Source organism: Sinosporangium album, assembly GCF_900100605.1.
In the GTDB taxonomy this organism is placed as follows: domain Bacteria; phylum Actinomycetota; class Actinomycetes; order Streptosporangiales; family Streptosporangiaceae; genus Sinosporangium; species Sinosporangium album.
The window spans coordinates 57137-114176 of the sequence record NZ_FNCN01000013.1 but is presented as its reverse complement, the minus strand read 5'-3'; the positions used below and the strand labels follow the sequence as shown (position 1 = coordinate 114176).

Below are 57040 nucleotides of genomic sequence, written 5' to 3'. Positions count from 1 at the left end.
GGAAGGTTATTGCACGCTGCCGGAGAGCTTTTCCTGATCACCACGGTGTGCGGCGTCCGCAGGCTCCGAGACATCCGCACGGTCCGCGCGATCCGCTGAGCCGTCGTGGGCGTCGGACGCGTCGGGGCCGTCCGGCCGGACCGCCTGCTCGCCCCGCTCGGCGCTGTCCGCCCCCTGGGCGATGTCGGCCGCCGGGGAGCTCGCCGCGGCGTCCGGTTGCGCTTGCCGTACGCTCACGAGAGCCCACCGGTGGCCCTCGATGTCGCGGACGATGCCGTATCTCTCGCCTCCCGGCTCGCCTTCGAGCGGCAGCTCGACCTCTCCGCCGGCTTCGATCGCGGCCTCGAACACCGGGGCGGGGTCGTCGTAGCGGAGGGTGAGCAGGACGGGGCTGCCTCCCAAGGAGGCCGGGGACGGCGAATAGTCGTAGTGCACCGATTCTTCGCCGACCAGCACCGAGACGTCGCCGAACACGAGCTCGGCGATCGCCGGCCGCTCTCCGGAGAGGGCATCGCCCCGCAGTTCACGTGCGCCGAACACGCGCTCGTAGTAAGCGACCGCGGTGTCGAGATCACGGACGGTCAGGTGCGCGATGAGGTCGCGCGGCGGGGGTGGCACCCTTCCACTGAACATCTTTCATCCTTGTAGGGGCAGAGGCGATCCCAACCAGCTCAGGGCTGATCGGCACGGCCAACCGGGGAGTCATGGGGTGGGGCAAGAACACACTTCTCACCACATCCCCTGCCAGATATCCATATTTATCGGCAAACAAGGGGTTAGCCGACGGGCTGATTAAAGCACGCTCACATGGACATGGTCATAATGATTGGCCGTAGCGCCGCCCCGATCGGACATGAGCTCCCAACCGCCTCCGGTGCGGATGTCGTAGTAGCGCTGCTTCCAGATGATGTACATGATGCCGAGGCGGGCGCCGTTGGCGATGGTCCACTGGGCGAGGGCGTCGCCGCGCTCCTCGTCGGCGCCCGTGGAGACCCCCCCGCCGGGGCTGGTCATGAAGTCGCAGGCACGCCCCTTGCCGTGCTCACCGGGGTCACCCGGACGCAGGCATCCGACGCCGTAGGGCATCGGGAAGTTGCGGAGGATCTCGTTGCGCACGCTGATCATCCGGGGGGTCAGGCCGCTGCCCGCGTCGGGCTGCTGGAAGCCGAACTTCTTGAGCAGCTGCTCGACCTGCCTCCTCTTGCTCTTGAGTTTGGCGATGTCGCGCTCCAGCTTGTCGACCTTCTGGTCGGCGGCCTTCTTGGCCGCGTTGGCCTCCTGCAAGAGGGTCTTGAGGTGGGCGGTCCGCTGGGCACGCTCGGTGGCGAGGTGGCTGACCAGGGCGAGATTGGTCAGGGCCGCGTTGGCCTCGCCCTGCAGACTGAAGATCTGCGCGGCGTCGAACTGGCCGCCCATGTAGGTGGTGCGGGCGATGTGGACGACTTCGCGCTCGGCGTTCTTGACCTGGCGTTCCAGGCGGGTGGCCCTCCGGGCGGCCTTGACCGCGTCTTCGCGGGTGTTGTCGAGGGTGCGGATCTGGCCGCGGTATGCCTTGCTGAGGTCGGAGGCCTCCTTGGTGAGGCGGCTCAGCTTGCTCGTGCGGTCGGGATTCTGCCGCTCGAAGGTGAGGCCCGGCGCGACGGCGGAGGCGCCGGGGACGCCTGTGGCCACCATGAGCGCCGCGACGCCCGCGGCGAAGGTGCGTCTCGCGGCCCTGCCCCGCGCGCCCGGGCGGCGTGGTTCCACGTGGTTCTCCCCTCCCAGACGGGCGAAACTATAGAAGACGATCTTGAAACCTGCCACCTGAACAGGCGAAGTCAAGCCATGTTTGCGTGGCATGGGTCAGTGTGAGGGCTTATGACTACCCGTGGCCCTCGAATGCGGGCCTTGTCGGGATCATCACATCAGGCGAAATTTCCTGAGTCGCACCCAGGCGACCGAATACCAAGCTTCGAAGGTGACTCCTCCTCCATGCGGGCGGCTTGGACCCGGGCGGCGCGCCCGCTGAAGGGACGCTCTGTGTCCTCCCGCGCATTCGCCCTCGTCGCGGCAACCCTACTGGGCGCGGGCACTTCCGTCGCCCCGGCCGAGGCCAGGGCCATCACCGGCAAGAGACTCCCTGTCCCCGCAGAAAGGTCCCCGCAGAAAGGCCCCTGCAGAAAGCCGTCCGCGCACACGCCACCGGCGACAGGCGACATGGGACATGCGCCCACGAACCCGCGCCCCGTGCCCGTCGTCAACGCGCGAAACGGAGGGAGACCCAGCGCGCCCCCGCGTCGCTGGGTCTCCCGTAGATGGGATGGCCACCCCCATGGCCATCGCCCCCGCGGTCCACCGCTGCCTTACATAGACGCGGGGAAAGTGCGGAAAGTTCGAGAGGATTCGGAAATCAGCTCACGCTCTGTGCCTGGATCGCGGAGATGGCGATGGTGGTGATGATGTCCTCGACGCCGGCGCCGCGGGCGACGTCGTTGACGGGGTGGCGCAGTCCTTGGAGGATCGGGCCGACGGCGACGGCCCCGGCGGAGCGGCGTACGGCGAGGCAGGTGGTGGCGCCGGCGTGCTGGTCGGGGAAGATGAGCACGGTGGCGCGCCCCGCGACGCCGCTTTCCGGAAGCCGCACCGCGGCGACGCGCGGGTCCACCGCGACGTCGTATTGCATGGGCCCTTCGACCAGGAGTTCGGGGGCGCGGGTGCGCACGAGTTCAGTGGCCTCCTGGACCTTGTCCAGGTCGGCGCCCGCACCCGCCGCGCCGGTCGAGTAGGTGAGCATGGCGACGCGGGGCTCGATGCCGAACCGCTCCGCGGTGCGCGCCGACGTGATCGCGATGTCGGCGAGGCGCGTGACGTCGGGGTCGGCGTTGACGGCGCAGTCGCCGAAGAGCAGCACCCGGTCGGACAGGCACATGAAGTAGACCGAGGAGACGGTGGAGATGTCGGGCACGGTCTGCACGATCTGGAAGGCGGGCAGCAGCGTCGCGGCGGAGCTGTGGACCGTGCCGGAGACCATGCCGTGGACGGCGCCGGTGCGCACCATCATGGTGGCGAAGTGGTTGACGTCGGTCACCATGTCGCGGGCGCGGTCCAACGTCATTCCCCGGTGTTCGCGCAGCGCGTGGTAGCGCTCGGCGAACGAGTGGCGCATGGGCGAGGTGAGAGGGTCGACGATCTTCGCGCCGTGCAGGTCGAGGCCGTGGTCTCCGGCCCGGCGGCGGATGACGTCCTCGCGCCCGAGCAGGGTGAGGTCGGCGATCCCGCGCCGGAGCACCGTCTCGGCGGCCCGCAGCACCCGGTCCTCCTCACCCTCGGGAAGCACGATGTGGCGGCGTTCCGCCCTGGCCCGCTCCACCAGCGACTGCTCGAACATCAGCGGTGTGACGCGCGAAGAGCGTCCGAGTCCGAGGCGCTGGGCCAGCCCCTCGGAGTCGACATGGGCTTCGAAGTGGCCGAGGGCGTGTTCGGTGCGGCGCGGGTTGTCCGGGGACAACTGTCCGGACAGGCCGGCGACGGCGGCGGCGATGGTGAGGCTGTCGGCGGCGGCCGACAGCACCGGCATGCCGGGCGCGAGCCGTCCGGTGACGCCGCGTACGGCGGGCGAGGGTTTCACGCCGTGGCTGAGCACGACGGCCGCCGGCCGTGCCGTACCGGCCGCGTCGGAGGCCACGGCCCCGAGGAGCAGGTCGGCGCGGTCGCCGGGGGTGACGACGAGGGCCGCGGACCGCAGGTGCTCCAGGAAGCCGGGCAGCGTCTCGCCTCCCAGCACCACACTGGACACGTCGCGCTGGAGGCCGACGGCGTCTCCCTGCACCTGTACGGCGCGCAGCACCTCGGCCACCTGCCCGACGGTCGGCGCGGACAGCGCGGGGTTCTCCGGGATCACGTAGCACGGGACGGGCAGGTCGGCGCCGACGACCGCGCCCGCGGGCACGCGGTTGGCGATCACGGCGAGCACCGGGCAGCCCTGCTCGGCGAACACCTGGTATCCCGTGCGCAGGGATTTGGAGGTGACATCGGCGTCCTGCCCCACCCCTCCGGCCACGATCACCACGGGGGCCGACAGGCGGGACGCGAGTTTGGCGTCGAAGGCGGGTTCGCCGGCCAGGTCGCCGGGGGCGGTCGAGCCGCCGAGCACCAAGACCGCGTCGCAGCTCGCCTCGAACCCGGCGAACCGCTCGACCAGGCGGTCGAGCAGCACGTCGACGGTCTGGGAGGCGAACCCCTCCTCGACCTCCTCGATGGTGATCCCGCTGCCCACCTGAGCCGGGCGGTAGCGCGCCCGCATCACCTCGATCGCCGGATCCGCCCGCACGTCGGCTCCGCGGGGCGCGACCGGCCGGAAGACGCCGAGGCGTTCGGCTCTGCGGGCCAGCAGCTCCATCAGGCCGAGCTCGACGACCTGTAGGCCGTCGCCGTGTCCAAGCCCAGCCACGTAGACGCTGCGCATGTGCCCTGTCCCCCTTGGGTGCCGGTGGTCTTTCACGTTGCACAGGGGGAGGCGAGCAGTGAGCCTTCACGCCCGCTCCGGTGTGCCGGTCGGCGCGAAAAAGCTCAGTTACCCAACGTAACCGCGACAGAGGAGATGATCAAGCAGGCGCGAGCGTGTATGCGGGCGGGTCGGGGTCACGGGGCCACGACCGACGCCGACACCCATCTGCCGATGCGCCGGATGAGGTCGGGAGTCGCCGCGCTCTCGGCGTGGCCGTACCCCTCCTCGATCCAGAGCTCTTTGGGCTCGGTGGCCGCGTCGTAGATCTGGTGGGCGTGGTCGATCGGGAAGAAGGCGTCGGAGTCTCCATGCACGACGAGCAGCGGTGTGGGGCTGACCAGCGGGGCCGCCTCGTAGGGCGCGAGGGGCACGGGGTCCCATCCGGTCGACCGGATGCGCGTGCCCTTCACCAGCCGTGCCGCCGCCCGCCCGAGCCGCTGCTCCATCGCCCAGTGCACGCGCCGCATGGGCACCGTGCCCCGGTAGTACCACCGGCCGGGCCCGCTGACCGACACGACCGCGTCGACGCCGCCGTGCAGGGCCGCGTGCCGTACGGCTACCGCCGCGCCCATCGAGAACCCCACGACGGCGACCCTGGCGTAGCCGAGTGTGCGGGCGTGCCGTACGGCGGCGTCCACGTCGAGCACCTCCTCGTCGCCCACGGTGCTGTGGCCCCCCGAACGGCCGTGGCCGCGGAAGTCGAACGCCACGACCCCGCCGAATCCGCTGAACACGTGGGCGATGCGCCGACTGGTGCGCTCGCGCCACGCCCCGGTGAATCCGTGGGCCAGGACGACGCACAGATCACCGGGGCCGCGCGAGGGGGTGTGCGCTGCGTCGATCCGCACACCGTCCTTGGTGCGCAGCATCACGGGAAAACTCACGGCGAAGGACATGTCTCCGAGCCTACGAGGAGATCGCGGTCGTTCTTCATCGGCCACCGGAGACTCGGGCACCGGAGACTCGCGGGCAACGCGCCCGGACGCGCTGTGGAACCGCCTGGAAACGGGCGGGATGGGCGTCGCACCGCGGCGGATCAAGCGGTGTGAAGAACGCATGAAGAACGTGTGAAGAACGCGACGGCCGTCAGAACAAGTGCGGGACATATAAAATGTGGGGGTCGCACGTCCGCGGCCGCCCCCACGACCATAGAGCGAGACTCCATTATGCCTTTGAACAGCCGCGACGACCTGCGCAACATCGCGATCATCGCGCACGTCGACCACGGCAAGACCACGCTGGTGGATGCCATGCTGTGGCAGTCCGGAGCTTTCCGCGCCAATCAGGACGTGGATGAGCGGGTCATGGACTCCAATGACCTGGAGCGCGAGAAGGGCATCACCATTCTCGCGAAGAACACCGCGGTCCGCCACGGCGACATGACCATCAACATCATCGACACTCCCGGGCACGCCGACTTCGGCGGCGAGGTCGAGCGCGGCCTTTCGATGGTCGACGGCGTGGTGCTTCTCGTCGACGCCTCCGAGGGCCCGCTGCCCCAGACGCGTTTCGTGCTGCGCAAGGCGCTCACCGCCAAGCTGCCGGTGATCCTGTGCATCAACAAGGTCGACCGGCCCGACGCCCGCATCGCCGAGGTCGTCGACGAAGCGTACGAGCTGTTCCTCGACCTCGACGCCACCGAGGACCAGATCGACTTCCCGATCGTCTACGCCTCGGCCAAGGCCGGGCGGGCCAGCCTCAACCGGCCGGAGGACGGCGGCATGCCCGACGTCGAGGACCTGGAGCCCCTGTTCGAGACGATCACCAAGACGGTGCCCGCGCCGGTATACGACCCGGACGCGCCGCTCCAGGCCCACGTGACGAACCTCGACTCCTCCAGCTACCTCGGCCGCATCGCCCTGTGCCGCGTCCACCAGGGCACGATCAAGAAGGGGCAGCAGGTCGCCTGGTGCCGCACCGACGGGTCGAGCGAGCGGGTCAAGATCTCTGAGCTGCTGATGACGGAGGCGCTTGAGCGCAAGCCCGCCGAGGAGGCCGGGCCGGGCGACATCATCGCGATCGCGGGCATCCCCGAGATCATGATCGGCGAGACGCTCGCCGACCCGGAGGACCCGCGCCCGCTGCCGCTGATCACCGTGGACGAGCCGGCGATCTCCATGACCATCGGCACCAACACGAGCCCGTTCGTCGGCAAGGAGAAGGGCTCCAAGGTCACCGCGCGCATGGTCAAGGACCGCCTCGACCGCGAGCTCGTCGGCAACGTGTCGCTGCGCGTGCTGCCGACCGAGCGGCCCGACGCCTGGGAGGTGCAGGGCCGCGGCGAGCTCGCGCTGGCGATCCTGGTCGAGCAGATGCGCCGGGAGGGCTACGAGCTGACCGTCGGCAAACCGCAGGTCGTCACCCGCGAGGTCGACGGCAAGATCCACGAGCCGGTCGAGCGGCTGACGATCGACTGCCCCGAGGAATACCTGGGGGCGATCACCCAGCTCCTGGCCGTCCGCAAGGGCCGCATGGAGCACATGACCAATCACGGCACCGGCTGGATCCGCATGGAGTTCCTGGTGCCGGCGCGCGGCCTCATCGGCTTCCGCACCGAGTTCCTCACCGAGACCCGGGGCACCGGCCTCGCCCACCACGTGTTCGAGAAGTACGAGCCGTGGTTCGGCGAGCTGCGCACCCGCCCCACCGGTTCGCTCGTCGCCGACCGGACCGGCCCGGCCACCTCCTACGCGATGTTCAACCTCCAGGAGCGCGGCACCCTGTTCGTGCCGCCCACCACCGAGGTCTACGAGGGCATGATCGTCGGCGAGAACTCCCGCTCCGACGACATGGATGTCAACATCACCAAGGAGAAGAAGCTCACCAACATGCGCTCCTCCACGGGTGAGGAGCTGGAGCGGCTGATCCCGCCGCGCCAGCTCAGCCTGGAGCAGGCGCTCGAGTTCATCCGCGAGGACGAGTGCGTGGAGATCACCCCGTCCGCCATCCGGCTGCGCAAGGTCGTTCTCAACGCCGCCGAGCGCGCCCGCACCGCGGCCCGCGCCAAGCGCAACAACTGACGCGTCGCACAGGAGCGGCCGGCCTCCCCTTCAGGGGTGGCCGGCCGTTTTCGTGCTTCCCGCCGGTGAGGCATATCACGGTACGGCGCCGCGCCGCGGACGGCGATGCACGCGGCGGCGGTCAGCGTCTGCGGCGGGTGGTCCCGAACACCGTGCGGGTGATCTCCCTGCCGAGGACGGTGCCGGCGGAACGGGCGAAGGACTTGAACACCGGAGAGCCGAGCACGCTCTCCAGCACGCCCTCGTGGTGCTCATGGCGCGGCTGGGACCGCGCACCGGCGGGCTGTTCGTGGGACGTGGCGGGCGACGGGTGCGGCGTCAGGCGGGTGGCGAGCATCTCGTAGGCGGAGTGGCGGTCGACGGCCTGGCCGTACTTGGCGCCGAGCGGCGACGCGCCGATGACGCCGCGCAGGGTGACCGCGTCCGCGGGCCCCATGCGCGATTCGGGCGCCGCAAGGCGGGTCCACGCGACGGGGGTGGGCGCGCCGGTCTCGGAGAGCACGGTGACCACCGCCTCGCCGATGCCGAGCCCGGTCAGCACCTCTTCCAGGTCGTAGGCGGAGTGCGGAAACGTCGACACGGTCGCTTTGAGCGCCTTGGCGTCCTTGGGGGTGAAGGCGCGTACGGCATGCTGCACCCGGGCGCCGAGCTGGCCGAGGACGTCGGCGGGCACGTCGGTGGACGACTGGGTGACGAAGAAGACGCCGATCCCCTTGGAGCGGATCAGGCGGACCGTCTGGGTGATGGACTGGAGAAACGCGCGTGAGGCGTCGTTGAAAAGCAGGTGGGCCTCGTCGAAGAAGAACACCAGGGACGGCTTTTCCGGATCTCCCAGTTCGGGAAGCCCGGCGAAAAGATCGGCGAGGAGCCACATCAGAAACGTGGAGAACATTTCCGGGCGGTCCTGCACGGCGGGCAGTTCCAGAATGGACACCACTCCGCGCCCGTCGGCGGTGGTGCGCAGCAGGTCCATGGTGTCGAACTCGGGTTCGCCGAAGAAGGGCTCCGCCCCCTGCGCCTCAAGATTGGTGAGCGCCCGCAGCAGCACGCCCGCCGTCGCCTTGGAGAGCCCTCCGACGCCTTTGAGCGCCTCCGGGGTGTCCACGAGGTACTGGATGACGGCCCGTAGATCCTTCAAGTCCAGAAGCGGCAGCCCCTGGCCGTCGGCGAAGTGGAAGGCCAAGCCGAGCGAGGACTCCTGGGTCTCGTTCAGGCTCAGCACCTTGGACAGCAGCGTGGGGCCGAAGTCGGTCATGGTGGCCCGGAGGGGCACGCCTTCCCCGAGCCCGCCGAGCGAGTAGAACTCGACGGGGCACGCGGCGGCCTCCCAGCCCTGCCCCACCTCGGCGGCGCGGCGGGTCACCCCGTCCGACGGCGTTCCGGGTTCGGCCATGCCGGTGAGGTCGCCTTTGATGTCGGCGAGGAAGACCGGCACGCCCTGCCGGGAGAGCCGTTCCGCCATGAGCTGCAGGGTCTTGGTCTTGCCCGTGCCGGTCGCGCCGGCGACCAGGCCGTGGCGGTTGAGCATGCGCAGGGGGATGCGCACCTGCGCTTCGGGACGGGCCTGGCCGTCCCAGACGAGGGCCCCGAGGTCGAGGGCCGGGCCTTCGAACACGTATCCTCGCGCCACCTCTTCGATCATCGTCTGCCTCCCCGCGGGTAGCGAACCAAGCCGGTCATCGTCGGTCAACGTCGGTCAACGTCGGTCAACGTTTGGTGTAGCGCCCTCCGGGCGCGGGCGCCTTGCCGTACAGCTCCGAGACCGTTACGAACGTGTAGCCCTTGGCCAGCAGCGCGTCGAGCATGGGCGGCACGGCCTCGACGGTCGTCTTGTGGATGTCGTGCATCAGCACGATGGAGCCGGGGGGCGCCTTGACAGCGCGTTTGAACACGACGGCCGGGTTCCGGTCCCGCCAGTCGACGGTATCCACGTTCCAGAGGATCTGCGCGAGGCCGAGGTCGCGCATCGAGACGGCGACGCTGTCGTTGGTGGCGCCGTACGGCGGGCGCATGATCTGCATCTTCACGCCGACCGCAGCGCTGACGGCCTTCTGCGTGCGCACCATCTGGGACTTGACCCCGGCGCGTGAGAGCGAGGGCAGGGAAGGGTGGTCCCAGGTGTGGTTGCCCAGTTCGTGGCCTTCGGCCACCATGCGGCGGAGCGTGTCGGGGCCGTCCGCCTCGATCATCCTGCCGACGACGAAGAAGGTCGCCTTGGCCTGCCTGGCGGCGAGGTCGTCGAGGAGTCTGCGCGTGAGCTTCCCCGGACCGTCGTCGAAGGTGAGGGCGACGCATTTGAGCATCGTGCAATTGAGGAGCCGTGGGCGGAACGTCGCGCTTCGCCGTGTGGCGGGCCAGGCGGGTTGGATCGCCTGGAGCCTTGTGGCCAGCGCCATCGGATCCACGGCGGCCGGCGCCGCCGCGGGGGCCTGGGCCGCGGCCGGCGTCTTGCGCGGCATCCGGCCAGCCACCTGACCCTCCGGAAGCGACGACACTGTGCCGCAGCCCAGCGCCAGACAGCTCATCGACCCGGCCACGACCACGAACGGCACCCCCCGCACCCGCATGCTTCCCCCCGAAAGCCGCGCGGGGGCAACCGCCGTTGCTATGGGTTGTCGTTGGCCACGTCCCCCCGCAGTACGTTGACCAGGTCCTCCCACCAGGGTGGAACATCCGCCTGTAGTTCGGCGTAGCGACGCGCCACCCGAATGGCACAACCAACCGGATCAGTACCCAGATGGCGTTGTTTCACTGCGCCTTCCTGCCAACGGTAGAAACCATCACGGAATCTGACTACTAACCCGATCCACACAGAGAGGGTCGCATCATCCCCTATTTCATAGGCGGAGGTGACTCCCAGCCCGGCCAGTTCCGCGCGAAGTCGCGTGGTCGCGGCGCGCGAATCGCTCATGCCTCCCTCCCACCTTCAATGAACTTCAAAGAATGGATAGCGCGGACTATGAGCGATTGAGTGGGATACATAGAGCAATCATGGGACTCCCTTGAGTTATCGGAGGGCCGTTTTCTGCTATTGGCCCGGCGTTCTGCAGAGCCTCGGAGCCGGCGCGCGACGGGCCGCACCCGGACGATCGCGTCCCGGCGAGGCCGATCCGCTCCCGCCGAGATCCCGCTCGCCACGGCCAAACGATCTTCCCGGCGGTTACTCGACCCGTCACGCTGCGCGTTGTCTTGGAGGCGGCGGCTTGCTACGGTCGTCCCCGTGCAGCCCGACCGGGACGCCCGCACAGGCGGGCCGTTCGCACACATCGCGGTGCCGTACGCCTCGGAGGACGAGTCGTTGCCGGTGGTGATCACCACGATCCAAAAGGCCGTCAGCGCAGGTCACCGCATCCTGCTGAGCACCGGGCAGCGTTTTCACGACCTCGTGGCCGACGCCCTCGGCGCCGATATGGACCGGGTCGACCACCGGGCGGCGCAGGAGTGGTATCTCCACCCCTACCGCACGCTGAGCGCCACTCACGACTACTGTCGGTCACACGACGGACACATTCTGGTGGTCGGCGAGCCGCTCTGGCAGGGGCGCGGCGAGCGGGAGACGCGCGAGTGGATCCGCTACGAGTCGGTGATCAACGCGCTGTTCGGCGGCGAGTCGGTGACGACCATGTGCCTCTACGACCGGCGCACCACCCCGTTCCAGGTGCTCGCGCACATTCCGCGCACGCACCCGGGCTACCTGACCGGGCAGTCGGTCCACGGCAGCAACGCCTACGTGCCGCCCGACAGGCTCACGCTGTACGGCGACGACCTGCCCCTGTCCGAGCCCCCGGCGCCGCCGGTGGCGGCGGAGTTCTCGCCGGGCGACCTCGGCCGCCTCCGCCAGACGGTCACCGACTACGCCCTGCGCGCCGGCATGGCCCGCGACCAGATCGTCTCGCTGGTCATGAGCGTCTCCGAGATCGCCGCCAACAGCGTCGAGCACGGCGCGGGGCACGGCGGCATCGCCATGTGGACCACCGGCCAGGAGGTCGTCTGCGAGATCACCGATCCGGGCGGCACCATCGACGTCCCGCTCCCCGGCTACCTGCCGCCCGAACCTGAGGCCGAGGGCGGTTACGGTCTGTGGATCAGCAGGCAGCTCTGCGACCTGGTCGAGATCCGCGCCCACGGGGGCGTCCTGCGGGTGAGACTGCACATGAGGCTGGTGTGACCGAAGCCCGCGTGATGGCGAAGAGCCACCCGCCCGGTGCAGGCGGATGGCTCTGATATGCGCTCTCATGCGCGGAGGATGTACGGGGTGGGTCAGGCGGCTTGGCGCTGCTCGGGCAGACGCGTGAAGCCGAGGTCCCGTGCGTAGCCCTCCAGCATGGTGCGAAGCTGGCGGCGTCCCCGGTGCAGCCGCGACATCACGGTGCCGATGGGGGTGCCCATGCGCTCGGCGATCTCCTTGTAGGCGAAGCCCTCCACGTCGGCCAGGTAGACCGCGACACGGAAGTCCTCGGGCAGCGAGCGCAGCGCGTTCATGACGACGCTGTCGGGCAGCTGCTCAAGCGCCTCCGTCTCCGCCGACTTCAGACCGGTGGAGGTGTGGGATTCGGCCGCGGCGAGCTGCCAGTCCTCGATGTCCTCGGTCGCCGACAGCTTCGGCGAACGCTGCTTCTTGCGGTAATCGTTGATGAAGTTGTTCGTGAGGATTCTGTGCAGCCATGCCTTAAGGTTGGTACCCTCACGGAACTGGTGGTACGAGGTGTATGCCTTGGTCACGGTCTCCTGGACTAGGTCCTCCGCGTCAGCCGTGTTGCGGGTCAACCGCATGGCGGAGGCGTAGAGCTGGCCGGTCACTGGAACGACGTCGCGCTCGAACCAGGTCTGGCGCTGCTCTTCGGTCATCGAGATCATGCTTTCCCCCTCGTACTGATCCCCCCATTACCCGCCAGGCCCGTAGACACGACGCACCGTCGGACCTTCTGACGGCTGAGATCATCCTCGCAGTGCACCTGTAAGAGTGCTGTTAAGAGTCCTGCCAGGTCAGGGGGCTCAACGGCGTGCGGTGGACACATCACACCCGCAGCCGGACAAGTCTCATTATCGTAACACTCCCTACCAAGCCCTGAGTAAAATGTGGTTAGAGTCACATACCTCCCGGCGAAGCTACGGTGGTACCCATGGAATACGTGGACCGCCATGACCTCCGGACACGCACGTGGGTCGCCGAAGCCATCCGCAAAGTCGAGGCCGACTCCAACCGAAGCTGCGACACCCATCTGCACGTGTTCCCGCTTCCCGCCCACTGGGGCATCGGTCTTTACCTTAAAGACGAGTCGGTCCACCCCACCGGTTCACTGAAGCACCGCCTGGCACGCTCGCTCTTCCTGTACGGCCTGGCCAACGGCTGGATCGTTCCATCCACGACCATCGTCGAGGCCTCCAGCGGCTCCACCGCCGTGAGCGAGGCCTACTTCGCCCGGCTCCTCGGCCTCCCGTTCATCGCGGTCATGCCCGCGTCCACCTCCCCCGAGAAGATCGCCCTCATCGAGTTCTACGGCGGCAAATGCCACCTCGTCGAAGATCCGAACGCCATCTACGAGGAGTCCCACCGGCTGGCCGAGGAGAGCGGCGGCCACTTCATGGACCAGTTCACCTACGCCGAACGCGCCACCGACTGGCGCGGCAACAACAACATCGCCGAGAGCATCTTCAACCAGATGGCCATGGAGCCCGACCCCGAACCCGCCTGGATCGTCGTGGGCGCGGGCACCGGAGGCACCTCCTCCACCCTCGGGCGCTACATCCGCTACCGCCGCTACACCACCCGCCTGGCCGTCGTCGACCCCGAAGGCTCCGCCTTCTACCCCGCCTGGGTCAGCGGCGACTCCGGCGTCACCGCCCCTGGCTCACGCATCGAAGGCATCGGCCGCCCCCGCGTCGAACCGTCCTTCCTCCCCCACGTCATCGACCGCATGATCCAGGTCCCGGACGCCCTGTCGATCGCCGCCATGCGGTGGGTGCGCGACGTCACCGGCCGTGACGTCGGCGGCTCCACCGGGACCAACGTGGCCGCCGCCGTACAGCTCATCAAGGAGATGCGCGCCGACGGGCAGCGCGGAAGCGTGGTCACCCTCATCTGCGACGGCGGCGAACGCTACCGGGGCACCTACGACAACGACGAGTGGCTGGCCTCCCGCGGCCTCGACATCGCCCCACACCTGGCCGCCCTGGAGGGGTTCCTCGGCGAATGAGGGCGAAGGAGAAACCCCCGGCCCGGTGAGGGCCGGGGGTGTCGTGCGCCGGTCAGCGCTTGACGCTGAACCGCTCGGTGGGGAAGGGCACGTAGGTCTGACCGGCGGACTTGGCGGTCGTCCCCGTGGATCCGCAGAGGGCTTGGAGAAGGTGGTCGACGAGGGCGTAGTCGATGGGGTGCGGCTGCGGCCATCCGTCCGGGCCGAGCTTCTGGTACTTGATGAGGTTCATCCCTATGGTCATCTGGCGTCGGCCGTCGGGGGTCGACAGCGTCTGGGTGGCCATGCCGATCACCCCGCCGTCGTGGCCCCAGAAGTCGCCGCAGGGAAGACCCTGCTTGTAGATGCCGAGGCCGTAGTCCATGACCACGTTGCCGGCCCCGTCATGCACCGGCACCGTCGTCAGCATCTCGCGGAGCTCGCTCTGGCCGAGGATCTTCCCGCCGAGCAGGAGGCGGTAGAACCGGTTGACCTCTTCGGCGGTGGAGACGATGGCTCCCGCCGTACTGGCCCATGACATGTTGTAGACGCTGAAGTCGCGCGGCGGGTCGAAGAACCCGTGGAGGTTCTCATACGCCTTGGAGTGCGGGCCGGCGATCCGCGGCGTGCGGGGGAAGTAGGTGTTGTGCAGGCCGGCCGGGCGGATCACGTGACGGGTGATGTAGTCCTCGGCGTCGATCCCCGTGACCTTGGTGAGCAGCAGCCCGGCGAGGATGTAGTTCGTATTGGAGTAGCTCCACAGCCCTCCGGGCTCGTTCGTCGGCGGCTGGTTCATGCCGAACGCGACGAGCTCCTCAGGTTTGAAGGTGCGCGTGCGGACCTCCTCCAGGCTCTCCACCGAGTTGAAGATCACGTGGTCGTAGTCCTGGATGCCGCTGGTGTGGTTGAGCAGCATCCGCACCGTGACCTTCTGGCCGCGTTCGCCGGGCACGAGATCGGGGAGGTAGCGCCCGATCGGCGCGTCCAGCTCGATCTTCCCCTTCTTGACCTGCTGGAGTACGGCGACCGCCACGTAGGTCTTGGTGAGACTGCCGATCCGGTGGTGCATCCAGGAGCGTACCGGCCGCTTGGTGTCCACGTCGGCGACCCCTGCGGCACCGGTCCAGCGCGCGTACCCGTCGCGCACGGCGGAGTAGGTGCCGTACATCCCCGCCGTGTGCATGGCGTCAAGCGTGCGGCGCAGTTCTCTCCGGTCCAGCGACGGGGCGGCCGTGGCGGAGGACTCGGGAGAGGGCGCGGGAGAGGGCGCGGCGGCGGGCACGGGATCCGCCACGGCGGCCGGAGCGGCTGCGGCGATCAGCGCGGCGCTCAACCCCATGATCGTTAGCGAACGGCGGGCAGGTCGTGCGAAGGCCATCGTGAGATATCTCCTCGAAAGTCTGCAGAACCAACACCACGATCTTTGCATTCGCTTTACCTGGATCTCCTCCTCTGCGAGGAGGAGATCGCAGACAGTCCCAAGGAGTAACGCCCGACGACCAAAGTCGACACGGGCAATAGACGTCTGGACTTCAGCGACCGGTTGAGGCGGGTACAGGGCCGAAGAAAATAGTCCTCTTTATCGTGGCATCCATGGTTCTGTTCCGCGGGCATGGAACGGTTCGGTGACCTCTACGTCACGAATGGGGTCAGCCGAAGTCCCTTCCTTTAACCTGGGGAACAAGGTCATCTCTGGGGTGAAGGGCCCGAAATGCCTTCTCATTTCCGCGTGGAATTACGACGCCTCCGTCTCTTGGCAGGACTGTCACTCAAGGAGCTCGGCGAGCGGATCGACTACACCAAAGGCCACCTTTCCAAGATCGAATCAGGGGAGCGGCGCCCGACACCGCAACTGGCCAGGCGTTGCGACGCCGCGCTCAAGGCCGGAGGCGCCCTGATGGCGCTCGCCGACCAGGGGCAGCCCGGTAGACCGGACGCACCGGGCAGGGAGTCGGCGCATGCGGAGTGGGAGCTCCTGCTATCGGGCGACGGCGTGGCGCGGTTCACCGCTCTGGCGGGGAACGATCCAGTCCGCATGACGTTCGCCCCGGCGCCCGGCGACCTTGACGCGCAGGGCGCGCTGCTCAACGAGACCATCAGGTTCGGACAGTCGGCCTCCCCCGGCATGGTCCTGCCGGTCGCCATCTTCCACGTACAGGCGCTGCGCTCGGCTCTGCCGTACACCAAGGGGCGCTCGCGGATGCGGCTGCTCCGGCTGGCCGCGCGTGCCGCCGAGTTCACCGGGTGGATGGCGCAGGAGTGCGGGGACGACGCCGCGGCCAGGTGGTGGACCGACCGGGCCGTGGAGTTCGCGCAGGAGGGGGGAGACAGGGAGCTCGTCGAATACGCGGACGTACGGCGAGCGCTCACCACGCTCTACCAGGGCAAGGCCGACCCCACGGTACGGCTGGCCGAGCGGGTGCGCTCCCTGAGCTCCCTGCCGCCCCGGGTGCGCTGGCTCGCCGCGCTCCGCGAAGCCCAAGGCCACGCCATGGCGGTCAACGACCACGGTTTCCGCACGGCGGTCGACCACGCGCACACGCTGTGGGAGCGTTCCGCGCGCGAAGCTCCTCCGCCACGCCCCGCCGAAGGGTTCGCCCGCCCGCTCGGCACATCCGTGCCGGTGGACGTGATGACCACCATGGTGACCGGCTGGTGCCTGCACGACCTCGGCCGTCCCGACGAAGCCGCCGAGATCCTCGGCGGCGCCCTGGCCGGCCTCGCGCCCGGTTCACGCAGGTCACGGGTGCGCTTCGCCGTACGGCGGGCCGTCGCCCTGGCCGAGGACGGCGACCTCACGCGGGGCTGCGCGCTCATGTCCGACATGCTTGACGACATCCGAGTCGTGGACTCCGCGACCGTCCGGTTCGGCCTGCGGGCGTTCCGCCAGGCCGTACGGCGCCGCCGCGCCGACGAGCGCGTCGCCGCGCTCTGGCCCGAGCTGCAGCAGGTGACCGAGCCGTACTGCGGGTGGCGGGGGTGAATCGGCTCGCCGGAGCGGTGGCGCGTGCTCCGGCGATGACCGGCCGCGGGCTCAGCCGGCGGGATCGCGTGGGAAGACGACCTCGACGCTGAGGACAAGCCGTTCGGTCTCGCTCTTCAGCTTCTCGAACGTGGAATCGATGCCGGGGATGCGGAGCTTCTTGAGCATGGACATGAGGCCGGACGCCGCCTGGATGTCGTGTTTGGCCTCTGAGCTGATGTCGAGTTCGAGACCGTACTCCGTCAGCTTGTTCCCCGGGTCGCAGCGCTGCCGGATGAGTCCCGCCACCACGGGATCTCCGCTGATCCCAGCGCGGCGGGCATGCGCCTTGGCCTTCTCCCCGTCAGGTGGTGTGCCGCGCCATTCCCAGTGCCCGTGCACCGACTGGGCGATCTTCCGCAGCCGCTCGCTGCCCCCGCCGCCGGAAAGTGAGGCGACCCCGGCGTTGAACTTGACGGATCCGCTGATCTTTCCCCCCTCGGTCACCTCCCGGATCTCTACGACGTCCAGTCGGTTCGCTCCCAGGATCTGGCAGATCTCGGCGAACAGATTGAACTTGGAGAGCGAGATGCGCTCGTACGCCATCGCCGCATGGATGTATTCGCTGTCGTCCCAGCGGTTTCTGAGCATGAGCACGCCCGGCTCCAGCTCGTCCTGCAGTTCCACGAGCGCGGGGTCCTCGCTCTCCGGGGGCCGCAGGGGAACGGGGACGACCGTGGTGAACTGATCGGTGAGCAGATTGGGGGCCTCGCTTCTCGCCCGGTTGAAGTCATCGCGGTGAATGGCCACGAGCCTCTTCTTCAAACGGCGCTCGCCCTTCGGCACGGCTATCGCGCTACTTTCCTGTAGATCCAGAATGTGATCAGTGCCAGCAGGAACAGTGCCGCCACTCCGAGAGATCGCCGGAGGGGGCTCGGCGCTTTTCCCGTGCCGCTCTTGTCCTGACGGGTTTGGTTCTCGGCATAGGTGCGGTACTGCTTCGCCGCCTCTATGGCAACGGGCGCCGCGGTCTTCACGCCCTTCGCCACTCCCCGGGCGACCTCTTTGTAGCGTTGCTCCGTCCAGCCCGTGGCCAGCAGGCGAGCGATCCGGTATCTGTCGGCGGCGAGCCCGTTGTCGCGCATGATGCCGACGATCTCGTCGGCCACGGGCTCCACCCACGTCATGTCGCGAACGCCGCGTCGCCGGCGGGGCACCGACACCACGGCGCAGGCGGTCATCCGTCTCGGCGTCTCATCGGCCACCGTGATCGGGTATTCGATCAGCACACGGCCGCCGTTCCGTATGACGCGCTCCCCGCGGACCCGTGTGTCGTCGTAGGCGGCGCCGGACGTGATCTCGACGAACGCCTCGTGGATCGACATGCGCTCGGCGCGTTCGTCGGGAGCGAGCGCCCGTCCGTCGAGCCACGCGAACGCGTGCTGCTCCTCAGGCTGTTCCTCGGGGAACTCCGCGTAGATGATGTGGACCGTGGCCGGCTCGACCGTCACTTCAGCTCCTTCTCGAAGCCCACGATGTGCTTCATGATCTTGGAGGTGGTCTCCTCAGCCGACTTCGGGTCCTTCAGGCAGCCGATGACCGTCCGTACGAGGCGGTCGCCGCCCATCCTCAGCACGATCGGGTCGAGCTGCCTGGCGATGAGGTCGTGGTAGGCACCGGCGCTGAGTCCCGCCTGCCGGGGATCCTCGTCCGTGTGGGTGACCACCAGCAGGCAGAGATGCACAAGGCTGGCTTTGAGCCAGTTGCTGCTGATCTGTCCGGCGTCGTCCTCAACTCTGTACCACGTCCGCTCTTCCGACATGGGGAGACCCGCGAGCATGCGCGCGTCGACCAGATAGAGCAGATAACGGCTGTCCTTGACCCGGTCCTCCCACTGCGGCCAGGAGTTCACCTCGCCGCTCAGATCGCCGAGTTTGACGAAGGTCAGCCGGAGGCCGTCCACCGTCAGCTTCGTCTTGTCATATGTCTTGGGGATCAAGGTTCTGTCCGGGTCCTCCACCCACGTGCCGCGCCAGGACTCGATGAGCGTCGTCTTCCCGGTGCATCTGGCACCGAGGACCGCGAGCCGGAACTTCTTCCTACGCAGCTTCCAGGCGAGAAACGAGGAGATCGCGATCCCGGCGATGATGATCACAGGAAGGGCCATGGGAGGGAGCTCTCCTTCGGGTTTCCGCGTGGCGGTGCGACAGGGTGCTCACCAGCCGCAGCCACCGCGAGCCCAGGTCCCAATCTGTCCGCTGCCGCCCGCTCAAACCAGAGTTGTCATGCCCCCGCATTCCACGGAAACCCTGGCAACCTCGCTCAGCCCACTGCGGCGATCGACGTACGGCGGCGCGCGGACATGAGCGCCTCGATGACCACCGCGGCCGCGGTCGTGCTCTGCGTCGAATGCGGGTAGGCCAGCATCAGGATCCGGCGGGGAAGGCTCTGGCGGATCGTGATCGGCAGCAGGCCCGTCTGCTCGGCGACCGACCTCGGCACGATGGCGATGCCGGCACCCGCCTTCACCAGGTCGACGAGCAGCGGTAGCTGTCCGACGTCGGCGACGATGCTGCGCGTCAGGCGGGCGGCGCGCGCCGCCGCGTCGGTCGCGTCTCTCAGGGTCGTGCCTTTGAGGAACTCGACCCACACCTCGCCGGCGAGCTCGGTGAGGTCGACGGTGGCGCGGTCGGCGAGGCGGTGCCCGGGCGGGGTGACCACCACGAGGTCCTCGCTGTAGAGCAGGTTCAGGCGCACCCCCTCCGGCGGGGCCTTGGTCACGGGCACGACGGCGAGGTCGAGCCTGCCGCGGGCGACATCGGACAGCAGCGTGTTGGGGTAGCCCTGGCGGAGCTGGAGGGTCAGGCCGGGGTGCCGTCGCCGTACGTCGGTGAGGGCGCCGGGGACGTCGATGCCCTGCAGGGTCTGGGTGAGGCCGACCCGCACCACGCCGGTGAGCATTCCGCTGACGGTGGACACGTCGTTGCGCGCGTCGCGGGCGGCGGCCAGGAGCCGGCGGGCGGCGGGCAGGAAGACGCGGCCCGCCTCGGTCAGCCGTACGGCACGGCTGGTGCGGGCGAACAGCGCCGCGTTGAGGTCGCGCTCCAGGGCACGGACGGAGGCGGAAACGGCGGATTGCCCGAGATTGAGGCGCGTTGCGGCGCGGGAGAAGTTGAGCTCCTCAGCCACCGCGAGGAAGTGCTCGACCTGTCTCAGCTCCATCTATCGATGGTATCGATAGCTACGTCCGAAACCTTCTGTTGGACCGGGACAGAAGGGAGAGGCGACGATTAAGGACATGGTCGCCGGGTATCGGCCATGCGAGCAGGGAGTTTTGTCGCCGCACACGCCGAAGGGCGGGCAGTGCCGTACCGGCGTTTATCAACTTGATCAGTCACTGGGCCGCCTCCGATTAGGGGCGGGCCCGTTAACAGGGAGAGGTGCGGGTTTTGCCGTCTATCCCAGAGCAGATTCTCCTCAACGGCCGTATCACCACGCTTTCCGATGACGGTGGGGTGCCCGGCGAGGTCAGCGCCCTGGCCATCCGAGGAGGCGTGATCATCGCGGCCGGCTCCGACGAGGAGATCCGCGCGCTCGCCGACGACTCCACCGAGGTCGTGGACCTGGACGGCCGCCGGGTCATCCCCGGGCTCATCGACTCCCACGTGCACTTCGTCCGCGCCGGACTCACCTGGAACGACGAGCTGCGCTGGGAGGACGTCTACGAGCTGTCCACCGCGCTTTCGACCATCGCCGAGGCGGCACGCAACCAGCCCAAGGGCACCTGGATCCGGGTCATCGGCGGCTGGGACGAGAAGCAGTTCCAGGACGGCGGGCTCGGTCCGACCAAGGAGGACCTGGACCGCGTGGCCCCCGACCACCCGGTGTACGTGCAGATGCAGTACGCCTGGGTGCAGCTGAACACGCTGGCCATGGAGACCCTGGGGATCAACGACGAGCTCGTCGCCGGGCTGACCGTGGGCACGTTCGACCGCGACGAGGACGGCGAACTCACCGGGCGCGGCTCCGGCCGGATGCTCATGCCGTGGTTCTACAAGCAGCTCCCCGTCCCCACCTTCGAGGAGCAGGTCGCCTCGACCGCGGCGGTGTCGCGGGAGTTCGCCCGCCTCGGCATGACCGGCTGCATCGACGGCGGCGGCTACAACACCGGCCCCGACGTCTACGGCCCGATCTACGAGGCGTGGCGGCGCGGCGAGCTGGCGACCCGGGTGCGGCTCTACCAGCACCCCTCGGCCCCCGGCATGGAGGACGAGGAGATCGCGGGCTACTCGCGCTACCTGGAGCCGGGCTTCGGCGACGACATCCTGCGCATGTCGGGCATCGGTGAGGTCATCCTCTACAAGAGCCACGACGGCATCGCCGAGCCGGGCGACACCTCCCCCGAGGCGATGGACCACCACGAGAAGCTGCTCGCGCCTCTCGCGGCCAAGCGTTGGAGCGTTCAAATCCACGCCCACCAGCGGGAGTACATCGACCGACTGCTGGACCTGTGGGAGCGCATCGACAAGGAGCACTCCATCAAGGACCTGCGCTGGACCCTGGTCCACGCCGAGCCGGTCGCCAAGGAGCACATCGAGCGCCTGAAGGCCCTCGGCGCCGGATTGATGCTCCAGAGCCTGCTGCGTCTCAACGGCGAGAAGGCCATCTCCATCTGGGGCGCCGAGCGTGTCGCCGAGTCCCCGGTGATGCGTGCGCTCTTCGACGCGGAGGTGCCGGTCGGCCTGGGCTCGGACGCCATGCGAGTGGCCTCGTACAACCCGTTCACCAGCCTCCAGTGGTTCCTCACCGGCCTCACGGTGTCGGGCACGCCGACCCTGTCGGAGGAGAACCTGCTGAGCCGGGAGGAGGCCCTGCGCGGCTACACCGTCGGCAGCGCGTGGTGCACCTTCGAAGAGGACGTGCGCGGCAGGCTCGTGCCGGGCTACCAGGCCGACCTGGCCGTCCTCTCCAAGGACTACATGACCATTCCGGTCGAGGAGATCCACACGATCACCTCGGAGCTGACCCTTCTCGGAGGACGCACTGTGTGGAGCAGCGGCGCCGTCGCCTGATCCGCACCTGAAACACCCGCACAACTGAACCCCGCGGCGCCGTTCCCGCGAGCGGCGCCGCCAGACCCCTGTACTCCCTCGGACCCACCCCTATTGATCTCCAAGGACCCATATGAGATCTGTCCACGCCATCCACGGGGGGTCGCGGCGCGGCCTGTTCACTCTTCTCACCGTCACAGCCGTCCTCTCGGTCGGCGCATGCAGCTCCCAAACCACCGCGACCGGGGGGACGCAGGCAGGCGGGGGTAAAGACCTCACTTTCGCTGTAGCCGCCGAGCCGGGACAGCTCGACCCGACGCTGGCCAACACGTTCACCTCGGCTGCCATTTTCGACTCGATCTGCGAGCAGCTCTACGCGGTCACGCCGGAGGCCACCATGACGCCCCGGCTGGCCGCCGCGGATCCGGAGTTCAGCGAGGACTACAAGACCGCCACGATCAAGCTGCGGCAGGACGCGAAGTTCGCCGACGGCACGCCGTTCAACGCCGAAGCGGTCAAGACCTCGCTCGACCGGCACATGACCCACCCCAGCTCGCAGCGGAAGACCGAGCTCGCGGCGCTGGACAGTGTGGAAGTCCAGGACGAGCACACCGTGCGGCTCAAGATGAAGAAGCCCATCTCCCCCGGTGCGTTCAGCGTTCTGCTCACCGACCGGGCCGGCATCATCATGTCGCCCACGGCCCTGAAGTCCGCCGGGGACAACTTCGGCAACAGCCCCGTCTGCGTCGGGCCGTTCAAGTACGACAGCCGCGCGTCGCAGAACTACGTCAAGGTCGTCAAGGACCCGAACTACTACGACGCCGCCAAGGTCCAGCTCGACAGCGTGACCTACCAGATCATCCCCGACTCGACGATCCGGGTGACCAACCTCCGCTCCGGCGACATCGACGTCATCGAGCGCATCCCCACCACGGACATCGACACCTTGGACGGCAAGAGCGGCACCAAGGTCATCGAGACCAAGGGGATCGGCTTCATCAGCCTGGAGGTCAACGTCGGCAACGCCAACGGTGTGGGCAAGCCCGCCAAGGTCGACGGCCCCATGGCCAATGACGCGAAGGTGCGCCAGGCGTTCGAGCTGAGCATCGACCGCGAGGCGCTCAACAAGGTCGTCTACAACGGCCGCTACTCCGTGGCCTGCGGTTTCATCGCGCCGTCCGCGGCACTGGCCAGTGAGGCCGCCACGAAGTGCCCGCCGCACGACCCGCAGAAGGCGCGCGACCTGCTCAAGGAGGCAGGGGTGACCACGCCACTGAAGGTGTCGCTGGTGTTGAACAACACCCCCGAGTTCGGCCGTATCGCGCAGGCGCTCAAGTCGATGGTCCAGGAGAGCGGCTTCGACCTCGAGATCCAGGCGCAGGAGTCGACGGCCGCTCTCGCCGCAACGAGCGCCGGTGACTTCGTCCTCTACATGAACTCCTGGTCGGGACGTATCGACGCGGACGCCAACATCACGCGTTTCGCCGCCACCGGCAGCCCGTCGAACTACGGCAACTACTCCAGTAAGAAGGCCGACGAGCTTCTCACCGAGGCCCGCTCGGAGCCCGACCTGGACAAGCGGCGCGAGCTGTACGGCGAGCTCAGCACGCTCCTCGCCGAAGAGGTGCCGATGGTCTACCTGATCCGTCCCTCGTTCTACACCGGGGTGCGCGATTCGGTGCAGGGCATCACCGCCCAGCCCAACGGTATCGTCGACTTCCGCGTCGCCCGCACTGCGGGCTGAGCCAAGGCGAACACACCGTGCTCCGCTTCCTAGCCCGCCTGGGCAACGCCCTGTTCACCCTGCTCATCGCGACAGCCGTGGTGTTCCTCGGCGTCAGAGCACTGCCCGGTGACCCCGCGGTCGCCCTCCTCGGCGAGGAGGGCGACCCCGCCGCCCTGGAGGCCGTGCGCGAGCAGTACGGCCTCGACCAGCCGGTCATCGTGCAGTTCGTGAAATACCTCCAGCAGATCGTCACGGGCAATCTCGGCGACTCGGTGCGCACCGGGCTGCCGGTCACCGACGTCATCGCCGGGGCCGTCCCGGTGACGCTGGAACTCACCGTGGTGTCCATGCTGGTCGCCGTGGTCATCGGCGTCACCACCGGTGTGGTGGCGGCGCTCTACCGGGGCCGGGTCGCCGGCTGGGTGGTCAGCGTCGCCGCGCTGATCGGCCTGTCGGTGCCGAGCTTCTGGCTCGGGCTCATGGCGATCCTGGTGTTCGCCATCATGATCCCGATCCTGCCGGCGTCCGGATTCGTGCCCATCGACATCGATCCCGTGGGCCACGTCACCCACCTGGTGATGCCCGCGCTGGTCCTCGGCACCGCCTTCGCCGCGGTGATCATGCGCCAGACGCGTGCCGCGATGCTGGAGGCGCTCACCACGGACTATGTCCGTACGGCGACCGCCAAGGGCCTCCGCCGCCGCCACGTCGTCATGAGGCACGCCCTGCGCAACAGCCTCATCGTGGTGGTCACGATCGTCGGGCTGCAGCTCGGCACGCTGATCGCCGGGGCGGTCGTCACCGAGCAGGTGTTCGTCATCCCGGGGTTCGGCAAACTCATGATCGACGCGGTCGCCACGCGCGACTACCCGCTCATCCAAGGGGTCGTCCTGATCACCGCTACCGCCTATATCGTCATCAACCTTCTCACCGACCTGCTGTACACGGTGGTCGATCCGAGAGTGCGCGTCACCGCGGGTGAAGCGGCGTGACCAGCCCGGACATCGCCGTCGCGCGGAGCCCGCGCTTCTCGCTCATCCGCAACAGGGCCGCCGTCACCTCGATGCTGGTCCTGATCGGGATCGTCGGCGTGGCCGTGTTCGCCCCGCTGCTCGCCCCCTACGACCCCGAGGCCACCGGATTCGACTCCCCCCTGCTCGGGCCCAGCGGCCAGCACCTTCTCGGCACCGACGATCTCGGCCGCGACGTGCTGTCCCGCACGATCTACGGCCTGCGGGCCTCGGTGCAGATCGGGGTGCTCGCCGTCCTGTCCGCCACGGTCTTCGGCGTCGTGCTGGGCCTGCTCGCCGGCTACTACCGGCGGGTCGACATGGTCGTCTCCCGCGTGGTGGACGTCACGCTCGCGTTCCCCCACCTGGTGACCGCGGTCGGCCTGGCCGCGATCCTCGGAGCCTCCGGGGTCAACGCGGCGATCGCCATCGCCATCTCCCAGTTGCCCGGCATGGTGCGGGTCGCGCGCGGCGAGACGCTGCGCCTGCGGGAGATGGACTACGTCGCGGCGGCGGCCGTCAGCGGCGCCCGGGACAGCCGCATCCTATTCCGGCACATCATGCCCAACGCCGCGAGCGCCCTGCTCGTCCAGATCAGCGTGTCGATCCCGGCCGCCGTCATGAGTGAGGCGATGCTGTCCTTCCTCGGGGTGGGCGTCCAGCCCCCGGCACCCTCGCTCGGCGTGATGCTGTCAAGCGGCCAGTCCTTCCTGCAGGTCGCCTGGTGGATGCCCGTCTTCCCCGGCATCGCCATCGTCTTGATCACACTCGCGTTCAACCTCGCCGGCGACGCCCTGCGCGACGCGCTGGACCCGCGGTCGGTGAAGCGGTGAACGCCGTCAAGGGAGAACCGGCATGACGCTGCTGGACGTGCGCGACCTTTCCGTGCGCTTCCCCACCAAGAAAGGGCCCGTGCTGGCCGTCGACGGACTCACCTACCACGTGGAACCAGGAGAGATCATCTCCCTGGTGGGCGAGTCCGGCTGCGGCAAGAGCGTCGGCATTCTGTCGCTACTCGGCCTGCAGGGGCCGACCGCCCGGATCTCCGGGTCGGCGGTCTTCGACGGCAAAGAACTGCTGCACGCCTCGGAAAAGCACCTTTCCGCGATCCGCGGCCGACAGGTGGCCTGCGTCTTCCAGGACCCGATGAGCTCGCTGAACCCCGTGCTCACGGTCGGGAAGCAGGTGGCCGAGGTGCTGCGCCGACACCGGGGGCTGTCGGCGGCGAAAGCCAAGGCTCAGGTGATCGAGCTGCTGGAGAGGGTGGGCATCCCCGCCCCGGCCCAGCGCTACTCGAACTACCCGCACGAGATGTCCGGCGGCATGCGGCAGCGCGTGATGATCGCGATGGCCATCGCGTGCGAACCGCGCCTGCTCATCGCCGACGAACCGACCACCGCCCTGGACGTCACCATCCAGGCGGGCATCCTGGAACTGCTCAAAGAACTGCGCAGGGACACCGGCATGGCCGTCCTGCTGGTCACCCACGACCTCGGTGTGGTCGCCGACATCGCCGATCGCGTGATCGTCATGTACGCGGGGCGGAAGGTGGAGGAGGGGGAGGTCAGGGCCCTGTTCGCCAACCCGCGCCACCAATACACGCGGCGGCTGATGGAGGCGATCCCCCGGCGCGGCGGCGGAGGAGACCGCGACCGGCGCCTCTCCGGCATCCCCGGCACCGTCCCCACGCTGCACGAGTCGCCCGCGGCCTGCAGCTTCGCCGGGCGGTGCGCCGTCGCCTCCGAGCAGTGCCGTACGGCACTGCCCCCCTTCGCCGAGATCGCCCCCGGCCAGTCCGCAGCGTGCTGGCACCCGGGCCCCCAGGCCGCCGAGGCCGTGACGGGAGCACACCCATGAACACCGTGAACGGGCTCGCGCCCGCCTCCGCCGTACCCGCGCTGCAGGTCACCGGGCTGACCAAGCACTTCAGGACGGCCGCGGGCACCGTACGGGCCGTGGACGACGTGAGCTTCTCCATCGGCAAGGGCGAGATCGTCGGCCTGGTCGGGGAGTCGGGCAGCGGCAAGTCGACGGTCGGCCGGTGCGTGGTGATGTTGAGCCCGCCCACCGCCGGCAGCGTCGTCATGGACGGGGTGGAGATCTCCGGGCTGCAGCGCGGCGCCATCCGGCGGCGCCGTACGGGCTTCACCATGATCTTCCAGGACCCCGCCACCTCGCTCAACCCGCGGATGCAGGTGCGCGACATCGTGGCAGAGCCCCTGGTCATCCACCGGATCGGGCAGCCCGGCGAGCGCGAGCGGCGCGCTACGGAGCTCCTTGACCTGGTGGGGCTGCCGCAGATGGCCGCGACGCGCTTTCCGCACGAGCTGTCCGGAGGGCAGCGTCAGCGCGTCAGCATCGCCCGCGCGCTGATCGCGTCGCCGTCGCTCGTCGTCGCCGACGAACCGACCTCGGCGCTGGACGTGTCCATCCAGGCGTCGATCCTCAACCTCATCAAGGACCTCCAGCGCGACCTGGGTTTCGCGTGCCTGTTCATCAGCCACGACCTGGCCGCCGTGGAATACGTCGCCGACCGCGTCATGGTGATGTATCTCGGGCGGGTCGTCGAGACGATCGGCTCGGCGGAGCTGAACGAACGGGCCGCCCACCCGTACACGCAGGCGCTGGTGTCCGCGGCGCCGGTCCCCGACCCGGACGAGCAGCGGAGCAGGGAGCGCATCACGCTGTCAGGCGACATCCCGAGCCCGCTCGCTCCCCCTCCGGGCTGTCATTTCCACCTGCGCTGCCCGGTGGCCATGGACGTGTGCCGCGACCGGTCTCCGGAGCTCGTCGCGGGCTCCGGAACCGGCCATACGGTGGCGTGCCACCGCGTCTCCTGACCTCTCGGGGTGGATCACGCCTTGGCGGGGTCCACCTTGAAGAGCTTGGCCAGGTCGTCGAGCATCAGCTCCGCCCCTTGAAGGCCCACGGCTGTCATCCAGGTCGTGTCGCTCACATCGTGCTTTTCACCCTTGAGCTTGCCCCACAGGGGGTTGGCGAGGAACTTCTCCTGCGTGGCGTCCTTGCCGCTGCCGTCGGGCGAGTAGGACGTGACGAAGATGTGCTCGGCGTCGAGGTCTGAGATCCGCTCTTCGCTGATCTCCACCATGATGGTCTCAGTGGTGCTCGGCTGGCCTTCGGGCCTCGGGAAGCCCACGTCCTTCAGCACGACTCCGGAGTAGGAGTTCTCCACGTACAGGCGGGCGGTGGGCTCGCCGGCGAAGCGCACGATGGAGACGGTCGGCAGCTTGCCGTCGTTGCCCGCGGCGATGGACTTGCCGATGGTCGCGGCGCGGTCCTCGAACTTCTTGATCACCTGCGTGGCGACGTCCTCCTTGCCGAGGGCCGTCGCGGCCAGGTGGATGTTGTCCTTCCACATCGCGCCGGTGGTCTCGCTGAAGACGGTGGGGGCGATCTGGGAGAGCTGCGCGTACAGCGCCTCGTGGCGGACCTTCGCCGAGATGATCAGGTCGGGCTTCAGCGAGATGATCTTCTCGATGCTGGGGCTCTCCAGCGTGCCGACGCTCACCGCCTGCTTGGCGTACCCCTGCACGGGGGCGAGGTATTCCGGCAGCTTGTCGCCCATCGAGCGGTACTCCGTGAAGCCCACGATCTCGCTCTGCAGGCTGAGCACGGCGTCGACGAAGCTCTGGTCGAGGGCGATGACCCGCTTGGGCTGAGCCGGGACCGTGGTCTCGCCCATGGCGTGCTTCACGGTGCGCGGAAAGGACGTGCCGCCTTCGGCCGTGGTCTGCTGGGGGGTCGCGGTCGAGCTCTCGGTGGTGCTGCTCGACCCGCAGGCGGCGAGACCGAGAGCCAGTACGGCTCCCGCCACGCCCGCGGCCAAGGCGCGCAACGTTCTCATCAGGTATTTCCCTTCAAGGAAGGCAAGGCTAACCTCGCTAAGATTAGCCATACCTAAAATGACATAATCCTCCTGCCCCCCCGGCAACAAACACGACAGAAAATGACAATGCTCCCCCGGCTGTCGGCGGGCGCTGAAAGGAGCGCGGTTGAGCGCACTGGCAACCGTCGCGCGCCCACCGGCGAAGGAACGTCTCGGTGCCTTACGACGGCGCCGAATACTCGCACTCGGCGGACTGACCGCGGCGCTCGCCGTGGGGGTCGTGCTCAGCATCGCGATCGGAGCGAAACCCGTCCCCCCGGCCGACATCTGGCAGGCGCTCACCGCCCCCACCGGCAGTGAACACGACATCGTGGTCCGCTCCCTGCGCATCCCGAGGACCGCGCTCGGCATCCTCGCCGGCATCGCCCTCGGCGTCGCGGGCGCTCTCATGCAGGGCCACACCCGCAACCCCCTGGCCGACCCGGGGCTCCTCGGCGTGACCCAGGGCGCCGGCTTCGCCATGGTCCTGAGCATCATGGTGTTCGACATGACCAGCCTGCACTCCTACATCTGGTTCGGGCTCGCCGGGGCGCTGCTGGCCAGCGCCGGAGTGTTCGCCCTCGGCACCATCGGCGGCAAGGCCACGGCCACCCCCGTCACCCTCGCCCTCGCCGGCACCGCGGTCAGCGCCTTCCTCTACGCCCTCACCTCAGCCCTGGTCCTCCTCAACGAACAGGCCATGGACGTGTTCCGCTTCTGGCAGTCCGGATCGATCGCGGCCCGCGGGGAGGAGGTGGCCTGGCAGGTCCTTCCGTTCATCGCCGCCGGGCTGCTCCTCGCCCTCGCGAACGCCCCCGGCCTCAACACCCTCTCGCTCGGCGAGGACGTCGCCCGGTCCCTCGGGCAGAACGTCACCGCCACCCGCGCCGTCGGGCTCGTCGCGACCACACTGCTCACCGGGGCGGCCGTCGCCGCCTGCGGCGCCGTCGCGTTCGTCGGGCTGATGGTGCCGCACATGGTCAGGCCCCTGGCGGGGCCGGACAACCGATGGCTTCTGCCGTACTCCGGGTTGCTCGGAGCGGCGATGGTGCTGTTCGCGGACGTGATCGGACGCGTGGTGGCGATGCCGGGCGAACTGGAGGTCGGCGTGGTGCTGGCGCTGATCGGAGCGCCGTTCTTCGTGGCGCTCGTCCGCAGGCGCAAGCCGGTGCGTCTGTGAACGCGAAGACCGCGGCCCGATCGGTCGCCCGCCCCCTGCGCGTGAGCACCATGTCCTGGCTGCTCCGCCCCCGAGCCCTTCTGGTGGCACTGACGAGCGCCGCCGCCCTGTTCCTCCTGATGGCGCTGAACATGCGGATCGGCGACATCCCGATGACGCTCGCCGACGTCGTGGCCGCCACCTTCGGCGACACACAGAACACCTTCATCATCATGGAGTTGCGCCTCCCCCGCGCCCTCGCCGGCGCGCTCATCGGCGCCGCGCTCGCCCTGTCGGGCGCCATCACCCAGGCCATCGCCCGCAACCCGCTGGCCAGCCCCGACGTGCTCGGCGTCACCCAGGGCGCCAGCGTCACCGTCGTCGCCGCCATCGTCTTCAGCGGCACCGCGTACGGCGGAGCCAGCGGCCTCCTCGCCACCCTCGGCATCCCCGTCCTCGGCCTGCTCGGCGGCCTCGCCGGCGCGGTCATCGTGTACGCCTTCGCGTGGCGGCGCGGCCTGGAAGGCTACCGGCTGGTCCTCGTCGGCATCGGGATCGCGGCGGTGTTCACCAACCTCAAGTACTGGCTGCTCACCGTGGGCGACGTGCACGACAGCAGCCGGGCCATGGTGTGGATCACCGGTTCCCTGCACGCGCGCGGCTGGGAGCACGTGGTGCCGGTCGCGCTGGCTCTTGCCGTACTGCTGCCCGCCGCGCTTCTCGGCACGCGCTCCCTCGGAGCGCTGCGCTTCGGGGACGACACGGTCACCGGCCTGGGGGTGCGGATGAACCGGGCGCGCAGCGCGATGCTCCTCATCGCCGTGCTGCTCGCCGCCGTCGCCACCGCGTCCGCCGGCCCGGTCGCCTTCGTCGCCCTCGCCGCACCCCAGATCGCCCTGCGCCTGGCCGGTACGGCACAGCCGCCCCTCGTGGTGTCCGCTCTGGTGGGCGCGGTGCTGACCGCGGGCGCCGACCTTGTCGCACGCACGCTGTTCAGTCCGGCCGAGCTGCCTGTGGGCGTGGTCACCGCGGTCCTTGGCGCTCCCTACCTCATCTACCTGCTCGTCCGTATCCGCCGGGAACGGCGAACCTGAGTGAAATCCCCAGCGAAGGACACCACATGAGACTCCAGGCCATCGACGTCAAACTCGGATACGGCGATCGCACCATCGTGAACGGCCTCGACCTGGGCATCGAAGCCGGCACCGTCACCACGATCATCGGCCCCAACGGATGCGGCAAATCCACCCTGCTGCGCGCCCTCGGCCGCCTCCTCAAGCCCATGGGCGGCCAGGTCCTCCTCGACGGCAAGCGCATCGACCAGACCGCCACCAAGGAGGTCGCCAAGATCCTCGGCATCCTCCCCCAGGCCCCCACCGCCCCCGAAGGGCTCACGGTCGCCGACCTCGTCGCGCGCGGACGCCATCCGCACCAGAGCTGGTATCGCCAGTGGTCCTCCGATGACGAGAGCGCCGTCGCCGAGGCCCTCGACATGACCGGCCTGCTCGACCTCGCCGAACGCCCCCTCGACGAGCTCTCCGGCGGCCAGCGCCAGCGCGCCTGGATCTCGATGGCCCTGGCCCAGGGCACCGACCTGCTCCTCCTCGACGAGCCCACCACCTTCCTCGACCTGGCCCACCAGGTCGAGGTGCTTGAGCTCGTACGGCGACTGCACGGCCAGGCCGGGCGCACCATCGTCATGGTGCTGCACGACCTCAACCTCGCCGCCCGCTACGCCGACCGGCTCGTGGCCATGCGCGACGGCCGCGTCGTCGCCGCCGGCGCCCCGCACGAGGTGCTCACCGAGGAACTGCTCCTCCAGGTCTTCGACCTGGACGCCAAGGTCATCCCCGACCCCGTGGCCGGCACCCCGCTGGTCGTCCCCATCGGCACCCGCCACCTCCCGGACCGCGGCACCGCGGCCAAAGAGACCGTCTCCACCTGACCTCTCGGCCTCCACGGCGACGGGCCCCCGACACGGTCGGGGGCCCGTCGTGAGAAGCCGTCAGTCGCCCGCCGTCAGTCGCCCGCCGTCAGTCGCCCAGGATGGCGTCGACGAACACCTCGGCGTCGAAAGGCGCCAGATCGTCGGCGCCCTCGCCGAGGCCGACCAGCTTGACCGGGACGCCCAGCTCGCGCTGGACCGAGATGACGATGCCGCCCTTGGCCGTGCCGTCGAGCTTGGTGAGGGCGATGCCGGTGACGTCGACGACCTCGGCGAACACCTGTGCCTGGCGCAGGCCGTTCTGACCCGTCGTCGCGTCGAGCACCAGGAGGACCTCGTCCACGGTGGCGCGCTTCTCGATGACGCGCTTGACCTTGCCGAGCTCGTCCATCAGGCCCGTCTTGGTGTGCAGGCGGCCCGCCGTGTCGACGATCACCACGTCGACCTTGTCGTCGATGCCCTTGGCGACGGCGTCGAAGGCCACCGACGCCGGGTCCGCGCCTTCGTCCTTGCGCACGGTCTCCGCGCCGACCCGCTCGCCCCAGGTCTGGAGCTGGTCGGCGGCGGCGGCGCGGAACGTGTCGGCCGCGCCGAGCAGCACCTGCTTGCCGTCGCCCACGAGGACGCGGGCGAGCTTGCCGGTGGTCGTCGTCTTGCCGGTGCCGTTCACACCCACCACGAGGACCACGGCGGGCCGCTCGCCGTGGGCGGCGACGCGCAGAGTGCGGTCCAGGTCGGACCCCACGAGCGTGAGAAGCTGCTCGCGCAGCAGGCCCCGGACCTCGTCCGGCGTGCGCGACCCGAGCACCTTCACCTTGGTGCGCAGCTCCTCGACCATCGCCCGGGTCGGCCCCACGCCGACGTCGGCGGTGATCAGGGTGTCCTCGATCTCATCCCAGACCTCGTCGTCCAGCCGGTCACGGGAGAGAAGCTCCAAAAGGCTCTTGCCCAGGGTGGTCTGCGACCGCGCCAACCGCGCCCGGAGCCGCACCATGCGACCCGCGGACGGCGGCGGCACCTCCACCGGCGGCACCACGACGGCCGGCTCCACGGGCGCCGCGGGCGGCGGCACCGTGGTCGTCACACCGCCTTCGTCCTCCGCCAGCCGCGCGGGGCCGGCCTGCGTGTCGTCGGACAGCGGCGGGGCCTCACGGGGCTCGACAGGCCGTTCGCCCTTGCCTTTGGGCCGGAACAGCAGGAACAAACCGCCGACCGCCAGCAGGGCGACGACGACCGCGATCGCGATGATGCCGAGGTAGTCAGTCACAACAGGTCAGTTTTCCAGACGACCCACCATGCTCCGCACAAGGAGCCCTCGCAAACCTGTCTCTGTTACCCGCGTCACGGGTCGACCAACCCCGTCGACCCGAGGACGCCGGCCTCCTCAGCCCGCTTCGCGGAGACGCTGGCTCACGACCTGGGTGACGCCGTCGCCGCGCATGGAGACGCCGTAGAGAGCGTCGGCGATCTCCATGGTGCGCTTGTTGTGGGTGATGACGATGAGCTGCGAGCTCTGCCGAAGTTCCTCGAACAGCGTAAGCAGCCGCTGGGTGTTGGTGTCGTCGAGCGCGGCCTCGACCTCGTCCATGACGTAGAACGGCGAGGGCCGGGCCTTGAAGATGGCCACCAGGAAGGCCACCGCGGTGAGCGACCGCTCGCCGCCCGAAAGCAGCGAAAGCCGCTTCACCTTCTTGCCCGGCGGCCGGGCCTCGACCTCGACGCCGGTGGTCAGCATGTCGTCGGGCGCGGTGAGCGTGAGCCGGCCCTCCCCACCGGGGAAGACCCGGGTGAAGATCTGCTCGAACTCCCTGGCCACGTCCTCGTAGGCGGAGGCGAACATCAGCTCGACCCGCTCGTCGACCTCCTTGACGACGGTGAGCAGGTCGCGGCGGCTCTTCTTCAGATCCTCGAGCTGCGAGCTCAGGAACGCGTGCCGTTCCTCAAGGGCGGCGAACTCCTCCAGGGCGAGAGGGTTGACCTTGCCGAGCTGGTTCATCTGCCGTTCAGCCGCTTTGGCGCGCTTCTCCTGCTCGGGCCGGGAATACGGCACGGGGTCACCGTCCTCGGTGGAGGGCACCGGAAGGGTCGGCCCGTATTCCGCGATGAGCGCCTCGACCTCCACGCCGTACTCCTCAAGCGCGCGGGTTTCGAGCTGTTCGAGACGGAGCCGCTGCTCGGTGCGGGCCACCTCGCTGCCGTGGGCCCGGTTGACGAGCCGGTCGAGCTCGCCGCCGAGCTCGCGGACGACAGTGCGCACGGATTTGAGCTCGGCGTCGATCCGACCCCTGGCCTGGTCGGCCTCGTCGCGTTCGGCCGCTGCCGCGGTCAGGGAGCCCGCGAGGGCGAACAGGGTGCGTTCGACGCCCGTGGCGACGGCCTCGGCGACCCGCGCCTCGCGTTTGCGGCGCTCGCGCCGGTGAACGTCCTCCTCACGGTCCCGCCGTTCCTGGTGGGCGGCCCTGACGAGAGCGTCGGCCCGGCCGGCGATGCCCTTCACCCGCTCCTCGCAGGTGCGGACGGCCAGCCGGAACTCCATCTCGGCCTGCCGGGCGGACGAGCAGGTCGCCTCCCAGCGGTCGCGGTCGTCGGTCGTGGGCTCCTCGGCGAGCTCGTCGGCGCTCTCGGCGGCGGCGAGCCGCTCCTCAAGCTCGGCGAGGCCCAGCGCGTCGCGGTCGCGCGCCTCCTCGGCCGAGGCGACACCGCCCGCCAGCCGCTCGCACTCATCGCGCGCCGCCCGCGCCGCGGCCTCGAGCCGGGCGAGCCTGCGCGCCACGTCGGCGGCCCGCTGATCGGCCTCCCGCTGCCTGCCCCGCACCCGGTCGAGCTCGACCTGGGCCGCGTTGACCCCGCCCTGCGCCGCGTTCACCCCGGTCTGCGCCGCGGCCACCGCGGCGTCGGCCGCCTCCACCGCCGCCTGCGCGTTCTCCTGTACGGCGAGAGCCTCCTCATGAGCCGCCGCCGCCGCCTCGGCCCGCGCCTCGGCGTCGGCCAGGTCGCCGATCGCCTCGTCGAGCGCCGCCCGGACACCGAGGAGCGAGGCGCCCGCCCCCGCCTCGGCCACGTGGGCGGCGAGCAGGTCGCCCGCGAGGGTGACGGCACGCAGGTCGGGCCGGTTCTCCACGAGCTCCCGCGCCGCGGCCAGGTCGTCGACCACCACCACGTCGCCCAGCAGGCGGCCCAGCACCCCGGCGAGCTCCGGGGGCCCGCTCACCACCCGGCTCGCCCACCTGCCGCCGGGCGCGGGCGGCGGCCCGCCCGTCCCCGCGGCGGTCGCCTCCACCCCCGCGACGACCAGCGTGGCCTGCCCGCCCTCCTTCGCCCTGAGGTATTCCAGCGCGTCGACGGCCGCCCCGAGCGACTCCACGGCGACGGCCTCGGCCACCCCGCCGAGCACGGCGGCGATCGCCGTCTCCGCCCCCGGGTCGACCGCCACCATCGCCGCCACGGGCCCGAGCACGCCGGTGAGCCCGGCCGCCAGGACCGCGGCGCCGCCGTCGGCCCCCTGGGCGAGTCCGAGTTCGAGGGCCTCCTTGCGGGCCCGGAGCGCGGCGACGGCGCGCTGCGCCTCCTGGTCGGCCGAGCGTGCGGCCGTGACCGCCGCGGTCGCGGCGGTCAGCCTCCCGCGGGGGCCTCCGGCCGCCGACTTGGCCTCCTCGACCGCGGCCCTCGCCTCGTCGAGACCCGAGCGCGCCACGTCGAGCGCCTGCTGGGCGAGGTCGAACTCCTCGGCGAGCAGCGGGTCGGCGGTCTCCTCGCCCGCGTGGCCGGCCTCGAAGTCGGCCTGGGCGCGGGACGCGCGCTCCTCGGCCTCCGCCAAGGCCGCGGTGAGGCGCCCGATCTCCTCCCGCGCGGCATCCGCCCGGCTCCGCGCCGCCCCCACCTGGCCCCGCAGCCTCGCCAGCCCCTCACGCCGGTCGGCCGCGGCCCGCGCGAGCACGGCGAGCCGCCGCTCCTCGGCGGCGAGACCAGCCTCGGCCTCGGCCCGGCGGTCGACGGCCGCCTCCAGGGCCTCCTGCGCACTCTCCAGCTCGGCCTGGAGCATCAGCTCCTGCTCCCGCACCTCGGCAGCCTCGCGTTCGAGCTCCTCGGGGTCTCGGCCGCGCCGTTCGACCGCCGCGTCGTCGGCGGCGTGCCTGCGCCGCTCCGCGGCGAGCCCCAGCAGGCCCTTAAGACGGTCGCGCAGGGACGACAGGCGGAAGTAGGTCTCCTGCGCGGCGGCCAGGCGCGGCTGCGCCTCGCCCGCCGCCGCCTCCAGCTCGGCCTCGCGGGCCTGCCCGGTGGCGAGCTCCGCCTCCACCTGGGCCCGCCGCGCCTGGACGGCCGCCTCGTCGGCCGCCTCCCTGGCCAGGGTGTCGCGCAGCGTCACCACGTCGTCGGCGAGCAGCCTCAGCCGAGCGTCGCGCAGGTCGGCCTGGATCACGGCGGCCCGGCGGGCGATCTCGGCTTGCCTGCCGAGCGGCTTGAGCTGGCGGCGCAGCTCGGTGGCGAGGTCCTGGACGCGGGTGAGGTTGGCCTGCATGGCGTCGAGCTTGCGCAGCGCCTTCTCTTTGCGCTTGCGGTGCTTGAGAACCCCGGCGGCCTCCTCGATGAAGGCCCTGCGGTCCTCGGGCCCGGCGTGCAGCACCGCGTCGAGCTGCCCCTGGCCGACGATCACGTGCATCTCGCGCCCGATGCCGGAGTCCGACAGCAGCTCCTGGATATCGAGCAGGCGGCAGGTGTCGCCGTTGATGGCGTATTCGCTCTGTCCCGACCTGAACATCAGCCGGCTGATCGTCACCTCGGTGTAGTCGATCGGGAGCGCGCCGTCGGTGTTGTCGATCGTCAGCGTGACCTCGGCGCGGCCGAGCGGCGGCCGGGACGCGGTCCCCGCGAAGATCACGTCTTCCATCTTGCCGCCGCGCAGCGACTTGGCGCTGTGCTCGCCCATGACCCAGGCGAGGGCGTCGACGACGTTGGACTTGCCGGAGCCGTTGGGGCCGACCACGCAGGTGATGCCCGGCTCGAAACGCAGGGCGGTGGCCGAGGCGAAGGACTTGAAGCCGCGCAGCGTCAGATTCTTGAGATACACCGGACGCGTGCGCCTCCCCTGGCCTTGACCTTCGTCGTTGCCAGAAGACTACTGCTCACGGCCCCTTCGAAAGGCGCGAAAGCAGCGGCGAGGGCCTATGTCGCCTCTCAGGAGAACGGCCCGGCGGAACAGCCCGGCGGAACGACTCGGCGGAACGACCCGGGGAACGGCGACGCCCGCCGGGCCACGCTTCGAGACGCGCCGGACCGGCGGACAGGTAGGGCCCGTACGGCACAGCCTCACGCCCACCTGCCCGGATGGCATGTGGGCGACAGGGTGCGCCGCAATAAGCCCTTGCGCTGGATCGCCCCGAGGATGAAGGATGCTCGGTAAGCATCACCCTCGTCGCGACCCGCAAGGGCTCGACCATAAAGTGCACTAAAGCCGCAAATGCCCGGAGTGGCGATCAACCACCCGAACGCATAGATTCACGGAAACAACTCAAAAAATAGAGCATTTCGGAAAAATGCCTCAATTGCGACACTGGCATCTTTATGGAGATATGACAAGGGCGCCACACAGGCGCCCTTGGGGCATGATGTCTCCGACCGCTCAGGTGAGGGCCGGCTCGCGTTCCTGCAGGCGGGTGAACGCATCGTCGCGGTTTTCCGCCACGAGAGCGTCGTTTTGTGCCTGGAGCCGTATGAGCTCTGCCTCAAGATCCCGGATTCGCTGTTGGAGACGGCGCATTTCCGAGACCATCCGAGGGTCAGGACCGCCGACGTGGCCGAGTAGAGCCTTCGCCATGGTAAAGGGTCCTCCACGCTGAGTGACCAGACTGGTTCGCGCACTCGTATGCCGCGGGAGGGGTGCGCGTGGTACTTATCAAGAGTCGCACCGGTCGCACGGACGGTCAAGTTGACCGCACCGCATTGATGGACCGGAGGGCACTCCCGACGCACCAATATACCCCATTTAGAGCGTTATGGTGACCCCTAACGTTCTATGAAGCCGGTCAAAGTACCTCGTGCTTCGCCCCAACGTTCGACAACTCCATCCACCCGGCCAGGAGTATCGCAACCCCGGAGCAGGTCCAGCAGCTTGACACAGGACTCCCGCGATCCCTCGGCCACGATCTCCACCCGGCCGTCCCGGGTGTTCCTGGCCCACCCCCGCAGCCCCAGCTCCAACGCCCGGGCCCGCGTCCACCACCGGAACCCCACGCCCTGCACGTGTCCACGCACCCAGGCGGTGAGCCGTACATCGCCGCTCACGCCCGCATCGCCCTCGGCGGCGGCTGGCATCGCGGACAGCTGTAGGACGAGCGGTTCATGAAGGGCTCCCTGGTCACGGCCGAGCCGCATCGTGAGCACGGCAGGTCCTTGCGGCCGTACACGGCGAGAGATCGGTCAAAGTAACCGCTTTCTCCGTTGACATTGACATAAAGACTGTCGAAAGAGGTGCCGCCCTGCTCCAGAGCCTCGCGCATGACCTCACGTACGGCTTCCAGCAGCTCGGCCGTCTTCGGCCCGGTCAAACTCCCCGCGGGCCGCCTCCCGTGCAGCCTGGCGCGCCACAGGGCCTCGTCCGCGTAGATGTTGCCGACCCCGCTGATCAGCGACTGGTCCAGCAGCGCGCGCTTGATCTCGCTGCGCCTGGCGCGCAGCCGCCGGGCGAACAGCGCGTCGTCGAACACCTCCTCCAGCGGATCGGGTGCGATGTGCGTGATCGGCTCGGGAACGGGACGGGAGTGCGGCAGCCGTACGAGATCGGCGAGCATAAGATGGCCGAAGGTGCGCTGGTCGACGAAGCGCAGGTCAGGGCCGCCGTCGGCGAACGAGACGCGCACCCGCAGGTGGCGTTCGGGCGGCGAGGCGAGCGGCACGACGAGGAGCTGGCCGCTCATCCCCAGGTGGGCGATCATCGACATGTCATCGCCGATCGGCAGCCAGAGGTATTTCCCTCGGCGCTCGGCCGAGGCGATCACGCGACCGGCCAGGCGCGCCTCGAACTCGCCGCCGCCCGGCGCGTGCCTGCGCACGGCGCGGGGGTGGAGAACCTCGACCTCCGCCACCTCACGGCCGACCACCCAGCGCGACAGGCCGCGGCGGACGACCTCGACCTCGGGAAGCTCGGGCATCCCGCTCAGCCCGTGGTGGAGCTCAGCCGCTCGTCGCGGTCGGCGCGGATGCGGGTCCAGGCGGCCTCGGCGGCCTGCTGCTCGGCCTCCTTCTTGCTGCGGCCCGAGCCCGACCCGTATTCCTCGCCGCCGACCACCACCACCGCCACGAACGACTTGGCGTGGTCGGGACCGCTCTCGTTGACGTGGTATTCGGGGACACCGAGCGTCTCGGCCGCGGTCAGCTCCTGCAAGGAGGTCTTCCAGTCGAGGCCGGCGCCGAGGGAGGCCGACCGCGTGATCAGCGGGTCGAAGAGCATGTGCACGATGCGGAACGCCTCGTCGAGGCCCTTGTCCACGTAGACCGTGCCGATCAACGCCTCAAGGGTGTCGGCGAGGATCGAGGACTTGTCCCTGCCGCCGGTGCCCTCCTCGCCCCTGCCGAGGCGCAGGAAGCGCCCCAGGCCGAGTGTGCGGGCGACGTCGGCGAGCGCCCGCATGTTGACCACGGCGGCGCGCAGCTTGGCGAGCTGCCCTTCGGGCAGGTCGGGGTGGTTGCGGTAAAGCGTGTCGGTGACGACCAGGCCGAGCACCGAGTCGCCGAGGAACTCAAGGCGCTCGTTGGTCGGCAGGCCGCCGTTCTCGTAGGCGAACGAGCGGTGCGTCAGCGCCCGCTCAAGGATCTGCGGGTCAAGTCTGATATCGAGAACCCGCTCCAGCTCGTCCCTGGCGACCTCCACGGCCACCGGCTTGGGTGCTCCGCCCATGTCTCCTCCTCGGGCATCTGCCGCATTTCCATGTAGTCCCGCACAAATCTCTTCCGCGGGGCGCGATGGCGAAGGGGAAAGGATGAGATGCCCGAGAACGTGGTGGGCGCCGGGAGTTCTGCGGCAGGTTCCGGCGTCCACCACGGCCGCGGGCGGCCGCCACCGCTAAACACCTCTCAAACGGTAACGCCGACCGGTGCGCGTCCGCGCATTCCCCCGGTCGGCATCCCGTCAGCTCTCAGCGTGATCAGGCCGACGGCTCGATGACCTGCCGACGGTTGTAGGTGCCGCAGTTGAGGCACGCCTGGTGCGGCCGCTTGGGCGAGCGGCACTGGGGGCAGCTCACGAGCGAAACCGCGGCGGTCTTCCACTGCGCGCGGCGGGAGCGAGTGTTGCTCCGCGACATTTTCCGCTTGGGGACGGCCACGTCAGCCCTCCTGATCCTTGTCGTTTTCCGTTACGAGACCTTGCAGTGCGGCCCACCTGGCGTCGATCAGATCGTGCCGGTGGTCTGCACCCGCCTTGGACAGCTTGATCCCGCATTCCACGCAGAGCCCCTCGCAGTCGTCACGACACAGGGGGCGCAGCGGAAGCATGAGCACCGCCGCGTCACGGAACACCGGCTCAAGGTCGAGCAGATAACCGTCGAGCAGCAGGTCGTCCTCGGTGGTGTCCTCCGCCGAGTAGAAGAAGAGCTCCTGGAAGTCGACCTCGATCTCCGAGGACAACGGTTCCAGACAGCGCGAGCACTCTCCGCTCAGCGGAGCGCGCCCCGTGCCCGTGACGAGCACGCCTTCCATGACCGCTTCAAGCCGGATCTCCAGCTCGACCTCGGCGTCCTTGAGGACGCCGATCATGTCGACGCCGAGCTCCGCCGGTGCCGGAAGAGACAGATGTCTGCGCAACATCGACCCGGGTCGCCGACCCAGCTCGTGGGTCGAGAGCACCCAAGGGGCGCGGGGGTCAAGATTGTGCGGGCTCATCCTGCTTCTCGCTAGGCATGGCGAAATATCACCGTCGTGCAAGGCCGAAGCAGAATACTACCAGCGATTGGACACCCCGACTTCCCGGGAGCCGCCCGCCGGCGGTGCCCGTGACTCAGCCTCTCATCCGCTCGACCAGGACGTTGTGCACGAGATCGGGGACAAGGCCCGTCACGTCCCCGCCGTACCTCGTGATCTCCTTGATCCTGCTGGAGGACAGGAAGGAGTACTCGGGGTTGGTGGACATGAAAAGCGTCTCGACCCCGGACATCCGGTAGTTGAGCTGAGCCATCTGGAGCTCGTAGTCGAAGTCGCTGACCGCCCTCAGGCCCTTGACGATCGCCGGAATATCATGCTGACGGCAGAAGTCAACGAGAAGGCCGTGAAACTTCTCCACCCTGACATTGCCGTATTCCTTGGTCACGGCCGTGAGCATTTCAATCCGCTCTTCCACCGTGAACAGGCTGTTCTTCTCGATATTGATCAGCACCGCGACGACCACCTCGTCGTACAGCCGGGAGGCCCGGCCGATGATGTCGAGATGACCGTTGGTGACAGGGTCAAATGACCCAGGGCAGGCGACTCTGCGCAAGGCGCACCCCCAACTATCTATGGGTTCCCAGCGGCGCGACCGTACCAAACCGCCGCTTCACCGTAACGACGGACCCTCTCCTCAGTCAGCCCCTCAGGCCATGCGAGATCCTCCCCGCGGCTCTCCCGCTCGATGGCCACAAGCGCGGATTCGCCCAGCCAGCCCTGGGAAAGCAGGAGGTCCAGCACGCTCCGCAGCGCCCCGTCGCCCAGCGCGTAGGGCGGGTCGGCGAAGACGAAGTCGTACGGCTCCGCGCACGGCCTGGCCAGCACCCGCTCCACCCGGTCGGCCACCACCTCGGCCCCCGGCAACTCCAGCGACGCGACATTGGCCTTGATCGTGCGCACGGCCTTGGCGTCGGACTCCACCAGCGTCGCGTGCGCCGCGCCCCTCGACAGCGACTCCAGCCCGATGGCCCCCGACCCGGCGTAGAGATCGAGGACCCGCAGCCCCGCCAGCGGGCCGATGAGCGACCCCACCGTCGAGAACAGCCCCTCCCTCGTGCGGTCGCTCGTCGGCCTCGTGCTTCTCCCCGGGGGCACGGCCAGCCGACGCCCTCCAGCGGTCCCCGCGATCACTCGTGTCACAGCTCCATTGTGGCCCGCCCACCACTGCGCAAAGACGTCGGCATTCCCTCCAGGCACATGGCACCACACCCGCCAGAGCCGACGAACACCCAGGTCAGAGGCCTCCAGTGCCATCCCGCGGAACCCATGGCCGCGTAGATCGAGTCAAGAGTCAGCAAGTGTCGGCGACGAATGTGTAAGGGTCGTTCCTCTCACCGGGCGCGACCATCATGATGGGTTCTGCGGCCTTCAAGGTGACCCAGGGGAAGGCCGACCGGTGTGATCGTGAGCCCTTCCGCACACCGGTGCCCTCGGCACCTGACCCGAGGGTGGGCCCAGCCTGGGACGGCATTCGGGGGGAGGCCGTCCCGTGGCTGGGCCCTGGGTCATTCTCAGGGGCCTGAGCTTTTTCGAGCTCAGGCCCTCTGTCACGCCAGGCCCTCTGTCCCATCAGGCCCCCAGACACGCCGGGCCCTCTGTCCCATCAGGCCCTCTACGTCTTCTCCAGGAACTCCGCGCGCTCGTCGCCCAGGAGCTTGTCGATCTCGGCGTTGAGCGCCGGATGGGCGAGCAGATCCGGGTCGTCGGCGAGCAGCAGCTCCGCCTCCTCCCGGGCGGTCACGATGACCTCCTCGTCGCGCAGCAGCTGCAGCAGCTTGAGCGACGACCTGCGGCCCGACTGCGCCACGCCCAGCACGTCGCCCTCGCGGCGCTGCTCAAGGTCCACCCGCGACAGCTCGAACCCGTCGAGGGTGGCGGCCACGGCGTCCAGCCTGCCCCTGGCCGGCGTCCCGGCGGGGAACTCCGTGACCAGCAGGCACAGGCCGGGAAGCCCGCCTCGGCCGACACGGCCGCGGAGCTGGTGGAGCTGCGACACCCCGAAGCGGTCGGCGTCCATGATGACCATCACCGACGAGTTGGGGACGTCGACGCCCACCTCGATCACGGTAGTGGCCACGAGCACGTCCACCTCGCCCTTGGCGAACGACCGCATCACGGCGTCCTTCTCCTCCGGCGGGAGCTTGCCGTGCAAGATCTCCACGCGCAGCCCCGCGAGCGGCCCCTCCGTGAGCACGGCCGCCACCTCGGTGACCGAGAGCGGCGGGCGCCGCTCGTCTCCGGCAGCCCCCGAGGCGTCCGGCCCGGGAGCCTCCAGGTCGCCCTCGTCGCCCTCCAGGTCGCCGATGCGCGGGCACACGACGTAGACCTGACGGCCGAGGCCGACCTCCTCGCGCACCCGCTCCCAGGTGCGCTCCAGGTAGTGGGGCTTGTCGGCGGCCGGCACCACATGCGTCGAGATGGGCGCCCGCCCGGCGGGAAGCTGGGACAGCGTCGACACCTCAAGATCGCCGAAGACCGTCATGGCCACCGTGCGCGGGATCGGAGTCGCCGTCATCACCAGCACGTGCGGACGGCCGTCGCCCGCCTTCTCCCGCAGCGCGTCACGCTGCTCCACCCCGAATCGGTGCTGCTCGTCCACCACCACCAGGCCGAGATCGGCGAACTGGACCTTGTCCTGGAGCAGCGCGTGAGTGCCGACCACGATGCCCGCGCCCCCGGAAGCCGCCTCCAGCATCGCGGCCCGGCGCGTCGGCGCCCCCATCGACCCCGTGAGCAGCGTCACACCCGTGCCGCCGAACATGCCTCCCTGCGCGAGATCGCCGAGCATGCCCGTGATCGACCGGTGGTGCTGCTGGGCGAGGACCTCCGTCGGAGCCAGCAGCGCCGCCTGCCCTCCCGCGTCCACGACCTGCAACATCGCCCGGAGCGCCACCACCGTCTTGCCCGCGCCGACCTCGCCCTGCAGCAGGCGGTGCATCGGGTGGGACCGCGCCAGATCGCCCGCGATCTCCTCCCCCACCTCGCGCTGCCCCTCGGTCAGCTGGAACGGCAAAGCCGCGTCGAACCGCGCCAGCAGCCCGCCTTCCGACCTCGGCCTCGGCTTCGCCGGCCACTCCGCCGCCGCCATCCGCCGCCGCACGAGCACGGACTGGAGCACGAACGCCTCATCGAACTTCAGCCGGCGCTGAGCCCGCGAGACATCACTGAAGTCCTTCGGCCTGTGAATCGCCACCAGCGCGTCGGCCAGATCGGGCAGGCGGTGCCTCGCGCGAAGCGGCGCGGGCAACGGATCGTCAAGCGGACCCAAGGTGTCCAGCACCACGCCGACCGCGCGGCGGATGGCCCACGGCGTCACATCTTTCCCCGCTGGATAAATCGGGACCGGTGTCGCCGCGAAATCCTCCGCAGATCCCTCTGTTTCTTCAAAAAGCTCGAAATCCGGATGGGCGAGCTGCCACCGCGGTCTGTCCGACCTGCCGTAGGACCCCACCTTGCCGGCGAACATCCCGCGTCTGCCCTGCTTCAGCCGCGACTCCGCCACATGCGACGCCCGGCCGAAGAACGACAGATAAATCTTGTTGCGCGAGCCGTCGACCACCTCGACCTCAAGCCAGGTGCCGCCGCGATTGCGCATGGGCTTGCGCATCACCCGCGACACCTCGCCCACCACGGTGGCATGCTCATCCACCTCAAGCGCGTCGATCGACGTCAACTCACCCCGCTCGGCATAGCGCCGCGGGTAGTGGCGCAGCAGATCGCCGACCGTGGTCAAATCGAGCACGGTCTCCAGCAGCTTGGCCGTCTTGGGGTCCAACGCCTTGGCCAGGGGCTCGTCAAAGCGGCTCACACCAACCAGTTCTACCGCCTGCCTATGACACTGTCGGCTATTCGACACCTCTGAGCACCCCTCGCGCCCCCCTTGTGCCCCCTCGTGCCCTCAGCGAGCTCGTGCCGGCCCGCCGCACGCCGGGAGGCCGCCCAGCCGAGAACCCCTGCATGCGGGGCCCGCCGATGCGCTACGGTTAGGGGCGGAGATTATCCACGTCCATGCCCTGCCCTGCGGCCTCGCGTCGCGTGCACCCACGGGCATCGGATATCCTCGTGTGGCCAGCCGGTTGTCCCGGCCTGCCCGATGACGCCCCCGCGCGGCTGCGGATCGGGCTTATCGACTGATCTAAGGAGCGATACCGTGGCTTCCGTATGCGACGTCTGCGGCAAGGGGCCGATCTTCGGCAACAACATCTCGCACTCGCACCGCCGCACCCGTCGCCGCTGGAACCCCAACATCCAGACGGTCCGGGCCAAGGTCAACAACACGCCGAAGCGTCTCAACGTGTGCACCTCCTGCATCAAGGCGGGCAAGGTCACGCGCTGACCCACCACTTTCTCGCGACGGCCCGGTCCCTCCCACGAGGGCACCGGGCCGTCGCGTGTCTCACCTGAAAGCGCGCCGCGACCTCACTGATCGGCCAGGCATCTCGGCGCTGCGACCGGGTCGAGGATCAGCGCGGCACCGAGGTGAGGCATCGAAAGCCTTCCTTTTCACCGGTGATTCGCGGTGAGGCGCCAGGAGCACCGGGGCGGGCGCGGCTTCGACCTCACGGTCACGCCTGCTTCGGCAGGGTGAGGATTTCGGCTCCGTCGCCGGTGATGGCGATCGTGTGCTCGCTGTGTGCCGTCCGGCAGCCTGTCGCACTTCGGAGCGTCCACCCGTCGGCATCGGTGACGAGCTCGGCGGTGTCCGCCATGATCCACGGCTCCAGGGCCAGCAGCAGCCCGGGGCGCAGTGTGTAGCCACGGCCGGGCCGTCCGGCATTTGAAACGTGCGGGTCCTGGTGCATCGTTGATCCGATGCCATGGCCACCGTACTCGGTGTTGATCGAATAGCCCGCCTCAATGAGGACCGAACCGATGGCGTGGGAAATATCACCGGTGCGAGCCCCGGGCCTGGCAGCGGCTATCCCCGCGGCCAGCGCGCGTTCGGTCGCGCTGATCATCGCGACGCTCTCCGGGGGCGTTGACCCGCCCACGATGAAGCTGATGGCAGCGTCTGCGGCGAATCCGCCTCGGGAGACGGCGAGGTCGAGCGACAGCAGATCGCCGTCGGCAAGCGTGTAGTCGTATGGCCGTCCGTGGAGCACGGCGTCGTTGACGGCCGTGCAGATGTAGTGGCCGAACGGCCCGCGTCCGAAGGACGGCGCGTAGTCGACGTAACAGGACAGCGCGCCGGCATCGACGATCATGTCCTTGGCCCACCGGTCGATGTCCATGAGGTTCGTGCCGACCGTGCTTCGGCTCTTCAACGTCTGCAGGATGTCAGCGACCAGGGCGCCGGTGTCCCTCGCTCGGGCCAGTTCGGCGGCGTTCAGGATCTCGATCATGCGGCACCTCTCTCACGCGACCAATAACTATACCGGCCATATTATCCCGGTACTAGAATCGGCGTCATGGTCAGGTTGCCGCTCACACCCGCAGAGGTCGAGCGCGGACAGCGCCTCGGCGCCCTGTTGCGTCGCGCCAGGGGCGAACGCTCGATGCTCGAGATCGCGCTCGATGCACGCGTCTCACCGGAGACCCTCCGGAAGATCGAGTCGGGCCGCGTCGCCACCCCCGCCTTCCCGACCATCGCGGCGATCGCCGATGTCCTCGGCCTCTCCCTCGATGCGGTGTGGGCCGAGATCAATCAGCCCGAGCATGGCGCGAGACCGACCCACACCGGTCGCAACGCACGTAAGCAGTTGACCTCGTAAGTCGGAAACGACGTGCCTCACCACGGGCGCGAGGCACGCTATGACTGTTGACCACCGCCGAGGGGATTAGGGGCGCCAGCGCCAGGCGTGGTCGACGGGGCCGATGCCGGAGCCGAGGGGGAAGCCTTGGGCGATGGCGCCGGTGACGTATTCCTTGGCAAGCCGTACGGCTTCGGGCACCTCGTGGCCGAGGGCGAGATGCGAGGCGATGGCGGAGGCGAGGGTGCAGCCGGTGCCGTGGGTGTGGCGGTTGTTGTGGCGGGGGGCTCCGAAGGTGTGCAGGGCGGTGCCGTCGGTGAGCAGGTCGACGGGGGCTCCGGGTAGGTGGCCGCCCTTGATCAGGGCCCAGCGGGGACCGAGGGCCAAGATGGCGTCGGCGGCGCGGCGCATGTCGCGTTCGTCCTGGACTTTAACGCCGGTGAGCTGTGCGACCTCCCACAGGTTGGGGGTGACCACGGTGGCCACGGGCAGCAGCCGGGTCTTGATGGTGGCGACCGCTTCGGGGGCGAGAAGGCTGTCACCGTGTTTGGAGACGCCGACGGGGTCGACGATGACAGGCGCGTCGACGGTGGCGAGCGACCGCGCGACGATCTCGACGAGTTCCGGGGAGGCCAGCATGCCGGTTTTGACGGCGTGTACTCCGATGTCACCGAGCACCGAGTCGAGCTGAGCCTTGACCGCTTCGCCAGGAAGCTCCCAGTAGCCCTGAACTCCGAGGGAGTTCTGGGCGGTCACGGCGGCGATCACGCTCATGCCGTGCACGCCCAGAGCGAGCATGGTCTTCAGGTCGGCCTGGATGCCGGCACCTCCACCGGAGTCCGAGCCCGCGACGGTCAGCACCAGAGGGGGAGTCACAACGGTCATGGCACTATCCAACCAGCCGCGCCGTCGACTCCCTCCCCCGGATCGCCCCGCGATCACCGCGGATCACTCCGGATCACTCCGGATGACCGCGGACCACCGCGGATCGCCGCGGACCACACCGGCTTATCGCGTCAACCGATCGAGCACTCGCCCCCGGCGAGGTTGCACGACTTGGGCGCCGCCTGCACGCCGTACGCCGTGAAAGTGATGACGTACTCCTGGCCGGGCCTCAGGCCCCCGGATCCCGCGATGGTGAGCGTGTCGCCCTGCTGGCGCCACGTACCGCCGTTCACCTGGGCGACTTCGGCGTGGACGGGCAGGCTGACACGCCAGCCGTCGAGCACGGCCTTGGCGTCGTTCATGACGACGAGCGCGGCGGTGTATTCGCGGGACGACTCGCTGACGACACCGTAGTTGATGCGCATCGAACCGCCCGAGACCCCCACCGTGGGCTCGCTGTGCGTCGGGGCGGAGGTGGGCCCGGGGGCGGGGACGTGGCTGATGTCCACACCGGGCTCCGTGGGGCTCTCGCTGGGAGAGTACTCGGGCTCGGGCTCCGGCTCCGGCTCGGGCTCGTCCGACGGGTCGTCGGCGCCCTCGGTCTGGCGGGTTTTGACCGGAGTCGGCCTGCGCTCGGGCGCGGCCGGTGCCGCCGTGGGCCTGCGCGGAGCAGGGGCGGTGGCGCTGGGGGCGGCGCTCTCCTCCGGCTCGGGCTCCTCCGGTGTGCCGCTGTCCTCGGCGAGAGGCTCATCGGTGATGCCGTCGAGGGAGCTGTCTTCCGGGAGCGGGGCGGCGGGCGAGGTGGCCGCGCAGTCCCCCCTCGCCGCACAGTCTCCTGCGGCCTGACCCTCGCCCGACATCAGGTTGACCGCGAGCACGGTCCCGGTGAGCACGATCGCCGCGGCGGCGCCCGCGAGCAGCGCCATTTTGGCCTTGCCTCGCCGCGGCGGCTCGTCGTCGCCCCAGTCTCCGTCGGCCGCGGCGGCGCGGCGGCGACGCCGGCGGCGCCTCGGCTCGTCACCACCGCCGTCGCTGTCGCCGTCGTCCTTCGACCACCCGGACGCGAGGAATCCGGTCCGCTCCTCCGCCGCCGGTACGGCATCGCCCGCGGGTACGGCGGCGCCCTCGCCCGGGGGCTGGTCGGCGGCGGACGACGGGGGCCAGATCTGCGTGCCCAGCACGCTGGTCTCGGACGACTCCGGGGGAAGGGGCCACCCTTGTGTCGCCCTGGGGTCGGCTGGGCGTGGGATGCCGTGGACCTGGGTGGCTTCGCCGCTGGTGGGCCAGCCTCGGGAGTCGTCCGCGGAGGGCGGTGCCGTACCAGGCTGGGGCGGGGGCTGCTGGAACGTGCCGCTGGCGGGCATGGCGAAGTCGCCGGTCTGGTGCCAGTTCCGCTCCGCGGCGTTGGCCTGGGACGGATCGTTGGACACGTCGAGCATGTCGTGGGATGCCCAGGTCTGCCCTGACTGTGTCTCAGGCGGCGCGGGCCACCAGGCGCCGGTCTGCTCGATGTCGTGCTGGGCGGGCCACGTGCCCGGAGGCGGAGTGTCAAGCGGATCCAACGGCCGGTCATACGAACCGGGCCGACCACGTGATGCCGGAGCGCCCAGCGGATCCGACGACTGATCATATGGACCGGGCCGACCACCGGGAGCCTGGGCCCCAAGCGGATCCGAGGGCCGATCGTGCTGAGCGGGCCACGCGCCCGGAGGCGGAGTGTCAAGCGGATCCAACGGCCGGTCGTACGGACCGGACTGAGGGTGCCCTTGGCCGGGGAACGCGCCATGTCCGGCGCCATGTCCGGCGCCGTGCCCCGTGCCCTGTCCCGGACCGGGTCCCTGTCCCGGACCGGGTCCCTGTCCCGGACCGGGTCCCTGTCCCGGACCGGGTCCCTGTCCCGGACCGGGTCCGTGGGTCACACCGTGCGGGGGCACCGGCGGCCACGAAGGGGCCGGATCCGTGCCCGGACCGCCGAAGTCGTCAAGCGGGCCACGCGGGGTGCCGGGAGCGGCACCCAGTTCATCCCGAAGCTCCGGCTTGTGTTCCTGCCCCCATCCTGAGTGTTCGGGATCTTCTGTTCCGCGGCGGCTCATCACAATCCTCCCCGTACGGAATCTCGATCGCCTGACTATGTAACACTAGGACTACCTTTTTGTCACAATTTTCCCGGAAAGTGATTCCAGCCACTCATGTTGTAGTCACGACCGGCCACATGGACGCCCTCCCCCGCAGCGATCTTCCCGACCGGCGTCCAATTCTCAGGAAGCTCGATATTCTCGGGAAATACAGCGGCCAGCGCATGGTCATCTCCCCCGGTCAGCACCCAATCGAGCGGGTCCGCGCCGAGCGTGTCCGCAACCAGGGTCAACGCCTCCGGCAGGTGGAAGCCGGCCGGATCGAGATCGATCTGCACCCCGCTCGCCGAGGCGATGTGGCCGAGATCTTGAAGCAGGCCGTCGCTCACATCCAGCATCGCGGTCGCCCCCAGCCGAGCGGCTTCCGGGCCGCTCGGATACGGAGGGCGAGGACGTCGATGCGCTGCGATAACCTGCTCCGCTGCCTGTCTCAGCCCCTCAGGCCCCGATTCGGGCACGCCGATATTCACCCCGGCTTCGAGGAGGGCGAGACCGGCGGCGGCCCATCCGAGGCGGCCCGCGACCGCGACGACCTGACCGGGCCTCGCGCCCGCGCGGGTCACGGCGGGACGGCCTTCGAGATCGCCAAGGGCGGTCACACCCAGAAGGACCATGTCACACCTGGCGATATCACCCCCCGCGACACTTGCCCCCACCAGGTCGCATTCGTCCCGCAAACCATCGGCGAGATCGTCGACCCATTCCACTTCGGTCTCGGCGGGCAAGCCGAGGCCCAGAAAGAGTGCCGTGGGACGCGCTCCCATAGCGGCGACATCGGCGAGGTTCTGCGCTGCGGCCTTACGTCCTATCTCATAGGCACTAGACCAATCCCGCCGAAAGTGCCTACCCTCGAGCAACAGGTCAGTTGTCACAACGACGCGTTGGTCAGGCGCTCCGACGATGGCTCCATCGTCACCAGGGCCAAGCAAAACGGTGTCGCTTTGCGGCAAGCGTCCAACAATACGATCAATCAGTCTGAATTCGCCAAGATTTCCGACTCTGATGACGCACCTCCTGGGGCAAGTCAGGGTACGGTGACCCTCCGGGGTTGATCCAATCCGGGAGGACGTGATGGTGCAGGCCTACATCCTTATCCAGACAGAGGTCGGCAAGGCGGCGAACGTCGCTCGCGAGATCGGCGCCATAGAAGGCGTCTTGCAGGCCGAGGACGTCACAGGGCCCTACGATGTGATCGTCCGCGCCGAAGCCCGCAATGTCGACGAACTCGGCAAGCTCGTGGTGGCCAGAATTCAGGGAGTGCACGGGATCACGCGTACCCTGACGTGTCCCATAGTTCACCTGAACTCCTGACTGGAAGTCGTTCATGCGCAAGTCGTTGATCGCTGTGCTCGCCGTACTCACCCTGGGCGGGTGCGGCGGCGCGGTCCACGTGGAGCCGCCGAAACCCACGGGCGACGCCTTGGCCATGTGCGACAGACTCGCCCCCTTCCTTCCGCAGACCCTTGACGGCACAGGCCGCGTGGAGTCCTCACCCGCGTCCCCTTACGTCGCGGTCTGGGATTCAGGACGCATAGCTCTGCGCTGCGGAGTGCCGCGCCCGGCCAACATGGCCGCCACGGATCGGCTCTCCGAGGTCAACGGGGTCGGCTGGTTTCCCGACCCGAAGAAGCCGACGCTGTTCACCGCCGTCACCGACCTCGGCTACATCGAACTCACGGTCTCCCGCGAACACACCCCGGCCGGTGTCATGGTCGAGCTGTCGGAGCCCATCACCAAGGCGCTAGCGAAGACCGGGTGACCGGCGCAGCGCCAACTGGATCAGGCGGTCGACCAGCGCGTCGTACGGCAGGCCGGCGGCGGCCCAGAGCTGCGGCGCGACCGACAGCGACGTGAAGCCGGGCATCGTGTTGATCTCATTGAGGATCAACTCGCCGTCGGGCGTATAGAAGAAGTCCACCCGCGACAACCCCTCGCACCCGAGGGCCTCGAAGGCGCGAACGGCAAGGGCACGCACCTCCTCCGCCACCTCGACCGGGATGTCCGCCGGAGCCTCAAGCCTCATCTGATCCGGGTAGTACTTCGCCTCGAAGTCGAAGAAGGCATGCCCCTCGGAGACAAGCACCTCGCCCGGCACGCTCGCCGTGGCGGGAGCGTCGTCCAACGACTCCAGCACCGCGCACTCGATCTCCCGGCCGACGATCGCGGCCTCGACCATGACCTTCGGGTCGTGCCGACGTGCCTCCTCGACGGCGGCCTCCAACTCGGCCCTATCGTGGGCCTTGGAGATGCCCTGGCTGGAGCCGGCGCGCGAAGGCTTCACGAAGACCGGCCACCCGAGATCCTCGATCTCCTTCAGCACCCGAGCCCGGTCCACCCGCCAATCGCGGTCACGCACCACCACGTATTCGCCGACCGGCAGCCCCGCGGCCGCCAGCACGAGCTTCATATATGCCTTATCCATGCCGACCGCGCTCGCCAGCACACCAGAGCCGACATAACGGACCCCGGCCATCTCCAGCAGGCCCTGAATAGTGCCATCCTCGGCGAACGGGCCATGCATCACCGGGAAAACCACGTCGACCTGGCCCAACTCAACCGGAACCCGGCCCGGCTCCAAAGTCACCAGAGGCGCCGCACCCGACCGCAGCACCACCTCGGCTCCAGACGCCTCCACCGCCGGGAGCACGCCATCCTCAATCGCGAAACGCTGAGACTCCGAAACGACCACCCAGCGGCCGTCCTCAGCGATGCCCACCGGAACCACGTCATACTTGGCCCGGTCAATGGCCCCCAGCACACTGGCGGCGCCGAGAATGGACACCGCGTGCTCAGAGTTGCGACCGCCGAACACGATCGCCACCCGCGGCCGAGCTTCACGCTTCTGGTTCATGATGCCCGAATCTAGCAGGCCGCTTGCGCGCTTCCGCTGTGTCTATTGCGACGCTTCGCGTCGCGGCGAGGGGGCTCTTGACCCGGCTCTGATTGCGACGCTTCGCGTCGCGGCGAGGGGGCTCTTGATCCGGTGCTTTCCCTCGTCGCTCTGGTCGCTGCGCTCCCGACGCTCCTCAGTCCAAGCACCGGCGCCCCCTCGCACTCCCAGGCCGGGCGACTCCCGAACGTCAGCACTCCGGGGCGTCCGACTCCCGGGACGTCGGCCTGCCTCTACAGCCGACTCCCTTAAGTTGTAGAAGCAGTGTTTATTGCGCGCCTTCGGCGCGCGGCGAGGGGGCTCTTAACCCGGTGCTTTCCCTCGTCGCTCTGGTCGCTTCGCTCCCGACGCTCCTCAGTCCAAGCACCGGCGCCCCCTCGCACTCCCAGGCCAACCAACTCCCGAACGGGACAGGGCAACACGGGCGGCTCCCGACACGTCGGCCTGCCAGGACAGTCGACCTGGGAGGGAGGGGTGAGGGGGGTCAGGCGATGGTTGTGGTGGGGAGGGAGTTGAGGGATCGGGTGACGTCGGCGATGAGGTCTTCGGCGTCTTCTAGGCCGATGGAGAAGCGGACGGCGGCGGGGTCGATGCCGGAGGCGGTGAGGACGCCGGGGTCGAGTTGGCGGTGGGAGGTGGAGGCGACGTGGGCGGCTCTGGTGTGGGTGCCGCCGGAGGAGGTGGCTACGCGGGCGAGGCGGAGGCCGTCGGCGAGGGCGATGCCGGCGCGGTAGCCGCCGTGGGGGGTGATGGTGACGGTGGCGCCGTACCGGGTGCCTTCGGGGCCGGAGTCGAAGAGGGTTTGTGCGAGCCGGTGGCTCCGGTGGTAGGGCAGGCCGGGGTAGTCGACGCGGCGCACGGCGGGGTGTTTGGCGACGGAGGCGGCGAAGAGCATGGCGGTGGAGCACATGCGGCGTACGCGCAGGGGCAGGGTGGCGAGGCCGCGACGGAGGAGGAAGGCGTCGTCGGGCGACATGGAGGCGCCGGTGTGGATGCGGACGTCACGGAGTCTGGCGATGAGGTCGGGACGCCCGACGACGACTCCTCCGGTGCAGTCGTCGTGCCCGCCGAGGTAGGTGGTGGCGGAGTGGAGCACCAGGTCGGCGCCGTGTTCGAGGGGGCGGCAGACGATGGGGGTGGCGGAGGTGGAGTCGACGATGAGGATGGCGCCGACCCTCTGCGCTATGCGGTACAGACCGCGCAGGTCGCTGACGAGCATCGCGGGGTTGGAGAGTGTCTCGGCGTAGATGAGCCTGGTGGTGGGCCGTACGGCCGCGCGCACGGTGTCGAGGTCGGTGTAGTCGACGAAGTCCGAGAGCACGCCGAACCGGGACAGGACTCTGGAGAGCAGCGAGTAGGTGCCGCCGTACACGGGTGCGGGGGCGATGACGTGGGCGCCGGAGCCGAGGAAGGTCATGAAGACGGCGCTGAGGGCGGCGGTGCCGGATGCGAACGCCTGGCCGGCGACGTCCTCGGGCGCGGCGGCGCCTTCGAGGGAGGCGACGGCGGCGGCGAGGGAGGCGGTGGTGGGGTTGTCGACCTGGCCGTAGGTGACGCCGGGCGAGCGGTCTCTCAGCATGTCGGCGTGTTCCGCGGAGTCGTCGAACGCCCAGGCCGAAGATCTCCAAACCGCCTGACCGAGCGCGGCCTGCCGAGGCGTGGGGGGCGGCGGGAGGTGGACCGAGCGGGTGTTCTCACCCCGGGGCCTACGGTCGTTCATGCTTCACTCCGTTCGCGCGCGACCGCCCGCGGCGGTCGTCACACTCCGTAGCGTTCTGGTTTGGGGCTGCGCGACATCAGCAGCACTCCGGCCTCCGCCGGGGTCAGGCCGTCGTGGACGACACCCACCACGACCTCGGTGATGGGCATCTCAACATCATGCTTTCTGGCAAGTTCGAGCACCGACTCACAGGACTTGACACCTTCGGCGGTTTGCTTGGTAGCGGCGACGACCTCGCTGAGGGTCATGCCGCGACCAAGATTCTCGCCGAAAGTACGGTTTCTGGACAATGGGGATGTACAGGTAGCAATAAGATCACCCATTCCGGCTAGTCCGGCGAACGTGTGCTGGTCCGCACCGAGCACGGCGCCCAGCCGGGAGATCTCCGCCAACCCGCGGGTCATGAGGGTCGCCCGCACGTTGTCGCCGAGCTTCATGCCCGCCGCGACACCGACGGCGAGGGCGATGACGTTCTTGACGGCCCCGCCGAGCTCGACTCCGACGACGTCGGGATTTGTGTAGGGCCGAAACCAGGGGACGTGGCACGCTTCCTGCAGCCGGTCGGCGACCGACTCGTCGGTGCAGGCGACCACGGCGGCGGCGGGCTGCCTCTCGGCGATCTCCAGGGCGAGGTTGGGGCCGGAGATGACGGCGACCCGCTCCTCCGGCACGCCCACCACCTCGCGCACGACTTCGCTCATGCGCTTGCAGGAGCCGAGTTCGATGCCCTTCATGAGGCTGACCAGTACGGCATCGCCGGGGATGTGCCGCCGCCACGCCGCGAGGTTGCCGCGCAGCGACTGCGACGGGACGGCCAGCACCATGAAGTCGGCGCCGTCGAGGGCCTCTTCAGGGTGCACGGTGGCGCGCAGTGTGGGCGGCAGCGGAATACCCGGCAGGTAGTCCGGGTTCTCGTGCCGCCGGTCGATGGCCTCGACGACCTCGGGACGCCGCCCCCACAGAATCGTGTCGGTGCCCGCCTCAGCGAGGATCGTGGCGAACGTGGTGCCCCACGAGCCGGTACCGAAAACGGCAGCCTTGGTCATCTCTTCACCGTACGTCGATATCAGTTGACAGAAAGGAATATTGGCGGAGTTTGCAGGAGCTTTCCCGACTTGGCGTTGAACGGCCGTTCCACGCGTTCCGCGGGCTCAGGACGCCGGCGGGATCTCCTGCCGCAGGTCGAAAGGAAGGTCGGGGGCCTTCTCGTTGCGGATCTCCCCGAGCTGCTGATTGATCGCTCCCATGATGTCCGCCGTGGCCTCGCGCAGAACCGCCGCCCGCATGGGCAGCCCCTCGTACTTCGACAGGTCGACCGGCGGTCCCGCGATCACCGAGAAGGTCTTGCGGGGAAGCAGTCTCGGCCGCTTCTCGCCGTACGGCAGGAGCTCCTGTGCCCCCCAGTGCGCCACGGGGATGACGGGGACCCCCGTGGACAGGGCGAGCCTCGCCACGCCGGTCTTGCCGGACATCGGCCAGAGTTCCGGGTCGCGGGTGCAGGTGCCCTCGGGATAGAAGATCACGCACGCGCCGTCCCGGAGCGCCTGCTCGGCATCCTTGAGCGAACGAGCCGCGTCGGTGCTGCCCCGGTGGACGGCGATCTGCCTGAGTTTCCGGACGATGTGTCCGAGCACCGGAACGCCGAAGATGCCGGATTTAGCGAGATAAACCGGCCAGCGTCCGTTGTCATAGGCGTAGTGGGCGAACAGCACGGGGTCGCTCCACGACAAGTGATTGGCGGCAATGATCACACCTCCCTGCCGGGGGATGTGCTGCCTCCCCTTCCACCTGCGTTTGATGAAGAGCAGGAGCAGCGGCTTGATCAACGCGACAGCCAGGGCTTCCCACAGAAAGGGCGGACGTCCGGGGCGGCTCATGGCTTCCTCCACTCGTACAAGGCGTGACAAGTCTCCCGGTTCGTTCCGCGAGCTGTCGAGGCGGGATGCTTAAGGTTATGCGTGCGGCGGCGGAGAATCCCGGCTGGTCCATCGTGGTGCCGGTCAAGACCCTGGTGATCGCGAAGTCGCGGCTGGCCGATCTCGCCGGGCCGCACCGGGCCGCGTTCGCGGTCGCGGTGGCGGGCGACACGGTCGCCGCCGCCCTCGCCTGCCCCGCCGTGGCGCGTGTCGTGGTCGTGACGGGCGACGCGATCGCGGCCGAGGCCCTCGGGCGCCTCGGCGCCGACGTGGTGGACGACCCGCAGGCCGGGCTGAACGCGGCGCTGCGCCACGGTGCGGCTCATGCCGTACGGCTGGCGCCCGGCGACCCGGTCGCCGCGCTCCAGGCCGACCTGCCCGCGCTGCGCCCGGCCGAGCTCGCGACCGTGCTCGCGGCGGCGGGCGAGACCGAGGAGTCGTTCCTGCCGGACGCCGCCGAGATCGGCACGACGTTCTACGGTGTGCGGGCCGGGCTGCCGTTCCGGCCCCGCTTCGGCGGTGAGTCGCGGGCCAGGCACCTGGCGGGAGGCGCCAAGGAACTGGTGCTCCCGGGGGTGGCGTCGGTGCGCAGGGACGTGGACACCCCCGCGGACCTGGCGGACGCGGCCGGGCTCGGCCTCGGCCCGCGGTCGTCGGCGGTGGTGGCGCGGATGTGGAACCCCGGGGAGGCTACGCTGATCGACGTGCAGGCGACCGTGCGCTCCTTTGACCCGAACACCCGCTCCGGGTCGGTGTTCCTCGACGACGGCACCGAGCTCCTCTTCGACGCGGCGGCCTTCGACGCCGGGCCGCTGCGGCTGCTGCGCTCGGGCCAGCGGGTCAACATCGCCCTCGACGGCGACAGGATCACTTACGTCACGCTCTCGACCTTCCCCCTGCCGGACTGATGCGCGCCTGACTGATACGCGCCCGGCCGACATGCACCGCCGACACGCAGCCGGCTGACCCGGGGCCCGACCGGCAGAGACCCGGCCGACACGTGCCGACACGCATTGAGCGCCCGGGCCTCTCACCGACCCGGGCGCCCATGACGTCTACCTGTGGTTACTTCCTTCTGGCCGCCTTCTTGCCCCCGGCGTTGACCAGCTCCTTGAAGTCGGCGCCGGGCCGGAACTTCGGCGCCCAGCTCTCCGCCACCTTGATCGGGTCTCCGGTCGAAGGGTTTCTGGCCGTGCGAGCGGGCTTGTGCACCATCTCGAACGCGCCGAAGCCCGTGATCGAGACCTTGTCACCGCTGGCGACCGCAGTCTGGATGGCCTCAAGCACGGCGTTCACCGCCTCGTTGGCCGTCTTCTTGTCGCCGACCCGGTCCGCGATCGCGTCGACGAGTTCGCGCTTGTTCATCTAGGTTGCTCCCCCTATTACGGCTCGGGGTTCTATCAGTACACACTCGAAGGGTCGAGGTTAGAAACCCCTTACCCGCTTGAAATTAGGGGACTATCGCGC

52 protein-coding genes are annotated in these 57040 nt (G+C 69.3%); 18 read left to right on the top strand and 34 right to left on the bottom strand.

All coding sequences use genetic code 11. The annotated features are described in order from the left end of the window. Nucleotides 1-6: 6 nt before the first annotated feature. The 4 genes from BLQ73_RS15925 to BLQ73_RS15910 form a co-directional block, all read right to left on the bottom strand. Nucleotides 7-633: a VOC family protein gene (locus tag BLQ73_RS15925; RefSeq protein ID WP_093171238.1), complete on the bottom strand. Its 627-nt coding sequence runs from the start codon at nt 631-633 to the stop codon at nt 7-9. 159 nt (nt 634-792) lie between these two features. Then, nucleotides 793-1803, bottom strand: coding sequence for a VldE C-terminal domain-containing protein (locus BLQ73_RS15920; protein WP_245691112.1), 1011 nt, complete (start codon nt 1801-1803; stop codon nt 793-795). 586 nt (nt 1804-2389) lie between these two features. After that, on the bottom strand, nt 2390-4444 hold the full coding sequence (gene pta / locus BLQ73_RS15915) for a phosphate acetyltransferase (RefSeq protein WP_093171237.1): 2055 nt from the start codon (nt 4442-4444) through the stop codon (nt 2390-2392). Between the two features lie 176 nt (nt 4445-4620). Beyond that, the gene (locus tag BLQ73_RS15910; protein ID WP_093171236.1) at nt 4621-5382 is read right to left on the bottom strand and encodes an alpha/beta hydrolase; all 762 of its coding nucleotides are present in this window, start codon (nt 5380-5382) and stop codon (nt 4621-4623) included. Between the two features lie 270 nt (nt 5383-5652). Between BLQ73_RS15910 and typA the strand changes: the two genes are divergently transcribed. Beyond that, the gene (typA, locus tag BLQ73_RS15905; protein ID WP_093171235.1) at nt 5653-7506 is read left to right on the top strand and encodes a translational GTPase TypA; all 1854 of its coding nucleotides are present in this window, start codon (nt 5653-5655) and stop codon (nt 7504-7506) included. Between the two features lie 121 nt (nt 7507-7627). Here typA and BLQ73_RS15900 read toward each other — a convergent pair whose 3' ends face one another. The 3 genes from BLQ73_RS15900 to BLQ73_RS15890 form a co-directional block, all read right to left on the bottom strand. Beyond that, nucleotides 7628-9148 (bottom strand): helicase HerA-like domain-containing protein, encoded by a 1521-nt coding sequence (locus BLQ73_RS15900; protein ID WP_093171234.1) that lies wholly within the window; start codon nt 9146-9148, stop codon nt 7628-7630. 64 nt (nt 9149-9212) lie between these two features. Further along, nucleotides 9213-10073, bottom strand: a complete 861-nt coding sequence (locus BLQ73_RS15895; RefSeq protein WP_245691111.1) for a polysaccharide deacetylase family protein — start codon at nt 10071-10073, stop codon at nt 9213-9215. Between the two features lie 38 nt (nt 10074-10111). Continuing rightward, nucleotides 10112-10417, bottom strand: a complete 306-nt coding sequence (locus tag BLQ73_RS15890) for a hypothetical protein (RefSeq protein WP_093171233.1) — start codon at nt 10415-10417, stop codon at nt 10112-10114. 309 nt (nt 10418-10726) lie between these two features. Between BLQ73_RS15890 and BLQ73_RS15885 the strand changes: the two genes are divergently transcribed. Beyond that, the gene (locus tag BLQ73_RS15885; protein WP_176955479.1) at nt 10727-11674 is read left to right on the top strand and encodes a sensor histidine kinase; all 948 of its coding nucleotides are present in this window, start codon (nt 10727-10729) and stop codon (nt 11672-11674) included. A gap of 92 nt (nt 11675-11766) precedes the next feature. Here the strand turns inward: BLQ73_RS15885 and BLQ73_RS15880 are convergent, their stop codons facing one another. Continuing rightward, nucleotides 11767-12363 carry a sigma-70 family RNA polymerase sigma factor gene (locus tag BLQ73_RS15880; protein WP_093171231.1) on the bottom strand — a complete coding sequence of 199 codons (597 nt, stop codon included), beginning with the start codon at nt 12361-12363 and terminating at the stop codon, nt 11767-11769. 266 nt (nt 12364-12629) lie between these two features. Between BLQ73_RS15880 and BLQ73_RS15875 the strand changes: the two genes are divergently transcribed. Beyond that, nucleotides 12630-13703 carry a PLP-dependent cysteine synthase family protein gene (locus BLQ73_RS15875; protein WP_093171230.1) on the top strand — a complete coding sequence of 358 codons (1074 nt, stop codon included), beginning with the start codon at nt 12630-12632 and terminating at the stop codon, nt 13701-13703. A gap of 52 nt (nt 13704-13755) precedes the next feature. On the opposite strand, the gene BLQ73_RS15870 is transcribed toward BLQ73_RS15875, so the two are convergent. Then, a complete protein-coding gene (locus BLQ73_RS15870) occupies nt 13756-15060 on the bottom strand; it encodes a serine hydrolase domain-containing protein (RefSeq protein ID WP_093171229.1) in 1305 nt (434 codons plus the stop codon). A gap of 333 nt (nt 15061-15393) precedes the next feature. On the opposite strand from BLQ73_RS15870, the gene BLQ73_RS15865 reads away from it, so the two are divergent. Continuing rightward, nucleotides 15394-16665 (top strand): helix-turn-helix domain-containing protein, encoded by a 1272-nt coding sequence (locus tag BLQ73_RS15865; protein ID WP_093171228.1) that lies wholly within the window; start codon nt 15394-15396, stop codon nt 16663-16665. A gap of 51 nt (nt 16666-16716) precedes the next feature. On the opposite strand, the gene BLQ73_RS15860 is transcribed toward BLQ73_RS15865, so the two are convergent. The 4 genes from BLQ73_RS15860 to BLQ73_RS15845 all read right to left on the bottom strand — a co-directional run bounded on the left by BLQ73_RS15860 (nt 16717) and on the right by BLQ73_RS15845 (nt 19866). Next, complete coding sequence (locus BLQ73_RS15860; RefSeq protein WP_143020289.1) at nt 16717-17454, bottom strand: hypothetical protein; 738 nt, start codon at nt 17452-17454, stop codon at nt 16717-16719. A gap of 38 nt (nt 17455-17492) precedes the next feature. Further along, nucleotides 17493-18155, bottom strand: a complete 663-nt coding sequence (locus BLQ73_RS15855; RefSeq protein WP_093171226.1) for a hypothetical protein — start codon at nt 18153-18155, stop codon at nt 17493-17495. Next, nucleotides 18152-18811 carry a GTPase domain-containing protein gene (locus BLQ73_RS15850; RefSeq protein WP_093171225.1) on the bottom strand — a complete coding sequence of 220 codons (660 nt, stop codon included), beginning with the start codon at nt 18809-18811 and terminating at the stop codon, nt 18152-18154. Before BLQ73_RS15850 ends, BLQ73_RS15855 begins: the two co-directional genes overlap by 4 nt. 155 nt (nt 18812-18966) lie before the next feature. Continuing rightward, nucleotides 18967-19866 (bottom strand): LysR family transcriptional regulator, encoded by a 900-nt coding sequence (locus BLQ73_RS15845; RefSeq protein ID WP_093171224.1) that lies wholly within the window; start codon nt 19864-19866, stop codon nt 18967-18969. A 227-nt stretch (nt 19867-20093) separates the two neighbouring features. On the opposite strand from BLQ73_RS15845, the gene BLQ73_RS15840 reads away from it, so the two are divergent. From BLQ73_RS15840 to BLQ73_RS15815, 6 genes are all read left to right on the top strand, one after another. Further along, nucleotides 20094-21716 carry an amidohydrolase gene (locus BLQ73_RS15840; protein WP_176955477.1) on the top strand — a complete coding sequence of 541 codons (1623 nt, stop codon included), beginning with the start codon at nt 20094-20096 and terminating at the stop codon, nt 21714-21716. 112 nt (nt 21717-21828) lie between these two features. Further along, nucleotides 21829-23439: an ABC transporter substrate-binding protein gene (locus BLQ73_RS15835; protein ID WP_093171222.1), complete on the top strand. Its 1611-nt coding sequence runs from the start codon at nt 21829-21831 to the stop codon at nt 23437-23439. A gap of 17 nt (nt 23440-23456) precedes the next feature. Next, nucleotides 23457-24413 carry an ABC transporter permease gene (locus BLQ73_RS15830; protein WP_093171221.1) on the top strand — a complete coding sequence of 319 codons (957 nt, stop codon included), beginning with the start codon at nt 23457-23459 and terminating at the stop codon, nt 24411-24413. Then, complete coding sequence (locus tag BLQ73_RS15825) at nt 24410-25264, top strand: ABC transporter permease (RefSeq protein ID WP_218125877.1); 855 nt, start codon at nt 24410-24412, stop codon at nt 25262-25264. The genes BLQ73_RS15830 and BLQ73_RS15825 overlap by 4 nt, the downstream gene beginning before the upstream one ends. Before the next feature lie 22 nt (nt 25265-25286). After that, the gene (locus tag BLQ73_RS15820) at nt 25287-26288 is read left to right on the top strand and encodes an ABC transporter ATP-binding protein (protein ID WP_093171220.1); all 1002 of its coding nucleotides are present in this window, start codon (nt 25287-25289) and stop codon (nt 26286-26288) included. Continuing rightward, nucleotides 26285-27271 carry an ABC transporter ATP-binding protein gene (locus BLQ73_RS15815; RefSeq protein ID WP_093171219.1) on the top strand — a complete coding sequence of 329 codons (987 nt, stop codon included), beginning with the start codon at nt 26285-26287 and terminating at the stop codon, nt 27269-27271. The genes BLQ73_RS15820 and BLQ73_RS15815 overlap by 4 nt, the downstream gene beginning before the upstream one ends. Nucleotides 27272-27285: 14 nt before the next feature. Here BLQ73_RS15815 and BLQ73_RS15810 read toward each other — a convergent pair whose 3' ends face one another. Next, nucleotides 27286-28296 carry an ABC transporter substrate-binding protein gene (locus tag BLQ73_RS15810; protein WP_093171218.1) on the bottom strand — a complete coding sequence of 337 codons (1011 nt, stop codon included), beginning with the start codon at nt 28294-28296 and terminating at the stop codon, nt 27286-27288. Between the two features lie 148 nt (nt 28297-28444). On the opposite strand from BLQ73_RS15810, the gene BLQ73_RS15805 reads away from it, so the two are divergent. From BLQ73_RS15805 to BLQ73_RS15795, 3 genes are read left to right on the top strand one after another with little or no spacing between them, the layout of a single operon-like run. Further along, the gene (locus tag BLQ73_RS15805) at nt 28445-29497 is read left to right on the top strand and encodes a FecCD family ABC transporter permease (protein WP_093171217.1); all 1053 of its coding nucleotides are present in this window, start codon (nt 28445-28447) and stop codon (nt 29495-29497) included. Then, nucleotides 29494-30570 (top strand): FecCD family ABC transporter permease, encoded by a 1077-nt coding sequence (locus BLQ73_RS15800; RefSeq protein WP_245691110.1) that lies wholly within the window; start codon nt 29494-29496, stop codon nt 30568-30570. Before BLQ73_RS15805 ends, BLQ73_RS15800 begins: the two co-directional genes overlap by 4 nt. Nucleotides 30571-30596: 26 nt before the next feature. Beyond that, nucleotides 30597-31421: an ABC transporter ATP-binding protein gene (locus BLQ73_RS15795; RefSeq protein ID WP_093171216.1), complete on the top strand. Its 825-nt coding sequence runs from the start codon at nt 30597-30599 to the stop codon at nt 31419-31421. 88 nt (nt 31422-31509) lie between these two features. Here BLQ73_RS15795 and ftsY read toward each other — a convergent pair whose 3' ends face one another. The 11 genes from ftsY to recG all read right to left on the bottom strand — a co-directional run bounded on the left by ftsY (nt 31510) and on the right by recG (nt 44145). Further along, entirely contained in the window at nt 31510-32688 is a 1179-nt protein-coding gene (gene ftsY / locus BLQ73_RS15790; RefSeq protein WP_093171215.1) for a signal recognition particle-docking protein FtsY, read from the bottom strand. Nucleotides 32689-32805: 117 nt separating this feature from the next. Beyond that, nucleotides 32806-36489 (bottom strand): chromosome segregation protein SMC, encoded by a 3684-nt coding sequence (gene smc / locus BLQ73_RS15785; RefSeq protein ID WP_093171214.1) that lies wholly within the window; start codon nt 36487-36489, stop codon nt 32806-32808. 552 nt (nt 36490-37041) lie between these two features. Next, entirely contained in the window at nt 37042-37236 is a 195-nt protein-coding gene (locus BLQ73_RS33460) for a hypothetical protein (RefSeq protein ID WP_093171213.1), read from the bottom strand. 188 nt (nt 37237-37424) lie between these two features. Beyond that, nucleotides 37425-37733 (bottom strand): acylphosphatase, encoded by a 309-nt coding sequence (locus BLQ73_RS15775; protein ID WP_093171212.1) that lies wholly within the window; start codon nt 37731-37733, stop codon nt 37425-37427. Then, the gene (gene mutM / locus BLQ73_RS15770; RefSeq protein ID WP_093171211.1) at nt 37700-38569 is read right to left on the bottom strand and encodes a bifunctional DNA-formamidopyrimidine glycosylase/DNA-(apurinic or apyrimidinic site) lyase; all 870 of its coding nucleotides are present in this window, start codon (nt 38567-38569) and stop codon (nt 37700-37702) included. The genes BLQ73_RS15775 and mutM overlap by 34 nt, the downstream gene beginning before the upstream one ends. A gap of 5 nt (nt 38570-38574) precedes the next feature. After that, nucleotides 38575-39315: a ribonuclease III gene (rnc, locus tag BLQ73_RS15765; RefSeq protein WP_093171210.1), complete on the bottom strand. Its 741-nt coding sequence runs from the start codon at nt 39313-39315 to the stop codon at nt 38575-38577. A gap of 247 nt (nt 39316-39562) precedes the next feature. Next, entirely contained in the window at nt 39563-39742 is a 180-nt protein-coding gene (gene rpmF / locus BLQ73_RS15760) for a 50S ribosomal protein L32 (RefSeq protein ID WP_093171209.1), read from the bottom strand. 1 nt (nt 39743) lies between these two features. Then, the gene (locus tag BLQ73_RS15755) at nt 39744-40298 is read right to left on the bottom strand and encodes a YceD family protein (RefSeq protein ID WP_093171208.1); all 555 of its coding nucleotides are present in this window, start codon (nt 40296-40298) and stop codon (nt 39744-39746) included. Between the two features lie 115 nt (nt 40299-40413). Further along, nucleotides 40414-40890 (bottom strand): pantetheine-phosphate adenylyltransferase, encoded by a 477-nt coding sequence (gene coaD, locus BLQ73_RS15750; protein ID WP_093171207.1) that lies wholly within the window; start codon nt 40888-40890, stop codon nt 40414-40416. Nucleotides 40891-40907: 17 nt separating this feature from the next. Next, nucleotides 40908-41477, bottom strand: coding sequence for a 16S rRNA (guanine(966)-N(2))-methyltransferase RsmD (gene rsmD, locus BLQ73_RS15745; protein WP_093171206.1), 570 nt, complete (start codon nt 41475-41477; stop codon nt 40908-40910). A 472-nt stretch (nt 41478-41949) separates the two neighbouring features. Beyond that, nucleotides 41950-44145 (bottom strand): ATP-dependent DNA helicase RecG, encoded by a 2196-nt coding sequence (gene recG / locus BLQ73_RS15740; protein WP_093171205.1) that lies wholly within the window; start codon nt 44143-44145, stop codon nt 41950-41952. A gap of 342 nt (nt 44146-44487) precedes the next feature. On the opposite strand from recG, the gene rpmB reads away from it, so the two are divergent. After that, nucleotides 44488-44673, top strand: a complete 186-nt coding sequence (rpmB, locus tag BLQ73_RS15735; protein WP_093171204.1) for a 50S ribosomal protein L28 — start codon at nt 44488-44490, stop codon at nt 44671-44673. A 229-nt stretch (nt 44674-44902) separates the two neighbouring features. Here rpmB and map read toward each other — a convergent pair whose 3' ends face one another. After that, entirely contained in the window at nt 44903-45679 is a 777-nt protein-coding gene (map, locus tag BLQ73_RS15730; RefSeq protein ID WP_093171203.1) for a type I methionyl aminopeptidase, read from the bottom strand. A 66-nt stretch (nt 45680-45745) separates the two neighbouring features. On the opposite strand from map, the gene BLQ73_RS15725 reads away from it, so the two are divergent. After that, nucleotides 45746-46048, top strand: a complete 303-nt coding sequence (locus tag BLQ73_RS15725; protein ID WP_093171202.1) for a helix-turn-helix domain-containing protein — start codon at nt 45746-45748, stop codon at nt 46046-46048. Nucleotides 46049-46114: 66 nt separating this feature from the next. Here the strand turns inward: BLQ73_RS15725 and thiD are convergent, their stop codons facing one another. From thiD to BLQ73_RS15705, 3 genes are all read right to left on the bottom strand, one after another. After that, nucleotides 46115-46912: a bifunctional hydroxymethylpyrimidine kinase/phosphomethylpyrimidine kinase gene (gene thiD / locus BLQ73_RS15720; protein WP_093171201.1), complete on the bottom strand. Its 798-nt coding sequence runs from the start codon at nt 46910-46912 to the stop codon at nt 46115-46117. A gap of 131 nt (nt 46913-47043) precedes the next feature. Further along, nucleotides 47044-48474: a hypothetical protein gene (locus BLQ73_RS32455; RefSeq protein WP_093171200.1), complete on the bottom strand. Its 1431-nt coding sequence runs from the start codon at nt 48472-48474 to the stop codon at nt 47044-47046. A gap of 593 nt (nt 48475-49067) precedes the next feature. Further along, nucleotides 49068-50051 (bottom strand): thiamine-phosphate kinase, encoded by a 984-nt coding sequence (locus BLQ73_RS15705; protein ID WP_093171198.1) that lies wholly within the window; start codon nt 50049-50051, stop codon nt 49068-49070. 67 nt (nt 50052-50118) lie between these two features. Between BLQ73_RS15705 and BLQ73_RS15700 the strand changes: the two genes are divergently transcribed. Next, on the top strand, nt 50119-50358 hold the full coding sequence (locus tag BLQ73_RS15700; RefSeq protein WP_093171197.1) for an Lrp/AsnC family transcriptional regulator: 240 nt from the start codon (nt 50119-50121) through the stop codon (nt 50356-50358). Nucleotides 50359-50371: 13 nt separating this feature from the next. Continuing rightward, a complete protein-coding gene (locus BLQ73_RS15695; RefSeq protein ID WP_093171196.1) occupies nt 50372-50806 on the top strand; it encodes a DUF3515 domain-containing protein in 435 nt (144 codons plus the stop codon). Here the strand turns inward: BLQ73_RS15695 and BLQ73_RS15690 are convergent. From BLQ73_RS15690 to BLQ73_RS15675, 4 genes are all read right to left on the bottom strand, one after another. Further along, complete coding sequence (locus BLQ73_RS15690) at nt 50789-51898, bottom strand: D-alanine--D-alanine ligase family protein (RefSeq protein ID WP_093171195.1); 1110 nt, start codon at nt 51896-51898, stop codon at nt 50789-50791. The two genes, BLQ73_RS15695 and BLQ73_RS15690, sit on opposite strands and share 18 nt — an antisense overlap. A gap of 523 nt (nt 51899-52421) precedes the next feature. Beyond that, the gene (locus tag BLQ73_RS15685) at nt 52422-53657 is read right to left on the bottom strand and encodes a trans-sulfuration enzyme family protein (RefSeq protein ID WP_093171194.1); all 1236 of its coding nucleotides are present in this window, start codon (nt 53655-53657) and stop codon (nt 52422-52424) included. Nucleotides 53658-53695: 38 nt separating this feature from the next. Beyond that, the gene (locus BLQ73_RS15680) at nt 53696-54703 is read right to left on the bottom strand and encodes an NAD(P)H-dependent glycerol-3-phosphate dehydrogenase (protein WP_093171193.1); all 1008 of its coding nucleotides are present in this window, start codon (nt 54701-54703) and stop codon (nt 53696-53698) included. 105 nt (nt 54704-54808) lie between these two features. Further along, nucleotides 54809-55534, bottom strand: coding sequence for a lysophospholipid acyltransferase family protein (locus BLQ73_RS15675; protein ID WP_093171192.1), 726 nt, complete (start codon nt 55532-55534; stop codon nt 54809-54811). Between the two features lie 77 nt (nt 55535-55611). Between BLQ73_RS15675 and cofC the strand changes: the two genes are divergently transcribed. Then, nucleotides 55612-56481, top strand: coding sequence for a 2-phospho-L-lactate guanylyltransferase (cofC, locus tag BLQ73_RS15670; protein ID WP_338056632.1), 870 nt, complete (start codon nt 55612-55614; stop codon nt 56479-56481). Between the two features lie 157 nt (nt 56482-56638). Here the strand turns inward: cofC and BLQ73_RS15665 are convergent, their stop codons facing one another. Next, on the bottom strand, nt 56639-56938 hold the full coding sequence (locus tag BLQ73_RS15665; protein ID WP_093171190.1) for an HU family DNA-binding protein: 300 nt from the start codon (nt 56936-56938) through the stop codon (nt 56639-56641). Between the last annotated feature and the right edge of the window lie 102 nt (nt 56939-57040).

Bases quoted from the DNA above. Each gene is read 5' to 3' on its own strand.
- typA (WP_093171235.1), top strand. From the start codon at position 5,653: ATGCCTTTGAACAGCCGCGACGACCTGCGCAACATCGCGATCATCGCG.
- BLQ73_RS15895 (WP_245691111.1), bottom strand. From the start codon at position 10,073: ATGCGGGTGCGGGGGGTGCCGTTCGTGGTCGTGGCCGGGTCGATGAGC.
- BLQ73_RS15665 (WP_093171190.1), bottom strand. From the start codon at position 56,938: ATGAACAAGCGCGAACTCGTCGACGCGATCGCGGACCGGGTCGGCGAC.
- rnc (WP_093171210.1), bottom strand. From the start codon at position 39,315: ATGGGCGGAGCACCCAAGCCGGTGGCCGTGGAGGTCGCCAGGGACGAG.
- BLQ73_RS15850 (WP_093171225.1), bottom strand. From the start codon at position 18,811: ATGGCCCTTCCTGTGATCATCATCGCCGGGATCGCGATCTCCTCGTTT.
- BLQ73_RS15865 (WP_093171228.1), top strand. From the start codon at position 15,394: ATGCCTTCTCATTTCCGCGTGGAATTACGACGCCTCCGTCTCTTGGCA.
- BLQ73_RS15725 (WP_093171202.1), top strand. From the start codon at position 45,746: ATGGTCAGGTTGCCGCTCACACCCGCAGAGGTCGAGCGCGGACAGCGC.
- BLQ73_RS15810 (WP_093171218.1), bottom strand. From the start codon at position 28,296: ATGAGAACGTTGCGCGCCTTGGCCGCGGGCGTGGCGGGAGCCGTACTG.
- BLQ73_RS15820 (WP_093171220.1), top strand. From the start codon at position 25,287: ATGACGCTGCTGGACGTGCGCGACCTTTCCGTGCGCTTCCCCACCAAG.
- thiD (WP_093171201.1), bottom strand. From the start codon at position 46,912: ATGACCGTTGTGACTCCCCCTCTGGTGCTGACCGTCGCGGGCTCGGAC.
- BLQ73_RS15755 (WP_093171208.1), bottom strand. From the start codon at position 40,298: ATGAGCCCGCACAATCTTGACCCCCGCGCCCCTTGGGTGCTCTCGACC.
- BLQ73_RS15685 (WP_093171194.1), bottom strand. From the start codon at position 53,657: ATGAACGACCGTAGGCCCCGGGGTGAGAACACCCGCTCGGTCCACCTC.
- BLQ73_RS15925 (WP_093171238.1), bottom strand. From the start codon at position 633: ATGTTCAGTGGAAGGGTGCCACCCCCGCCGCGCGACCTCATCGCGCAC.
- BLQ73_RS15870 (WP_093171229.1), bottom strand. From the start codon at position 15,060: ATGGCCTTCGCACGACCTGCCCGCCGTTCGCTAACGATCATGGGGTTG.
- BLQ73_RS15835 (WP_093171222.1), top strand. From the start codon at position 21,829: ATGAGATCTGTCCACGCCATCCACGGGGGGTCGCGGCGCGGCCTGTTC.
- BLQ73_RS15845 (WP_093171224.1), bottom strand. From the start codon at position 19,866: ATGGAGCTGAGACAGGTCGAGCACTTCCTCGCGGTGGCTGAGGAGCTC.
- BLQ73_RS15700 (WP_093171197.1), top strand. From the start codon at position 50,119: ATGGTGCAGGCCTACATCCTTATCCAGACAGAGGTCGGCAAGGCGGCG.
- cofC (WP_338056632.1), top strand. From the start codon at position 55,612: ATGCGTGCGGCGGCGGAGAATCCCGGCTGGTCCATCGTGGTGCCGGTC.
- BLQ73_RS15880 (WP_093171231.1), bottom strand. From the start codon at position 12,363: ATGATCTCGATGACCGAAGAGCAGCGCCAGACCTGGTTCGAGCGCGAC.
- BLQ73_RS15690 (WP_093171195.1), bottom strand. From the start codon at position 51,898: ATGAACCAGAAGCGTGAAGCTCGGCCGCGGGTGGCGATCGTGTTCGGC.
- BLQ73_RS15815 (WP_093171219.1), top strand. From the start codon at position 26,285: ATGAACACCGTGAACGGGCTCGCGCCCGCCTCCGCCGTACCCGCGCTG.
- mutM (WP_093171211.1), bottom strand. From the start codon at position 38,569: ATGCCCGAGCTTCCCGAGGTCGAGGTCGTCCGCCGCGGCCTGTCGCGC.
- BLQ73_RS15910 (WP_093171236.1), bottom strand. From the start codon at position 5,382: ATGTCCTTCGCCGTGAGTTTTCCCGTGATGCTGCGCACCAAGGACGGT.
- BLQ73_RS15695 (WP_093171196.1), top strand. From the start codon at position 50,372: ATGCGCAAGTCGTTGATCGCTGTGCTCGCCGTACTCACCCTGGGCGGG.
- BLQ73_RS33460 (WP_093171213.1), bottom strand. From the start codon at position 37,236: ATGGCGAAGGCTCTACTCGGCCACGTCGGCGGTCCTGACCCTCGGATG.
- BLQ73_RS15675 (WP_093171192.1), bottom strand. From the start codon at position 55,534: ATGAGCCGCCCCGGACGTCCGCCCTTTCTGTGGGAAGCCCTGGCTGTC.
- BLQ73_RS15890 (WP_093171233.1), bottom strand. From the start codon at position 10,417: ATGAGCGATTCGCGCGCCGCGACCACGCGACTTCGCGCGGAACTGGCC.
- BLQ73_RS15900 (WP_093171234.1), bottom strand. From the start codon at position 9,148: ATGATCGAAGAGGTGGCGCGAGGATACGTGTTCGAAGGCCCGGCCCTC.
- BLQ73_RS15795 (WP_093171216.1), top strand. From the start codon at position 30,597: ATGAGACTCCAGGCCATCGACGTCAAACTCGGATACGGCGATCGCACC.
- BLQ73_RS15875 (WP_093171230.1), top strand. From the start codon at position 12,630: ATGGAATACGTGGACCGCCATGACCTCCGGACACGCACGTGGGTCGCC.
- pta (WP_093171237.1), bottom strand. From the start codon at position 4,444: ATGCGCAGCGTCTACGTGGCTGGGCTTGGACACGGCGACGGCCTACAG.
- BLQ73_RS15775 (WP_093171212.1), bottom strand. From the start codon at position 37,733: ATGCCAGCCGCCGCCGAGGGCGATGCGGGCGTGAGCGGCGATGTACGG.
- BLQ73_RS15680 (WP_093171193.1), bottom strand. From the start codon at position 54,703: ATGACCAAGGCTGCCGTTTTCGGTACCGGCTCGTGGGGCACCACGTTC.
- map (WP_093171203.1), bottom strand. From the start codon at position 45,679: ATGATCGAGATCCTGAACGCCGCCGAACTGGCCCGAGCGAGGGACACC.